At 72.9% G+C, this 48,256-nt stretch carries 45 protein-coding genes and 1 pseudogene; 17 read left to right on the plus strand and 29 right to left on the minus strand.

The features are described from left to right. From PKC53_RS12275 to PKC53_RS12290, 4 genes are all read right to left on the minus strand, one after another. The coding region (locus PKC53_RS12275; RefSeq protein ID WP_324428955.1) for an MMPL family transporter at window positions 1-2,099 on the minus strand (2,099 nt) is incomplete at its 3' end. Between the two features lie 58 nt (window positions 2,100-2,157). Further along, window positions 2,158-3,876, minus strand: coding sequence for a DUF1302 domain-containing protein (locus tag PKC53_RS12280; protein WP_324428957.1), 1,719 nt, complete (start codon window positions 3,874-3,876; stop codon window positions 2,158-2,160). A gap of 26 nt (window positions 3,877-3,902) precedes the next feature. Next, window positions 3,903-5,273 (minus strand): DUF1329 domain-containing protein, encoded by a 1,371-nt coding sequence (locus PKC53_RS12285; RefSeq protein ID WP_324428959.1) that lies wholly within the window; start codon window positions 5,271-5,273, stop codon window positions 3,903-3,905. 148 nt (window positions 5,274-5,421) lie between these two features. Continuing rightward, on the minus strand, window positions 5,422-6,852 hold the full coding sequence (locus PKC53_RS12290) for an aldehyde dehydrogenase family protein (RefSeq protein ID WP_324428961.1): 1,431 nt from the start codon (window positions 6,850-6,852) through the stop codon (window positions 5,422-5,424). Between the two features lie 185 nt (window positions 6,853-7,037). On the opposite strand from PKC53_RS12290, the gene PKC53_RS12295 reads away from it, so the two are divergent. Then, on the plus strand, window positions 7,038-7,898 hold the full coding sequence (locus PKC53_RS12295) for a LuxR C-terminal-related transcriptional regulator (protein ID WP_324428963.1): 861 nt from the start codon (window positions 7,038-7,040) through the stop codon (window positions 7,896-7,898). Between the two features lie 544 nt (window positions 7,899-8,442). Here PKC53_RS12295 and PKC53_RS12300 read toward each other — a convergent pair. The 5 genes from PKC53_RS12300 to PKC53_RS12320 form a co-directional block, all read right to left on the minus strand. Beyond that, window positions 8,443-9,723: a Tm-1-like ATP-binding domain-containing protein gene (locus PKC53_RS12300; RefSeq protein WP_324428965.1), complete on the minus strand. Its 1,281-nt coding sequence runs from the start codon at window positions 9,721-9,723 to the stop codon at window positions 8,443-8,445. Between the two features lie 4 nt (window positions 9,724-9,727). Further along, the gene (locus tag PKC53_RS12305; protein ID WP_324428967.1) at window positions 9,728-11,155 is read right to left on the minus strand and encodes an APC family permease; all 1,428 of its coding nucleotides are present in this window, start codon (window positions 11,153-11,155) and stop codon (window positions 9,728-9,730) included. Between the two features lie 69 nt (window positions 11,156-11,224). After that, on the minus strand, window positions 11,225-12,598 hold the full coding sequence (locus PKC53_RS12310; RefSeq protein WP_324428969.1) for an aminotransferase class III-fold pyridoxal phosphate-dependent enzyme: 1,374 nt from the start codon (window positions 12,596-12,598) through the stop codon (window positions 11,225-11,227). Beyond that, window positions 12,595-13,311 (minus strand): HAD-IA family hydrolase, encoded by a 717-nt coding sequence (locus PKC53_RS12315; protein WP_324428971.1) that lies wholly within the window; start codon window positions 13,309-13,311, stop codon window positions 12,595-12,597. Before PKC53_RS12315 ends, PKC53_RS12310 begins: the two co-directional genes overlap by 4 nt. Continuing rightward, on the minus strand, window positions 13,308-14,756 hold the full coding sequence (locus PKC53_RS12320; protein ID WP_324428973.1) for an NAD-dependent succinate-semialdehyde dehydrogenase: 1,449 nt from the start codon (window positions 14,754-14,756) through the stop codon (window positions 13,308-13,310). The genes PKC53_RS12315 and PKC53_RS12320 overlap by 4 nt, the downstream gene beginning before the upstream one ends. A 148-nt stretch (window positions 14,757-14,904) precedes the next feature. Here PKC53_RS12320 and PKC53_RS12325 point away from each other — a divergent pair, with 148 nt between their 5' ends. From PKC53_RS12325 to PKC53_RS12365, 9 genes are all read left to right on the plus strand, one after another. Next, on the plus strand, window positions 14,905-15,435 hold the full coding sequence (locus tag PKC53_RS12325; protein WP_324428975.1) for a MarR family winged helix-turn-helix transcriptional regulator: 531 nt from the start codon (window positions 14,905-14,907) through the stop codon (window positions 15,433-15,435). 49 nt (window positions 15,436-15,484) lie between these two features. Continuing rightward, window positions 15,485-16,669 (plus strand): amine dehydrogenase large subunit, encoded by a 1,185-nt coding sequence (locus tag PKC53_RS12330; protein WP_324428978.1) that lies wholly within the window; start codon window positions 15,485-15,487, stop codon window positions 16,667-16,669. Between the two features lie 8 nt (window positions 16,670-16,677). Continuing rightward, entirely contained in the window at window positions 16,678-17,232 is a 555-nt protein-coding gene (locus PKC53_RS12335; RefSeq protein WP_324428980.1) for a MauE/DoxX family redox-associated membrane protein, read from the plus strand. Further along, complete coding sequence (gene mauD, locus PKC53_RS12340) at window positions 17,229-17,837, plus strand: methylamine dehydrogenase accessory protein MauD (RefSeq protein WP_324428982.1); 609 nt, start codon at window positions 17,229-17,231, stop codon at window positions 17,835-17,837. The genes PKC53_RS12335 and mauD overlap by 4 nt, the downstream gene beginning before the upstream one ends. Then, window positions 17,834-18,376, plus strand: a complete 543-nt coding sequence (locus PKC53_RS12345; RefSeq protein WP_324428984.1) for a methylamine dehydrogenase light chain — start codon at window positions 17,834-17,836, stop codon at window positions 18,374-18,376. Before mauD ends, PKC53_RS12345 begins: the two co-directional genes overlap by 4 nt. A gap of 13 nt (window positions 18,377-18,389) precedes the next feature. Beyond that, complete coding sequence (locus PKC53_RS12350) at window positions 18,390-18,878, plus strand: cytochrome C (protein ID WP_324428986.1); 489 nt, start codon at window positions 18,390-18,392, stop codon at window positions 18,876-18,878. 66 nt (window positions 18,879-18,944) lie between these two features. Continuing rightward, window positions 18,945-19,565 (plus strand): guanylate kinase, encoded by a 621-nt coding sequence (gmk, locus tag PKC53_RS12355; protein WP_324428988.1) that lies wholly within the window; start codon window positions 18,945-18,947, stop codon window positions 19,563-19,565. Window positions 19,566-19,578: 13 nt separating this feature from the next. Further along, window positions 19,579-19,782, plus strand: a complete 204-nt coding sequence (rpoZ, locus tag PKC53_RS12360; RefSeq protein ID WP_119353755.1) for a DNA-directed RNA polymerase subunit omega — start codon at window positions 19,579-19,581, stop codon at window positions 19,780-19,782. A 111-nt stretch (window positions 19,783-19,893) separates the two neighbouring features. Beyond that, complete coding sequence (locus tag PKC53_RS12365; protein ID WP_324428991.1) at window positions 19,894-22,173, plus strand: bifunctional (p)ppGpp synthetase/guanosine-3',5'-bis(diphosphate) 3'-pyrophosphohydrolase; 2,280 nt, start codon at window positions 19,894-19,896, stop codon at window positions 22,171-22,173. Window positions 22,174-22,285: 112 nt separating this feature from the next. Here the strand turns inward: PKC53_RS12365 and greB are convergent, their stop codons facing one another. The 10 genes from greB to flgB all read right to left on the minus strand — a co-directional run bounded on the left by greB (window position 22,286) and on the right by flgB (window position 31,844). Further along, entirely contained in the window at window positions 22,286-22,846 is a 561-nt protein-coding gene (gene greB / locus PKC53_RS12370) for a transcription elongation factor GreB (protein WP_324428994.1), read from the minus strand. Then, entirely contained in the window at window positions 22,843-24,027 is a 1,185-nt protein-coding gene (locus PKC53_RS12375; RefSeq protein WP_324428995.1) for an acyl-CoA dehydrogenase family protein, read from the minus strand. Before PKC53_RS12375 ends, greB begins: the two co-directional genes overlap by 4 nt. 12 nt (window positions 24,028-24,039) lie before the next feature. Continuing rightward, the gene (locus PKC53_RS12380) at window positions 24,040-24,897 is read right to left on the minus strand and encodes an enoyl-CoA hydratase family protein (protein WP_324428997.1); all 858 of its coding nucleotides are present in this window, start codon (window positions 24,895-24,897) and stop codon (window positions 24,040-24,042) included. Next, complete coding sequence (locus PKC53_RS12385; RefSeq protein WP_324428999.1) at window positions 24,890-25,411, minus strand: MarR family transcriptional regulator; 522 nt, start codon at window positions 25,409-25,411, stop codon at window positions 24,890-24,892. The genes PKC53_RS12380 and PKC53_RS12385 overlap by 8 nt, the downstream gene beginning before the upstream one ends. Beyond that, window positions 25,408-27,756, minus strand: coding sequence for a bifunctional salicylyl-CoA 5-hydroxylase/oxidoreductase (locus tag PKC53_RS12390; RefSeq protein WP_324429001.1), 2,349 nt, complete (start codon window positions 27,754-27,756; stop codon window positions 25,408-25,410). Before PKC53_RS12390 ends, PKC53_RS12385 begins: the two co-directional genes overlap by 4 nt. 472 nt (window positions 27,757-28,228) lie before the next feature. Then, the gene (flgF, locus tag PKC53_RS12395; protein ID WP_324429003.1) at window positions 28,229-28,960 is read right to left on the minus strand and encodes a flagellar basal-body rod protein FlgF; all 732 of its coding nucleotides are present in this window, start codon (window positions 28,958-28,960) and stop codon (window positions 28,229-28,231) included. Between the two features lie 100 nt (window positions 28,961-29,060). Next, a complete protein-coding gene (gene flgE, locus PKC53_RS12400) occupies window positions 29,061-30,308 on the minus strand; it encodes a flagellar hook protein FlgE (protein ID WP_324429006.1) in 1,248 nt (415 codons plus the stop codon). Window positions 30,309-30,336: 28 nt separating this feature from the next. Beyond that, window positions 30,337-30,984: a flagellar hook capping FlgD N-terminal domain-containing protein gene (locus tag PKC53_RS12405; RefSeq protein WP_324429008.1), complete on the minus strand. Its 648-nt coding sequence runs from the start codon at window positions 30,982-30,984 to the stop codon at window positions 30,337-30,339. A gap of 1 nt (window position 30,985) precedes the next feature. Continuing rightward, complete coding sequence (flgC, locus tag PKC53_RS12410) at window positions 30,986-31,390, minus strand: flagellar basal body rod protein FlgC (protein WP_324429010.1); 405 nt, start codon at window positions 31,388-31,390, stop codon at window positions 30,986-30,988. A 40-nt stretch (window positions 31,391-31,430) separates the two neighbouring features. Beyond that, entirely contained in the window at window positions 31,431-31,844 is a 414-nt protein-coding gene (gene flgB, locus PKC53_RS12415) for a flagellar basal body rod protein FlgB (protein WP_324429012.1), read from the minus strand. 139 nt (window positions 31,845-31,983) lie between these two features. Between flgB and flgA the strand changes: the two genes are divergently transcribed. From flgA to PKC53_RS12430, 3 genes are all read left to right on the plus strand, one after another. Beyond that, window positions 31,984-32,712, plus strand: coding sequence for a flagellar basal body P-ring formation chaperone FlgA (gene flgA / locus PKC53_RS12420; protein ID WP_324429014.1), 729 nt, complete (start codon window positions 31,984-31,986; stop codon window positions 32,710-32,712). Window positions 32,713-32,854: 142 nt separating this feature from the next. Then, a complete protein-coding gene (gene flgM / locus PKC53_RS12425) occupies window positions 32,855-33,154 on the plus strand; it encodes a flagellar biosynthesis anti-sigma factor FlgM (RefSeq protein WP_324429016.1) in 300 nt (99 codons plus the stop codon). 68 nt (window positions 33,155-33,222) lie between these two features. Beyond that, window positions 33,223-33,624 carry a hypothetical protein gene (locus PKC53_RS12430; RefSeq protein ID WP_324429018.1) on the plus strand — a complete coding sequence of 134 codons (402 nt, stop codon included), beginning with the start codon at window positions 33,223-33,225 and terminating at the stop codon, window positions 33,622-33,624. A gap of 75 nt (window positions 33,625-33,699) precedes the next feature. Here PKC53_RS12430 and PKC53_RS12435 read toward each other — a convergent pair whose 3' ends face one another. The 8 genes from PKC53_RS12435 to flhB are packed head-to-tail and all read right to left on the minus strand — an operon-like array spanning window position 33,700 to window position 42,866. Next, a complete protein-coding gene (locus tag PKC53_RS12435) occupies window positions 33,700-34,362 on the minus strand; it encodes a CoA pyrophosphatase (RefSeq protein ID WP_324429020.1) in 663 nt (220 codons plus the stop codon). A gap of 12 nt (window positions 34,363-34,374) precedes the next feature. Continuing rightward, the gene (locus PKC53_RS12440) at window positions 34,375-35,040 is read right to left on the minus strand and encodes a transglutaminase family protein (protein WP_324429022.1); all 666 of its coding nucleotides are present in this window, start codon (window positions 35,038-35,040) and stop codon (window positions 34,375-34,377) included. Window positions 35,041-35,085: 45 nt separating this feature from the next. After that, window positions 35,086-36,450 carry a methyl-accepting chemotaxis protein gene (locus PKC53_RS12445; RefSeq protein WP_324429024.1) on the minus strand — a complete coding sequence of 455 codons (1,365 nt, stop codon included), beginning with the start codon at window positions 36,448-36,450 and terminating at the stop codon, window positions 35,086-35,088. A gap of 22 nt (window positions 36,451-36,472) precedes the next feature. Beyond that, window positions 36,473-37,186 (minus strand): RNA polymerase sigma factor FliA, encoded by a 714-nt coding sequence (locus tag PKC53_RS12450; RefSeq protein ID WP_324429026.1) that lies wholly within the window; start codon window positions 37,184-37,186, stop codon window positions 36,473-36,475. A 20-nt stretch (window positions 37,187-37,206) separates the two neighbouring features. Continuing rightward, window positions 37,207-38,004, minus strand: a complete 798-nt coding sequence (locus PKC53_RS12455; RefSeq protein WP_324429039.1) for a flagellar biosynthesis protein — start codon at window positions 38,002-38,004, stop codon at window positions 37,207-37,209. Window positions 38,005-38,017: 13 nt separating this feature from the next. Continuing rightward, a complete protein-coding gene (flhF, locus tag PKC53_RS12460; RefSeq protein WP_324429028.1) occupies window positions 38,018-39,604 on the minus strand; it encodes a flagellar biosynthesis protein FlhF in 1,587 nt (528 codons plus the stop codon). Further along, window positions 39,601-41,685 (minus strand): flagellar biosynthesis protein FlhA, encoded by a 2,085-nt coding sequence (flhA, locus tag PKC53_RS12465; RefSeq protein WP_324429040.1) that lies wholly within the window; start codon window positions 41,683-41,685, stop codon window positions 39,601-39,603. Before flhA ends, flhF begins: the two co-directional genes overlap by 4 nt. A gap of 8 nt (window positions 41,686-41,693) precedes the next feature. After that, the gene (flhB, locus tag PKC53_RS12470; protein WP_324429030.1) at window positions 41,694-42,866 is read right to left on the minus strand and encodes a flagellar biosynthesis protein FlhB; all 1,173 of its coding nucleotides are present in this window, start codon (window positions 42,864-42,866) and stop codon (window positions 41,694-41,696) included. Between the two features lie 105 nt (window positions 42,867-42,971). On the opposite strand from flhB, the gene aroQ reads away from it, so the two are divergent. Then, window positions 42,972-43,406, plus strand: a complete 435-nt coding sequence (aroQ, locus tag PKC53_RS12475; RefSeq protein ID WP_324429032.1) for a type II 3-dehydroquinate dehydratase — start codon at window positions 42,972-42,974, stop codon at window positions 43,404-43,406. A gap of 18 nt (window positions 43,407-43,424) precedes the next feature. Here aroQ and PKC53_RS12480 read toward each other — a convergent pair whose 3' ends face one another. Continuing rightward, window positions 43,425-44,180, minus strand: coding sequence for a LytTR family DNA-binding domain-containing protein (locus PKC53_RS12480; RefSeq protein WP_324429034.1), 756 nt, complete (start codon window positions 44,178-44,180; stop codon window positions 43,425-43,427). Between the two features lie 19 nt (window positions 44,181-44,199). Continuing rightward, complete coding sequence (locus PKC53_RS12485; protein WP_324429035.1) at window positions 44,200-45,291, minus strand: histidine kinase; 1,092 nt, start codon at window positions 45,289-45,291, stop codon at window positions 44,200-44,202. A gap of 159 nt (window positions 45,292-45,450) precedes the next feature. On the opposite strand from PKC53_RS12485, the gene argH reads away from it, so the two are divergent. The 3 genes and pseudogenes from argH to PKC53_RS12500 all read left to right on the plus strand — a co-directional run. Further along, window positions 45,451-46,854, plus strand: a complete 1,404-nt coding sequence (gene argH / locus PKC53_RS12490) for an argininosuccinate lyase (RefSeq protein ID WP_324429036.1) — start codon at window positions 45,451-45,453, stop codon at window positions 46,852-46,854. A 180-nt stretch (window positions 46,855-47,034) separates the two neighbouring features. Further along, complete coding sequence (locus tag PKC53_RS12495; protein WP_324429037.1) at window positions 47,035-47,760, plus strand: glutathione S-transferase family protein; 726 nt, start codon at window positions 47,035-47,037, stop codon at window positions 47,758-47,760. Between the two features lie 39 nt (window positions 47,761-47,799). Further along, window positions 47,800-48,256 (plus strand): annotated as a pseudogene (locus tag PKC53_RS12500) (DNA polymerase IV); the annotation flags it as partial.

A 48,256-nucleotide genomic window follows, 5' to 3' on the forward strand; every position in this document is an offset into this window, starting at 1 on the left:
GCGTAGTCCACGCCGATGCCCACCGCGAGCACCATCACCGGCAGCGTGGCCACCGTCAGCCCGATGTCCAGCGCCTTCATGAACGCGTAGCCGACGAAGGTGCCCACGGTCAGCGGCAGGCAGCACGCCAGCACCGCGCGCAGGTCGCGGTAGACGGCGAACACCAGCAGCACGATCACCGCGTAGACGTTGAGCATCATCGGCAGCTCGCTGGCGGCGACCTCCTCGTTGATCGCCGCGAGCACGCCGGCGTTGCCGGCGGCCAGCCGCACCGTCACGCCGCCCAGCGGCTGCTCGTCGCGGTAGCGCTTGGCCGCGGCGATCACGCGCTCGATCGTCGTCGTCTTGTGGTCGGCCAGGTACAGGTGCGCGGCGGTCATGCTGCAGTCCTTGCGCATCGTGCCCGGGGCGCGCGCGACCTCGAACGCCAGCGCCGCGTAGTTCGCCGGGTCGACCGGGATCACCGACATCTTCGGGTGGCCTTCGTTGTAGCCCTCGCTGTACTGGCGCAGCTGGGTCGAGAACGAGTCGATCGACATCACGCCGTCGACGTCGCGCATCGCGTAGGCGAAGCGGTCGTGGTGCACGCCCACGGCCACCGCCTCGCACGAGTCGGCCGGCGCCTCGAACACCACGCTCAGCCAGTCGAGCCCCATGTCGAAGCTCGACGCGATCGACACCGCGTCGCGGTTGAAGCGCGCCTCGGCGCGCAGCTCCGGCGCGCCGGGCTCGACGGTGCCGACGACACGGTCGCGGCTGTACCACAGCGCCGCGGCGAACACCGCCGCCGCGACGGCCAGCACCCAGGCCGCGGCACGCGGCTCGGCCAGCCGGGCCAGCGCGCGCAGCAGGTTGGAGCGGCGCTCGCGCACGCGCATCTGCGCCACCGCGTAGTCGCGGCCCACGCGCACGTACGACGCCGCCAGCGGCAGCATCACGAGGTTGGTGACGATCTTGTAGGCCACGCCCAGCGCCGCGGCCACCGCCAGCTCGCGCACCATCGGGATCGGGATCAGCATCAGCGTGACGAAGGTGACGAAGGCCGTCACCAGCGCCAGCGTGCCGGGGATCAGCAGCCCGGTGAAGCTGGCGCGCGCCGCCTCGTCGGGCGACTTGCCCTGCGCGATCTCGCGCACGATGTAGTTGATCTGCTGCACGCCGTGCGACACGCCGATCGCGAACACCAGGAACGGCACCAGCACGGCCAGCGGGTCGAGGCCGTAGCCGAGCAGGTGCAGCGTGCCGAACTGCCACACCAGCGACGCCAGCGAGCACACCACCGGCAGCAGCGTGAAGCGCCACGAGCGGCAGTACCAGTACACCGCCAGCGTCGTCAGCACCAGCGCGACCAGGCAGAACTCGAGCACCGCGGCGGCGCCGTCGGCGATGTCGCCGATCTGCTTGGCGAAGCCGATGATCTGCACCTCGAACGCGGCGTCCTCGTGCCGGGCGCGCAGCGCCTCGAGCTGCGCGTTGTAGGCCACGTAGTCGATGCGCCGGCCCTCGGCGTCGTACTCGTTGAGCTCGGCGGTGATCATCGCGCCCGACTCGTCGTGCGCGACCAGCGAGCCGACGAAGCCGCCCTGGCGCGCGGTGCGAGCGATGCCGGCGATCGTCGCGTCGTCGAGCGCCGCCGGCGTCACCGTGCCGGGGATCAGCGGGTCGGCGCGGAAGCCCTCCTCGGTGATCTCGTTGACGAACGCGTTGGGCGTCCACAGCGAGGTCACGCTGCCGCGCGAGACGTGCGGCAGGAACATCACCGCCTGCGTCACGTCGTGCAGGCGGGTGAGCCCGTCGCGCGTCCAGATCGCGCCGTCGCGCGCGCGCACCACCACGGTCAGCCGGTTGGCGCCGATCAGGTCGTCGCGGTAGGTGCGGAAGGTCTCGACGTACTCGTGGCCGACCGGCATCTGCTTGTCGAAGCCGGCGTCCATGCGCAGCTGCAGCGCGAAGCCGGCCATCGCGACCGTCAGCAGCGCCAGCGCGACGAGCACCGGGCCGCGCAGGCCGAACAGCGCGGTCTCGATGCGCAGCAGCGCGCGCACCAGCGCCGACGCGGGGGCGTCGGACGCTGCAGCGGGAGGGTCGGCGGCGGGCATCGGGGCGGGTACGGCCAGCGGCACCCGGGCGCGCCGCCGCGCCCGGGTGCCGGTGGCGTCAGAAGTTGCGCGCGACGAAGGCGCCGAAGAAGTTGCGGTCGCCCAGCGGCTGGTCGAACGGATTGCGGCCACCGCCGTACATCGCGTAGTTCAGCCCGATCTGCCAGTTCGCCGGGTTCTGCGTGAACAGCAGGTACAGGTTGGTCACGCGCGCGCCCTCCATGAACAGCGCGGCGAGGTTCGGCGTGCGACCGGACACCGCGCGGAAGTGGTACACGCCCGGGGTGACCTGCCAGCCGGGAATCAGCGAGCCGTCGTAGACCCAGCTGAAGTCGAAGTTGAAGCCCCACGAGGTCCTGGTGCCCGCCGCGTAGACGGTGGCGCCGCCGTCGTCGGACCAGTTCCACAGCCCGGCCGCCGGCAGCTGCGACACCGGCGTGCCGTCGGGCGCGTTGCGCAGGAACACCTTCTTCAGCCCCGGGTAGTGCACGACGACCGCCTCGGCGAGCAGCGTCGCCGTGTCGGCGCCGAGCAGGTCGAGGAACGCGCCGTGGTCGCCCGGCGTCAGGCTCAGCAGCCCGGTGACGTGCATCTGCCAGCGCTTGCCGTCGACGTAGAGGTTGCACTCGCCGGCCGGGGCGAAGCCGTCGACGTTGTTGCCCTCCTGGCCGGGTGCGAAGCAGCTCGACAGCGTCATCGCGTCCTTCGGGCGGTACGACAGCTCGGCGCCGATGGCCCAGTTGCCGAGCGGGAAGCTGACCGAGGCGCCGAACAGCTTACGGTCCTCGAGGAACACCCACTGGCCCTCGGACTGGCCGTTGACGAAGCGCAGGTTCGGCGTCTTGTCGTGGTAGTTCAGCGCGTAGAAGCCGTAGTTCGCGCTGCTGCCGGCGGGCTGCCAGCGCAGCGCCACGCCCCACTGGCCGCCGTCGGACGGCTCGGCGTCGCCGATCAGCGGGATCGACGGGAACTCCGGTTCGCCGAGCGCGGCCGCCGACGCCGGGTCGGGGCCGAGGTAGATCGGCTGGCGCCCCTTGTCGTAGAGGTCGACCACCGACCAGTAGCCACCCACCGGCGGGAACTTGAAGCGGTTCCAGCGCACCTGGTAGTACGCGTCGACGCTCAGCCCGCGCCCCAGGCCCAGCGAGCCGCTGATCATCGGTGCCGGCAGCGACGCCTCCTGCAGCTTCAGCCCCGGCTGCGACAGGCGCTGGATGTCGAGCGCGTTGGTCGCGTTGATGCCGCCGGGCAGGAACAGGCTCTCGCCCCAGTTCAGGACCTGGTTGCCCACGCGCAGGTTGTAGCGCTGCTCGCCGGCCTGGCCCGACTTGCCGACCCACAGGTCGAGCAGGCGCACGTCGGTGACGATCTCGCCCTTGGCGTCGGACGACAGCGGCGTGCGCGCGGTGTCGTCGGCCTTGAAGTCGTGCAGCCAGTTGACACGGCCGAGGAACTTCCAGTCGTCGCGGAAGTTCAGCAGCAGCTCGTGGTTGCCCTTCAGGTAGCCCGAGAAGACGTCGCCCTTGCGGTAGTTGAGGTTGCCGTCGTCGCCGCTGCCCCAGCGGAAGATGTCGGCGCCGTCGCAGTACGACAGGTCGCCGACGCGCGCGCACGACGGGTCCTTCGCACGCACGCCGGCGCCCAGCGTGATCGTCGAGTCGAAGTTGCCGCGCACCCCCTCGGTCTCGAAGGTGAACGCGTGCGCCGCGGTGGCGCAGGCGGCGAGCGCCGCCAGCGCGATGGCGCGCCGACGCGCGGGCGTGCAGGTCTGGTTCATGCCTGTGCTCCTCGGTGTGCCGGCGCTCAGCGGTCGCTGATCGCGCGCAGGTTGTCGGCGGTGTAGAAGCCCGGGCTGAAGCGCGCACCGCTGGCTTCGACGACCCAGCGCACGTCGGCCCCGGTGCCGGCGGCGTGCATGTCGAACAGGTAGCGCCCCTCGGTGAGGTTGTGCTGCACGAAAGCCGAGACGTCGCAGCTGCCGGTCTCGTAGACCGGGATCAGGAAGCCCTCGCGCACCTTGGCGATGCGTCCCTGCGCGTCGTAGTCGTCGGCGACCAGCATGTTCCAGCTGTCCTCGTCGAGGTGGAAGGTGCGCTTGGGCGCCGTGTGTCGCATGCCGGCCTTGACGGTGGCCTCGACCACCCACACGCGGTGCAGCTCGTAGCGGCGGTGCGTCGGCGCGATGCCGTCGGCCTTGGCGATGTCCTCCCACTTGCCCTTGAAGTCGTAGGCGCCGAACGCGTTGTACGGCACGTACATCTCCTTCTTGCCGACGAGTTTCCAGTCGAAGCGGTCGATCGTGCCGTTGAAGACGAACGGCTCGTCGAGCGTGTACTGGTTCTCCATGCCGATCTGCGGCGAGTCGTACGAGTACGACGGCATGCGGCGCACGCGCCGCTGGCCGGGGAAGTAGTAGAAGGTCTCGCTGCCGGGCTGGTTCAGGTAGAACGCGATCGCCAGCGCCTGGCCGGCCAGCGCGGTCGGCGAGTTGTAGGCGAAGTACGCGTAGTACTCGACCTGCGGCAGCGTCGACAGCTTGGTCGAACCCTTCACGCCCCAGGGCATGAACGCGGTGAACTCCTGGCCGGCGCGGATCCACTCGCTGCCGCCCTTGCGCGGCGACACCGAGGTGACGGTGTTCTTGTAGTCGATGCCCACGCCGCGGTAGCGCATCTTGGCGTTCCACATCGCCTCGGTGCCGGTGGCCGGCAGCGGGAACGGGTAGCCGGGCACCCAGGCCTCGGCGAGGCTCCAGCCGTCGGCGCCGATCTTCGCGAAGCCGACGTTCTTCTTCGTGTTGTCGGCGACGAAGTCGGGCACGCCGCAGCTGCGCCGCGTCGGGTAGACGTCCATGCGGTAGCCCTTGACCTGCTTGAGCATCGCCAGCTGGCCCGGGGACAGCCGCGCGGCGTGCTGGTCGGCGTTCGACGCGTCGATGCTGAACAGCGGCTTGTCGCCCTTGTGCACCCAGTGGTCGCCGCGCGGCGCGCCCGGGCTCCAGCCGGCATGCTGCGGCTGGTTGCCGGCCCAGGCGGGGATCGCGCCGTCCTTGCCGGCGGCGCGCTCGGCGCCGGAGGGCGTCAGGTCGGCGCCCAGGCGCGTGGCGTCGGCGGCGGCCGGGGCGGCCACCGTGGCCAGCACCAGGGCGATCAGCGGGAGGGCAGGGCGCTTCATCGGAGCTCCTCGATCGTGCAGCGGCCCCGCGGCGGCGGGGCCGGGAATCGGCCGGTCGTCGCGACGGTCTCGCGACGACCGGTCGATTGTTTCATTGTCAACGAGATCGTGAATCCGCAATCACCCTGACGCACGACCCGCCGCGGCGTCACTTCTTGATGCTGATCACCTGCGGCTGCGTGACCGCCTTCAGCCCGTCGACGCCGAACTCGACGCCCCAGCCCGACCCCTTGATGCCGCCGAACGGCACCATCGGGTGGATCATCCCGTGCTGGTTGATCCACACCGTGCCGGCCTGGATGCGCGAGGCCACCTCGCGCGCGCGGCCCACGTCGCTCGACCACACCGACGCGCCGAGGCCGACGTCGAGCCGGTTCGCGCGCGCCACCGCGTCGTCGACGTCGCGGTAGCGGATCACCGGCAGCACCGGGCCGAACTGCTCCTCGTCGACCAGCGGCGCGCCGTCGTCGATGTCGGTGACGATCGTCAGCGGGAAGAAGTTGCCCGGACCGTCGGCCGGCCGGCCCCCGCAGACGATGGTGGCGCCGTCGGCGCGCGCGCGCTCGACGAGGCGCGAGACCTTGTCGAACTGCATGCGGTTCTGGATCGGGCCCATCACGGTGCCGTCCTTCATGCCGTCGCCCATCGGCATCGCCTCGGCCAGCGTCTTCAGCTCGGCGACGACGGCGTCGTGCAGGCTGTCGGGCACGTACAGCCGCTTGGCGCAGGCGCAGGTCTGCCCCATGTTGAGGAAGGCGCCCCAGAACAGGCCCATCGCCATCGCCTTCGGGTCGGCGTCGGGCAGCACGATCGCGGCGTCGTTGCCACCCAGCTCCATCGTCGTCGGCGTCAGATTCTTCGCCGCCGCGGCAGCGATCTTCGCGCCGGTGGCCCCCGAGCCGGTGAACATGATCTTGTCGACCCGCGGGTCGTCGACCAGCCGCGCGCCGACCTCGCCCGGGCCGCTGACGGTGTTCAGCACGCCCGGCGGCAGGACCTCGGCGATCAGCCGCACCATCTCGAGCGTGCCGATGCTGGTGTACTCCGAAGGCTTGATGACCACCGTGTTGCCGGCGCGCAGCGACGGCACGATCTGCCAGATGGCGATCAGCAGCGGCCAGTTCCACGGCGCGATCGCCGCGATCACGCCGTAGGGCTTGCGGTGCACCTCGTCGCGGCGCGTGTCGTCCTCAAACGCGACGTCGACCGGCAGTTCCAGGCTCGCCGGCACCTGGGTCCAGACCTCGCAGCCCCAGACCTCGAAGCGCGCGCCGGGCACCTGGTCCGGGCCGACGCCGCCCAGCGGCTTGCCCTGCTCGCGCGTGACCCAGCCGGCCAGCGTCTCGGCATTGGCCTTGATCACCTCGGCGACCTTCATCATCAGCGCCTTGCGCTCGGCGTCGGGGCGTGCGGCCCAGGCCGGCTGAGCGCGCTTCGCGGCGGCCACCGCCTGCGCGACCTGCTCGGGCGTCGAGTGCGGCACCAGGCCGAGCACTTCGCCGGTGGCGGGGTTGCGCGACTCGAAGGTGCGGTCGGACACGACGGCGCGGCCGTCGACGGTGTTGGCGTAGGTCTTCATCGGGGTCTCCTCGGCGGTCGTCGTGGCAGGGCGCGATGGCTCGCGCGCGCGGCAGGCCAGTGTGGGCAGCGCCGGGCGCCGCATCCATCGCGAAGATTCGCGACGGGAAAACCCGCGTCGGCGTGCGCGAACACCCCGATGCTGCAACGCACGGATCGCGGCACCATCGGGGCCGGAGCACCGCGATGGACGACGACCTGCTGCTGCAGACCCAACGCCGCCTGCGCCGCAGCCTGTTCGAGGGGCCGCGCGCGATCGCCTGGCGCCCGGCGCGCGAGCTCGCCGCGCAGTTGCTGCTGTACCTCGACGAGCCGCTGCGCTGCTGGCAGATCACCGCCGAGTGGCTGCGCGACGCGCTCGACGCCGACCGCGTCGACGGCGGCTACGGCGGCTGGGTCGGTGCCGACGGTGCGGGCAGCCGCTATGTCGTGCTCGCCGAGGCGCGGCGCGCGGCGCTGCCGCTGCCGTCGGTGCTGGGCATCGGGTTCGATGCCACCGACCCGTCGATCCGCGCGGTGTGGGCCGGCCACGGCGTCGCGGCGATCGCCGAGGTCGAGCAGGAACGGCGCTTCAGCGCGCGCATGCGCGGCGAACTGCGCACGCTGGGCACGGCGGCCAAGCTCGCCCTGCCGGTGCGCGACGGCGCCCGCCCGGTCGGCCTGATGTGCGCCGACTGGCATCGCCGTGCGCCGCGCTGGAACGCGCAGGCGTGCAACGAGCTGCCTGCGGTTGCCGCCCAGCTGGTCGGCCCGGTGCTGGCCGCCGCCCAGCGGCTGGCCCGCGAGACGATCGAGCTCGACGCGACGCCTGCGGTCGACGAGGCACGCGACGCCGGCGCGCCGGCGCTGGCCGGACTGACGCCGGCCGAACAGCGTGTCGCGTGGCTGGTGGCGCAGGGGCTGAGCTACAAGGAGGTCGCGCGCCGGCTCGGGCGCTCGCTGTCGACCGTCGATCACCAGCTGCGCAGCATCCGCCTCAAGCTCGGCGTGCGCTCGACCTCGCGACTGGTCCACCTGCTCAGCGAGCATCGGCCGGGGCCGCGCTGAGAGCGACCCGGATCCGCGTGTCGGGCGGACTTGCGCGATCTCGGGCTCAGACTCAAGATGACCGTCAGCCGTTGGTAGGTCGCAGGCGGTACGTCAGCGAGCCGTCGGCGTCGCTTTGATGCACTTCGCCGGCTGGAGTGGCAAAGCGGCGTGCACGGCGAAGGCGAGCCCGAGCACGCCTTCGCGCACCCATCACGACGGCCCTCGCGGCAGGCAGCACCCGCTGCGTGCGATCTGTGTGGCGGCGAGCAGCGCAGGCGCGGGGTCGGCGCGCGTGAGCGCGCTTCGTGCTCTGACTCGTGGACGTGGTCCGAGCGAAGCGACCGCAGGGAGCGTAGCGAGTTCGGCCGCGCGACCCCGAGCCGAGCAGCGCAGTCGGCCTGCAATGTCGACCGCCACAGGGTGAGCCCGCAGCGGGTGCTGCCTGCCGCGACGCGCCAACCGTCGCCATCCAGCCAGTACACGATGACGGATCGACCACGCCGGCACCGAACCGAAGGTGCGGTGCGACGACGCCCCGTCACCTGCGGCCGTTCGCGACCGATCAGGTTCTCGCCACCCCTGACACCTGAGCCTGACCGACGGACGGCGCCGCCGCGATCCTGCCTTCGGCCACCCAGCGGTCGAAGATCGTCAGCGCGAGGTCGACGAAGGCATCGTCGTTGATGTGCAGATCGGGCTCGTGCAACTCGACCGGCGGCCGCGCGTGCCCACGCAACGCCTGCATGAAGGCGGCGTGGCCCGCCGGGTCGTGCATCGGCTCGCCCTCGCGGTCCCAGGCGTGGATGCCGCGGCGCGGCAGCAGCAGCGCCACCGGGCCGCGGGCCTGCGCGAGCCGCGCTCCGATCTCGGCGGCCAGCGTGCGCTTCTCGTCGTCGGTCGCCGCCACCGACGCGATCAGCCGGTTGTGCGCGTGATAGGCGCGGCCCAGGAAGCGCGGTGGCAGCGCGGCCCAGGTCTGGACGTCGATCATGTCGCTCGCCCCCGGGGCGACGATCTGCGGCACGCCCAGGCGGCCGGCAGCGCGCAGCCGGTCCGGGCCGGCGTGCACGACCGAACCCTGCATCCAGTTGGCGAGCTCGGCCTGGCAGAAGTCGAACACGGCGGCGAACTGCCCTTGCTCGAGCAGCGCCTCGAGCGCACGCCCGCCCATCCCGGTGGCGTGGAACACGACCGGCTCGTAGCCGCGCGACTGCAGCGCCGGCGCGAGCCGCACCATGTACGCGAGGCACGACTTGCCCAGCGAGGTGATCGCCACCCGCGGCCGCCCGGCGCGCGGCGGGTCGACCGCGCGACACGCGCCGACCACCGCGCCGGCGGCCTGGCTCAGCGTCGCGCGGCAAACGTCGTTGAGGCCGTACAGCCCGCCGGCCCACAGCACCATCATCAGGTCGGGCGCGAGGCGCTCGGGCGGGATCAGGTGCGAGCTGGCCACCGTCGTCACGATCACCTTCGGCACGCCCAGCGGCAGCGCCGCGGCGACGTCGAGCGCGAGGTCGGTGCCCATCGTGCCGCCGAGTGCGATCATCCCGTGCAGTGCGCCGCGCGCGTGGCGCTGGCGTGCGATCACCGCCGCGCCGCGTGCCATCGCCGCCATCGCGGCGTTCTCGTCGCCGAGTGCGGCCAGCGCCTGCAGCGTCGTGCCGGCGGCGGCGGCGACCTCGGCGTTGCCGATCTCGGGCGGGTACGGCGGCGTGCCGAGCACGCCGACGTCCATCAGCGCGACGCGCGCGCCCTGCGCCTCGGCGCAGCGGCGCAGGTAGGCGAGCTCCTCGGCCTTGGTGTCGGCGGTGCCGACCAGCAGCAGCGCGGGGGCGTCGCGCACGGGCTCAATCCTTCGTCGCACCCGGCAGCGCCGCCAGCTCGGGCCGCTCGGGCTCGAACAGCCTGCGCTTCATCGCCAGCTTGACCCACAACGCGCCGACGACGGCGAAGACGGCCAGCACGATCCCGGTGTAGCTCGCGATTTGGCCCGTCATCTCGGGCGCCGGCGACGAGTTGAGGACGACCACCGCCATGCCGGCGATCGCAGCCAGCGGCAGCAGCGGGAACAGCGGCACGCGAAACGGCCGCGGCCACTCGGGGTGGCGCCAGCGCAGCACCAGCAGCGAGACCTGCGCCATCGTGTAGGCGAGCAGCCAGGCCACCGACGCCGCGATCATCAGCGGCAGGATCGCGTCGACGCTGCCGCCCGACCACACCAGCCCCACCAACGGCAGCGCGGCGACGAAGGCGATCGCCGCCACCGGCGTGCCGTGGCGCGGGTGCGTGTAGCGGAAGATCGGGAACACCTGCCCGTTCATCGCCATGCCCCACAGCATGCGCGGCACCGCCGCCAGCACGGTGTTGAACAGGCTCGCCGACGCGACCAGCGCCAGCGCCGCGAACCAGACCTTGGCGTGCGGGCCGAAGACCGCGACCACCGCATCGAGGTGCGGCGTCGCGCTGCCGGCGAGTTGCCCGCGCGACAGCACCGCCGCGCCGCCGAGCGCGAACAGCAGTTGCGCGAAGAAGATCGCCGTCAGCCCAAGCACCATCGCGCGCGGCATGTCGCGCTTCGCGTCGCGCGCCTCGTTGACCAGCGGCGTGACGAACTCGACGCCCATGAAGATCCAGAACGCCAGCGCGACGATGCCGAGCACCATTGTGTCCTCGGCCATCGTCGCCAGCGCGATGTCGTGACCGGCCTCGGTGGCCGGCGTGCCCGCGCCACCGAGCGCCAGCGCGCCGGTGACGAGCAGGAACACGAGCACGATGAAACCCAGCGCCGTCTGCACGCGCGCGAAGATGTCGGTGCCCAGCACGTTGAGCCAGGCGAACAGCAGCACCAGCGCCACCGCCCAAGCGAAGGGCGGCAGCGGCAGCGGCAGCGCCTGCGTGACGATCTGGTCGACCAGGATCAGCTCGGCCGGCAGGCCGAACATCGCCGGCGTGATGTAGCCGGCAAACACGAGCAGGATCGCCGGGAAGTGCCCGAGCGCGGCCTGCGCGAAGCTCGACAGCGCGCCGGCACTGGGCAGCATCAGCGACAGCTCGGCGTAGGCGAGCACGTTGGCCAGCGCCAGCGCGTAGGCGATCGCCAGCGCGCCGACGAAGCCCCACCCGGCGATGCCCAGCCCCTGCATCACCGACACCATGCCGATCTGCGCGACGATGACCCCGATCGCGGCGGCGAACAGCGCGCGAAAGCCCAGCGTGCCCGCGGGCGCGGGCGCGGCCGCCGTCGTGGCGGCGGATGGGGCGATGGCCTCGTTCATCGTCGTCTCCTCATGTCGGTCTCGCCCGCCGCGGCCCATCCGCGACAAGGGTGCACCCGCGTGCGTCGCTCACCCCTGCTCGACCGCCGCGAGCGCGGCGTCGAGCGCATCGCACAGCAGGTCGACCTGCGCGCGTTCGATCGTCAGTGCCGGCGACAGGATCACGTTGGCGCCCGAGGTGCGCACCATCGCGCCGCGCCGGTAGGCCTCGCGCGCGACCTGCGTCACCTGCTTCGCGCCGCGCGGCAGCGAAGCCTTCGTCGAGCGGTCGGCGACCAGTTCGAGGCAGGCCATCAGCCCGATGCCGCGCACGTCGCCGACCAGCCGATGGCGCGCGCCGATCTCGCGCAGCCGCCCGTTCAGGTACGCGCCCTCGCGCGCCGCGGCGCCGACGATGTCTTCGCGCTCCAGGATGTCCAGCGTGGCCAGCGCGGCCGCCGCGGCGACCGGGTGCGCGCTGTACGTGTAGCCGTGCGAGACCGAGCCGAAGGTCGCGTCGCCGGCGGCGACGGCGTCGGCCACGCGGGTCGACACCGCGGTGGCGCCCAGCGGCACGTAGCCCGACGAGATGCCCTTGGCCAGGCACCACAGGTCGGCCTGCACGCCCCACAGCCGGGTGCCGAACATCGCGCCGGTGCGGCCGAACCCGGTCACGACCTCGTCGGCGATCAGCAGCACCTCGTACCGGTCGCACACCGCGCGCACGCGCGGCCAGTAGCTCGCCGGGGGCACGATCACGCCGCCGGCGCCCTGCACCGGCTCAGCGATGAAGGCCGCCACGGTGTCTGGGCCCTGGAAGACGATCTCGCGCTCGAGCAGTTCGGCGCACAGGCGCGCCAGCTCGTCGGGGTCTTCGGTGTACGGGTTGCGGTACAGCCAGGGCGTGTCGACGTGGAAGCAGCCCGGCAGCAGCGGCTCGTAGGCGCGGCGGAAGTTGGTGTTGCCGTTGACGCTCATGCCGCCGAAGTGCACGCCGTGGTAGCCCTGGCGCAGCGCGATGAACTTGGTCCGGTCGCGCTGGCCGCGGCACTTCCAGTACTGGCGCGCGATCTTCAGTGCGCCCTCGACCGCGTCCGAGCCGCCGTTGCTGAACACCACCGCCGCGACGCCGTCGTCGGCCATCAGCGCGACCAGCCGCTCGGCGAGTTCGATCGCGCGCGGGTGCGTGGTGCCGCGGAAGATGTTGTAGAAGGCCAGTTCGTCGAGCTGCTCGACGATCGCGTCGCGGATCTCGCGCCGGCCGAAGCCCAGGTTGGCGCTCCACAGCCCGCCGACGCCGTCGACCAGCCGGTGGCCGTCGACGTCCCAGATCCAGCTGCCCTCGCCGCGCACGATGATGTCGGGCGGCTGCTCGCGCATCGACTGCGGATGCGCCATCGGGTGCCACAGGTGGCGTGCGTTGGCCGCCTTCAGCGCGGCGGCATCGAGGCGTCTCGAGCTCATCGCCACTCCTCGCAGTGCAGGCCCAGCCGCACCGCGACGGCGGCGACGTTGCCGGGCACGTCGCGCAGGTCGAAGTAGTGCACCTGCATGCCGGCGTCGACGGCACCGGCGATGTTGCGGAACTGGTCGTCGACGAACAGGATCTGCGCCGGCGGCAGCGCCAGCTGCTCGGCGGCCAGCGCGTAGGCGCGCGGGTCGGGCTTGAGGATGCCGGTGTGCGTCGCGTCGACCACGGCGTCGAGCCCGCGCAGCACGTCCATGCGCTCGAGGAACGCCGTGCCGTAGAACAGCTCGAGCTCGTTGGACAGGATGCCCACGCGCAGCCCGGCCGCGCGCGCGGCGGCGATCAGCCGCGCGATCTGCGGGCGCACCGTGCGCACCGGGTCGGTGTGGCGCACGCGCGCGAGCATCGCGCGCGTGTCCCAGTCGTGCTCGCCGACCGCCTCGCCGAGCTCGCGCGCGCGCAGCGCCCAGTAGTCACGCTCGCTGATCTGCTGGCGCTGCAGCGCGCGCCACAGCGGGTCGGTCGACGGGTCCAGCGGGCCGAGCCAGGTCAGCGTGCCGGCCGGCAGGCCGAGCTGGCGCTCGGTGTCGCGGTGGCACTCGAACAGCGAGCGGCTGATCACCGCGCCGAAGTCGAGCAGCAGCCCGCGCGGCGGCGTGCGCGGCGCGCCCGCGTCGACCTGCGCGTCGTCGGCGACGGCGGCGTTCATGTGGCCACGCTCACCAGCTTGAGCTCGGTGCAGCCGAGCAGCCCCTCGAGCCCGCTCTCGTGGCCGACGCCGCTGGCCTTGACGCCGCCGAAAGGCGTCTCGGGCTGCGACACGCCGAAGTGGTTGATGCCGACCATGCCGGCGTCGAGCGCGTCGGCCAGCCGCGTCGCGGTGCGCAGGTCGTGCGTGAAGGCATACGCCGCCAGCCCGTACGGCAGCGCGTTGGCGCGCGCGATCGCGTCGTCGAGGTCGTCGAAGGCGTCGAGCAGCGCCAGCGGGCCGAACGGCTCGTCGCGCTGCACGCGCGCGGCCGGCGGCGCGCCCTCGATGACGGTGGGCGCATAGAAGTACCCGGGGCGGTCGATGCGGCGGCCGCCGCACGCGAGCGAGGCGCCGTGCGCGAGCGCGTCGTCGACGAAGGCCTGCATCTCGCGCACCCGGTGCTCGGCCACCAGCGGGCCCATCTGCGACGACGGTTCGCTGCCGGGGCCGACGCGCAGCGCGCGCGCGCCGGCGACGAAGGCATCGCGGAACGCCGCGTAGCGCGAGCGGTGCACCAGGAAGCGGATCGGCGATGCACACACCTGGCCGGCGTTGCGGAACTTCGCCGCCACCGCGAGCGGCGCGACCGCGGCGGGGTCGGCGTCGGCGCAGACGATCACCGGCGCGTGGCCGCCGAGCTCGGCGGTGTAGCGCTTGCCGTGCGCCGCGGCCAGCGCGCCGAGTTCGCGGCCCACCGCCACCGAGCCGGTGAACGAGACCTTGGCGATGCGCGGATCGGCGATCAGCGCGCGCGCGATCTCGGCCGGGCGGCCGGCGACGAGGTTGAGCACGCCGTCGGGCAGCCCGGCGTCGACGAAGCAGCGCACCAGCGCCGCCGCGGCGGCCGGGGTGCGCTCGTCGGGCTTGAGCACGACGCTGCAGCCGGCAGCCAGCGCCGCGCCGATCTTGCGCGCCGGCAGGTTGCAGGGGAAGTTCCACGGCGTGAACGCCGCCACCGGCCCGACCGGCACGCGCAGCACCGTCTGGCTGGCGACGCCGGGCGTGCGCGGCGGCACGCCGCGCGCGGCCAGGCGCTTGGCCTCCTCGGCGAGGAAGTCGATGATCTCGGCGGACAGCCGCACCTCGCGCTCGGCCTCGGCCAGCGGCTTACCCTGCTCGCGCGTGAGCACCGCGGCGACGTCGGTGGCGCGCTCGCGCAGCAGCGCGGTGGCGCGCGAGATCAGCGCGAAGCGCTCGATGGGCAGCCTGCGGCGCCAGACGTCGAACCCCGCCGCGGCGGCCGCCGCGGCGGCGTCGACCTCGGCCGCCCCGGCCACCGGCAGCGCGCCCACGACCCCGCCGGTGGCGGGGTCGACCACCGGCAGCGTGCCGCTGGCGGTCGCGTCGACCCACGCGCCACCGATGCGCAGCGCCGGCGCCGGGTAGGCCGGAGGCACCGGCACCGGTGTGGAAGTCGGTGCGGACGCAGTCGATTGTTTCATTGTCAACGAGTAGTATCGTCGCCCGACGGCGCCGCGCACACAGGGTGGACCCTGATGGCCGGCGGCCCCCAGATTGTTTTATCGTCAACGATAGGAAACGCAGCCCCGCATGCCCGCATCCACCAAGACCCCCCGTGCCGCGACGCGGCCGCGCGCCGCCACGGCGCGTCGCGTCACCGTGCGCCGGCCCACGCTCGGCCCGATCGGTCGCCTCGAGGACTTCATCCCGTTCAAGCTGGCGGTGGTCGCCAACCGCGTCTCGCAGTCGATCGGCCACCTGTTCGAGACGCGCTTCGGGCTGCAGATCCCCGAGTGGCGCATCCTGATGGCGCTGTACGCCTACGGCCGGCAGGCGTTCCACGAGGTCGTCGAGCGCACCAGCATGGACAAGGCGCGCGTGTCGCGCGCGCAGCGTCGGCTGGTCGACCTGCGCATGATCGAGACCGCGCCCGACCCCGACGACGGCCGCCGCCTGCTGCTGGCGCTGACCGACGCCGGCGCACGCATGTGCGCGCAGATCCTGCCCGAGGCGGCGGCGCGCGAAGCCTGGTACCTGGAAGCGCTGAGCGACGACGAGCACCGCCAGCTCGACGTCATCCTCGACAAGCTGATGGTGCGCAGCGGCGAGGAACGCGAATGAGGTCGCGCACCACGCCCCGCACCCCGCCCCGCCACGCGAAGGAGCGCCGATGACGACGACGTCCCGCCTGACCCGCGCCGCGGCGTTCGCCGCCGCGCTGCTCGCCGCCGCGCTGGCGGCGCACGCCGAGCGCGTCGACCCGCGCCGCCTGCCCGAGCAGGCGACGATGGCGCCGCTGCCCGCGCCCACCGGGCCGCGGCTGTGGCTGAGCGACCCGGCGATGAACCACCTCGTCGACGGGCGCATGCACCTGCTCGACGGCGGCAAGCTCGGCTTCGTCGCGATGCTCGGCTCGGGCTACGCCGGGCTGGTGCAGCTGTCGCGCGACGGGCGCTGGGTCTACGTGGCCACGACGTACCACAGCCGCCTGCAGCGCGGCACGCGCACCGACGTGGTCGAGGTCTACCGCAGCGCCGATCTGACGCTCAGCCACGAGATCGAGATCCCGCCCAAGCGCACGCAGGGGCTGCAGATCAAGGCGCTGACCACCGTCAGCGCCGACGACCGCTTCCTGTTCGTGCAGAACGCGACGCCGGCCACGTCGATCACGGTGGTCGACCTGCAGGCGCGGCGCGTCACCGCCGAGATCGAGAACCCCGGCTGCTGGGGCGTGCTGCCGTGGCCCGGCAACGCACGGCGCATCTCGAGCGTGTGCGGCGACGGCACGACGACCACCTACGACCTCGACGCCGGCGGCGCGCTGGCCGCCACGCACGCCGGGCCGGCGTTCTTCGACGCCGACCGCGACCCGGTGTTCATCCACTACGAATCGCTCGGCGACCGTTTCGTCTTCGTCTCGTTCGCCGGCATGGTGCACACGGTGCGCCCGGTCGACAGTGCGCTGGTGCCCGACGGGCAGCCGTGGTCGCTGATGTCGGCGGCCGAACGCCGCCAGGGCTGGCGCCCCGGCGGGTTCCAGCTGTTCGCGATCGACCCCAACGGCAAGCGCCTGGTGGTGGCGATGCACGAGGGCGGCGGCGAGGGCAGCCACAAGAACCCGGCGTCGAAGCTGTGGGTGTACGACCTCGCGAAGCGCCAGCGGTCGGGGCGGCTGCCCGGCCACACCGCGCTGTCGATGAGCTTCGGCCCACCGTCGGCGCCCGACCTGCTGTACGTGCTGTCGGCGGCCGACAACCGCATCGTGCGGCTCGACTTCGGCGGGCCTGGCCTGCCTTCGAAGGTGCAGCGCAGCGACCCGATCGGCGAAACGCCGGTGTACCTGGTGCTGCAGTGACGCCGGCGATGCCCCCCCTGCCCGCGCTCGACCCGGCGATCGGCCACGCGCTGGCCGCGGCGCTCGCGCTGCTGCTGCTCGGCGGCGCGTGGTCCAAGCTGCGCGACCCGCTGCTGTGGCGCGAGACGCTGGCCAACTACGAGCTGCTGCCCGCGCCGGCGCTGCGCCCCGTCGCCTGGCTGCTGCCGTTCGGCGAGGCGGTGTCCGGCGTCGCGCTGCTGCCGCTGGCCACGCGCGGCGCCGGCGCGCTGGCAGCGGCGCTGCTGGTGACGCTGGTCAGCGTCGCCGTCGCCGCCGCGCTGGCCCGCGGCCGCGGCGGCATCGACTGCGGCTGCGGCGGCGACACCGAGGTGCCGATCGGCCCCGGCCTGCTGCTGCGCAACGCGGCGCTCGTGGCGCTGGCGCTCGCCGCGGCGCTGCCGCCGGCCGAACGCGCGCTGGTGCCGTGGGTCGACGTGCCGCTGATCACCGGTGCCACGCTGTTCCTGCTCGGCGCCTGGGCGCTGGCCAACACGCTGCTCGCGCAGCAGCCCCGTCTGCAATCGCTGAGGAAACTGCCGTGAACGAAGCCCTGCTGGTGTCGAACGTGCTGCTGTGGATCGCCGTGCTCGCGCTGCTGGTCGCGGTCATCGCGCTGGCGCGGCAGGTCGGCATCCTGTACGAGCGCATCGCGCCGATGGGCGCGCTGATGATGGACAGCGGCCCGAAGGTCGGCGACGAGGCGCGCGTGTTCGAGCTGCCGCTGCTCGGCGGCGGCACGCGGCGGCTCGGCGGCACCGCACCGCGCGCGACGCTGCTGTTCTTCCTGTCGCCGACCTGCCCGGTGTGCAAGAAGCTGCTGCCGATCCTGAAGTCGACCCGCGCCGCCGAGCAGGGCTGGCTCGACATCGTGCTCGCCTCGGACGGCGAGGCACCGGCGCACGAGGCGTTCCGCCGCCGCGCGGCGCTCGACGACTTCCCGTACCTGCTGTCCGCCGAGCTGGGCATGCACTACCGCGTCGCGAAGCTGCCGTACGCGGTGCTGATCGACGAGTCCGGGCGCGTGCGCGCCAAGGGGCTGGTCAACTCGCGCGAGCAGCTCGAGAGCCTGTTCGCCGCGCGCGAGCTGGGCGTCGCCTCGGTGCAGGAGTACCTCGACCAACCCCGCTTCGCGAAGGAGCGCGCATGAAGATCCTGTTCGACCTGCTCGACCGTGTCGCCGAACGCCGCGTGCGCGCGTTGGCGCAGCGCACGTCGCGGCGCAGTGCGCTGGTGCGCGTGGGCCGGGTGCTGGTGGCCGGCGCGTTCGCGCTGCCGGTGCTGCCGTTCGACCGCACGCAGCAGGCGCACGCCGCCGGCGGCGCGGGCGGCGGCGGCGGCAGGAAACGCCAACCCGGCGAGTACGACTGCGACTACTGGCGCTACTGCTCGGTCGACGGCTTCCTGTGCTCTTGCTGCGGCGGCAGCGCCACCAGCTGCCCGCCGGGCACCGAGATCTCGAAGGTCTCGTGGCTGGGCACCTGCCTGAACCCGACCGACGGCAAGAACTACCTCGTCAACTACTACGACTGCTGCGGCCGCGTCAGCTGCGGACGCTGCTTCTGCAACACCAACGTCGGCGACCGCCCGGGTTACCGGCTCGGCGTCAACAACGACATCAACTGGTGCATGGCCAGCGACAGCTCGGTGTACCACTGCACGCTGTCGGTGATCGTCGGCGAGGCCTGAAGGGGAGCGAGCCATGGCGACGAAGCGCAGCGGCGCGGCGCGGATGCCCGCGCGGGCCGTGACGACCCTGGCCGCGCTGGCGCTGGCCGCCACCGCCGCGCACGCCGGGCGCGACACCTCGCGGCTGCCGCCCAACGGCCACACGCCGCAGCTCAACTACCTGCAGTATTGCTCGGGTTGCCACCGCGAGGACGGCCGCGGCGCGCCGGCCAAGGGCATCCCGAACATGCGCGGCGTGCTCGGGCACTTCCTGCGCGTCGACGGCGGGCGCGAGTTCATCGTCAAGGTGCCCGGCGTGTCGCACACGCCGCTGGCCGACAGCGACGTCGCCGCGTTGATGAACTGGCTGCTCGCCGGCATCGCGCAGCCCAGCACGCCTTCGGGGACGGCGCCGTACACCGCCGACGAGATCGCGCGCCTGCGCCGCGAGCGCCTGGTCGACGTGCCGGGCACGCGCAAGCAGCTGGTCGAGCGGCTGCACGGCATGGGGCACGCGCTGTAGCCACCCCGCGCGACCGCTACACTGCGCTGCACGCGGCGCGGTGCCGCGCCTGCGAGACCGACGCGCGTGGACACCCCCGGCAACCTGTTCGTCGTCGCCGCGCCCAGCGGCGCCGGCAAGTCCAGCCTGGTCAAGGCGCTGCTCGAGCTCGACGCGCACCTGTCGGTGTCGCTGTCGCACACCACGCGAGCGCCGCGCGGCCAGGAGCGCGACGGCCGCGAGTACCACTTCATCGACGAGCCGACGTTCAGCGGCATGATCGAACGCGGCGAGTTCGTCGAGTGGGCGCGGGTGCACGGCAACCTGTACGGCACCTCGCGCGCCCAGCTGCAGCGGCGGCTGGCCGCCGGCGAGGACGTCGTGCTCGAGATCGACTGGCAGGGCGCGCTGCAGATCAAGCAGCTGTTCGCACACGCGGTGCTGATCTTCGTCCTGCCTCCGAGCTGGGACGAGCTGCGACAGCGCCTGTTGCGCCGCGGCGAGGACGGCGCCGAGGTCATCGAGCAGCGCATGGCCAACGCGCGCGAGGAGGTCGCCCAGGCGCGGCACTTCGACTATGTGATAATCAATGCCCTTTTCGAGACGGCGCTGTTCGACCTGAAGACGGTCGTGCACTCGCAGCGTCTGAAGTACGCGGCGCAGAAGCGCAACAAGTCGCAGGTGTTCGCCGCGCTCGACCTGATCTGAACCGGAACCCGCCATGGCCCGCATCACCGTCGAAGACTGCCTGCAGAAGATCCCGAACCGCTTCCAGCTGGTGCTCGCCGCGACGTACCGCGCGCGCATGCTCAGCCAGGGCCACGCGCCGAAGATCGAGACGAAGAACAAGCCCGGCGTGACCGCGCTGCGCGAGATCGCCGCCGGCGAGGTCGGGCTCGAGATGCTGCGTCGCGTGCCGATCTGACCGCCTCGACGACCTGACGACGGGCGCCCGCGGGCGCCCGTTTTGCTTCGCGGCCCGCGCGGGCATGCGCCGGCGCAGCGCGCCGCGCGGCGGGGCCTGCTAAATTGGCGCATGGGCATCCGATCGCTGGCCGCCGAACTGCTGCCGTCCGCACTGCAGGGGCTGCCGCGCCTGAGCCTGGGCCGCGCCGCGGAGAAGTCGCCCGAAGCCGCGTCGTTCGCCGCACTCACCGACAAGCTCGGCTACCTGTCGAAGGCCGACCTGAAGCAGGTGCGCGAGGCCTTCAAGTTCGCCGACGAGGCGCATCTCGGGCAGTTCCGCGCCAGCGGCGAGCCGTACATCACGCACCCGATCGCGGTGGCCGGGCTGTGTGCCGACTGGAAACTCGACGCGCAGGCGATCATGGCCGCGCTGATGCACGACGCGATGGAGGACTGCGGCGTCGGCAAGACCGAGCTGATCGAGCGCTTCGGCGCCGCCACCGCCGACCTCGTCGACGGGCTCACCAAGCTCGACAAGCTGCAGTTCAACACGCGCGAGGAGTCGCAGGCCGAGTCGTTCCGCAAGATGCTGCTGGCGATGGCGCGCGACGTGCGCGTCATCCTGGTCAAGCTCGCCGACCGGCTGCACAACATGCGCACGATGGCCGCGATGGCGCCCGACAAGCGCGGGCGCATCGCGCGCGAGACGCTGGACATCTACGCGCCGATCGCGCACCGCCTCGGGCTGAACCAGACCTACCGCGAGCTGCAGGAACTGTCGTTCGAGCACCTGCACCCGTGGCGCCACGCGGCACTGTCCAAGGCGGTGCAGCGCTCGCGCGGCTACCGGCGCGACATCGTCGAGCGCGTGCAGGCCGACGTCACGCGCGCCTTCGCGAAGGCGCGCATCAAGGTGCAGATCGCCGGGCGAGAGAAGACGATCTACTCGATCTACCGCAAGATGCGCGAGAAGCACACCAGCTTCGCGCAGGTCAACGACATCTTCGGCTTTCGCATCGTGGTCGGCGAGCTGCTCGAGTGCTACCAGGCGCTGGGCGTGATGCACCAGCTGTACAAGCCGGTGCCGGGGCGGTTCAAGGACTACATCGCGATCCCCAAGGCCAACGGCTACCAGTCGCTGCACACGACGCTGGTCAGCCCGCTGGGCACCGCGGTCGAGTTCCAGGTGCGCACCGAGGCGATGCACGCGGTGGCCGAGGCCGGCATCGCCGCGCACTGGATGTACAAGGCCAAGGACGCGCACGACCCGAAGGAGGCCCAGCGCCTGGGCTCGATGTGGCTGCAGAGCCTGCTCGACATCCAGGACGAGACGCGCGACTCGGCCGAGTTCCTCGAGCACGTGAAGATCGACCTCTTCCCCGAGGCGGTCTACGTGTTCACGCCGAAGAGCAAGATCCTGGCGCTGCCGCGCGGCGCGACGCCGGTGGACTTCGCCTACGCGATCCACTCCGACGTCGGTGACCACACGGTGGCGGCCAGCGTCAACGGCGAGCCGGTGGCGCTGCGCACCGAGCTGAAGAACGGCGACGTCGTCGAGATCGTCACCGCGCCCGGCGCCAGGCCGAACCCCGGCTGGCTGAACTTCGTGCGCACGGGTCGCGCGCGCAGCAAGATCCGGCATTACCTGAAGAACATGGAGGCCGAAGAGAGCCGGGCGCTGGGCGAGAAGCTGCTCAAGCAGGCGCTGCGCGCCGAGGGCCTGCCGATGCCCCCGGGCGACCCGAACGACGCCGACGCGTCGGCGCTGTGGCAGCAGGTCACGCGCTGGAGCGGCAACCGCAACCGCAGCGAGCTGATGGTCGACATCGGGCTGGGGCGCAAGATCGCGACCATCGTCGCCAAGCGCGTCGCGCAGATGCTGGCCGAGCGCGGCGCGCGCCCCGACGCGGTGACGCTGACGATGGGCCGCTACGCCGCCGACGACAACGCCCCGGCGCAGGGGCTGGTGACGATCGACGGCAGCGAAGGCGCGTCGGTGCAACTGGCCGGCTGCTGCCGACCGATCCCCGGCGACGCGATCGTCGGCTACCTCGGCCGCGGCGAAGGGCTGACGGTGCACACCGCCGAGTGCAGCGTCGGCAAGAAGCTGTACGAGCGCGACAGCGAACGATGGCTGCCCGTCGAGTGGGCCGAGGAGCCGACGCGGCCGTTCGAGACGGCGGTGCAGGTGCTGGTGGAGAACGGCAAGGGCGTGCTGGCGCGCGTCGCCGCCGCCGTCAGCGCGGCCGAGGCCGACATCACGCACATCCACATGGGCGACGAGCGCGCCGGCGAGACGGTCGACCTCAAGCTGCTGCTCGCGGTGCGCGACCGCCTGCACCTGGCCGACGTGCTGCGCGCGCTCAAGCGCGCGCCGTCGGTGCTGCGCGTGCAGCGCGTGAAGCCCTGACGACGCGCCGACCCGCGCAGACCGACCGTCACGACGCCACCGACCGCCGCAGACGCCGGCGCAGCGACGACAGCGGCCGTCGACGTGGCCGACGAGCCGAACCCGCCCGCCGTCAGTGCGCCGGCGCCGGGTACGCCACCTTCAGCACCTCGATCGTCTCGACGCCCGCGGGCGTGACGAGCTGCACCTCGTCGCCCTCGCGCGCCTTGAGCAGCGCGCGCGCGATCGGCGCGATCCAGCTCACCTCGCCGGCCAGGCTGTCGGCCTCGTCGATGCCCTTGATGGTGATCGTGCGCTCGTCGCCCTTCGCGGTGGCGTAGGTCACGGTGGCGCCGAAGAAAATCCGGTCGCTGCCGTGGTGCGCCGACGGGTCGGCGACCTCGGCGATGTCGAGCCGCTTGGTGAGGAAGCGGATGCGGCGGTCGATCTCGCGCAGGCGCTTCTTGCCGTACAGGTAGTCGCCGTTCTCGCTGCGGTCGCCGTTCTTCGCCGCCCACGACACGGTCTCGACGACCTTCGGCCGCTCGACGTCGAGCAGGTGCAGCAGCTCGGCGCGCAGCCGGGCGTAGCCCTGCGGCGTGACGTAGTTCTTGCCCCCGGCAGGCAGCGTCGGCGCTGCGACGTCGTCGTCCTCGTCGGTGGCGTCGGATTCCTTCGTGAAGGCCTTGCTCATGCGCCCGATTGTGGCGCCGGCGCCCCCGGCTTCAACAGCTCGCGCGCGATGACGAGCTGCTGCACCTCGGTCGCACCCTCGTAGATGAGAAGTGCGCGGATCTCGCGGTACAGCCGCTCGACCGCCTGCCCGTGCGTCACGCCCAGGCCGCCGAACATCTGCAGTGCCGCGTCGATGACCTGCTGCGCGCCCTCGGTGGCGGCCATCTTGGCCATCGCCGCCTCCTTCGTCACGCCGCGGCCCTGGTCGCGCTGCCACGCGGCGCGGTAGGTCAGCAGCGACGCACCGTCGATCGTCGTCGCCATCTGAGCCAGCTTCGCCTGCGTGAGCTGGAAGTCGGCCAGCGTCTGGCCGAACATCCGGCGCGTCGTCGCGCGGCGCAGGCCCTCGTCGAACGCGCGGCGCGCGAAGCCCAGTGCCGCCGCGGCCACCGACGTGCGGAACACGTCGAGCGTGCGCATCGCGACCTTGAAGCCCTCGCCGGCGGCGCCGATGCGGTTCGCCAGCGGCACGCGGCAGCCCGTGAAGCGCAGCCGCGCCAGCGGGTGCGGCGCGATGACGTCGATGCGCCCGGCGACCTCGAAGCCAGGCGCACCGGCTTCGACGATGAACGCCGAGATGCCGCGGGCCCCGCCCGCCTCGCCGGTGCGCACGAACACCACGTAGACGTCGGCGATGCCGCCGTTGCTGATCCACGTCTTCTCGCCGTCGAGGATCGCCTCGTCGCCCTCGACGCGCGCGGCGCACTGCATCGCCGCGACGTCGCTGCCGGCGTCGGGCTCGGACAGCGCGAATGCCGCGATCGCCTCGCCGCGCGCGACGCGCGGCAGCACGCGCGCGCGCTGGTCGGGCGTGCCGGCCAGCGAGATCGCGCCCGAACCCAGTCCCTGCATCGCGAATGCGAAGTCGGCCAGCCCGTCGTGGCGCGCCAGCGTGTCGCGCACCAGGCAGATCGTGCGCGTGTCGATGGCGTCGCCCGCGCCGCCGTGCTCGACACCCGCGACGGCGTGGCGCAGCCAGCCCGCCTCGCCCAGGTCCCGCACGAGCGCGCGGCAGGTCGCGTCGACGTCGGCGGCGTGATCGACGTGCAGGTGCCGCGTGCACCAGGCGTCGAGGTCGCGCTGCATCGCGCGGTGCCGCGCGTCGAAGAACGGCCACGCCAGGTCGTCGGCCAGGCTCATCGCGCCCCCGCCTCAGTTGCCCTCGAACACCGGCTTGCCCTTCGCCGCGAAGGCGCGATAGGCGCGGCCGAAGTCCTCGGTCAGCATGCAGATCGCCTGCGCCTGCGCCTCGGCCTCGATCGCGGCGTCGATGCCCATGTCCCACTCCTGGTGAAGCATCGTCTTTGTGATGCCGTTGGCGAACGTGGGGCCGTGCGCCAGCTCGTGCGCCATCGCCTGCGCGTCGCGCAGCAGGTCCTCGGGCGCGCACAGGCGGTTGAAGAAGCCCCAGTGGTGCGCCTCGTCGCCGGGCAGCACGCGGCCGGTGTACAGCAACTCGCTGGCGCGGCCGTGGCCGACGATGCGCGGCAGCAGCGCGCACGCGCCCATGTCGCAGCCGGCCAGGCCGACGCGGTTGAACAGGAACGCCGTCTTGCTGCGCGGCGTGCCGTAGCGGATGTCGCTGGCCATCGCGAGGATCGCGCCGGCGCCGGCGCACACGCCGTCGATCGCCGCGACGATGGGCTGCGGGCAGTGGCGCATCGCCTTGACGACGTCGCCGGTCATGCGCGTGAACATCAGCAGCTCGGGCGCCGGCAGGCCGATCAGCGGGCCGATGATCTCGTGCACGTCGCCGCCGGAGCAGAAGTTGTCGCCGGCGCCGGCGATCACGACGGCGTGCACGTCGCCGGCGTGGCGCAGGCGGCCGAACAGGTCGCGCAGCTCGGCGTAGCTGTCGAAGGTCAGCGGGTTCTTGCGCTCGGGGCGGTTGAGCGTGATCGTGCCGACGCCATCGGCCAGCGCCCAGTGGAAGTGCGCGGCCCGCCAGTCGCCGATCGGGCGGCGGTTGCCGGCGGCGAGCGCCGGGTCGAGGGGTTTGCGTTCAGTCATGGTCATCGTCCTCGTGGTGCAGCCCGAGCCGGACGCGGCCGAGCAGGTCGTGCAACTGGTGCTTCGCGCGCTCGTCGATGCCCGACAGCAGCTCGACGACCCAGGCCTCGTGGACCTGCGCGATCTGCTCGAACGCGCGGCGGCCTTCGTCGGTCAGCGACACGCGCCAGGAGCGGCGGTCGTCGGGGTCGCTGTCGCGGCGCACGTAGCCTTCCTTGGCCAGCTCGTCGGTCAGGCCGGTGATGTTGCCGCCGGTGACCATCAGGTAACGCGACAGCGCGTTCATGCGCAGGCCGTCCGGGTGGCGGTACAGCTGCGCGAGGTAGTCGAATCGCGCCAGCGTGATGCCGAAGCGCGCGCGCAGCCGCTGGCGGATCTCGCGTTCGATGTCGGTGCTGCACGCGAGCAGGCGCAGCCACAACCGCAGCGCGAGGTGGTCGTCGTGCGCCGCGCGCGCCTCGGCGCCGATGCGGTCGTCGGCCAGGCGCAGTGCCGAGCTCGCCCGGCGCGTCACGCCGGCTCCCTGAGTGCCGGCGCCGCGGCCTGTGCCTTCTCGCGTGCGAACAGCGACTCCATCTGCCCCTTGCCCGAGAGGTACTGCTTGGGCCAGGCGACGCCGGTCCAGCCGATCTTGGCCGCCTCGGCGAGGGTCCATGCCGGGTTGGCCAGGTGCGGGCGCGCGACGGCGCACAGGTCGGCGCGGCCGGCGGCGACGATGCTGTTGACGTGGTCGGCCTCGCTGATCGCGCCGACCGCGATCGTCGCGATGCCTGCCTCGTTGCGGATGCGGTCGGCGAACGGCGTCTGGTACATGCGGCCGTACACCGGCTTCTGCTTCGCGCTGACCTGTCCGCTCGAGCAGTCGATCATGTCTGCGCCGGCGGCCTTGAACGCCTTCGCGATCTCGACCGCGTCGTCGGGCGTGATGCCGCCCGGCACCCAGTCGTGTGCCGAGATGCGCACCGAGATCGGCAGGTGCCGAGGCCACGCGGCGCGGATCGCGCCGAACACCTCCAGCGGATAGCGCAGCCGGTTCTCGAGCGAGCCGCCGTACTCGTCGTCGCGACGGTTGGTCAGCGGCGAGATGAAGCTCGACAGCAGGTAGCCGTGCGCGCAGTGCAGTTCCAGCCAGTCGGCGCCGGCCTCCGCAGCGCCTTCGGCGGCACGCACGAACTCGGCCGTCACGCGGACCATGTCGGCGCGCGTCATGCCGCGGCTGATGCGGCTGACACCCTCCAGATACTGCTGCGGCGACGCCGAGACGACCTCCCAGTGACCGTCGTCCAGCGGGTGATCGGCGCCGGCGCCGTCCCAGGGTGCGTGGGTCGATCCCTTCGCGCCGCTGTGGCCGATCTGGATGCCGAACTTCGCGTCGCTGTGCGTGTGGATGAAGTCGGCGATGCGCTTCCACGCCCGCACCTGCGCGGCGGTGTACAAGCCCGGGCAGCCGGGCGTGATGCGGCCCTCGGGGCTGACGCAGGTCATCTCGGCGAACACCAGGCCGGCGCCGCCGAGCGCGCGCGCGCCGAGATGCACCAGGTGGAACTCGCCGGGCACGCCGTCGACGGCCGAGTACTGCGCCATCGGGCTGACGACGACGCGGTTCTTCAGCGTCACGCCGCGCACCGTGAACGGGGTGAACATCGGCGGCGGCGGCCGCACGCCGGCGGGCACGTCGAGCCCGGCGCCGCGTGCGAACCAGCGCTCGAAACCCTCGAGCCAGCCCCCGTCGCGCAGGCGCAGGTTCTCGTGGCTGATGCGCTGGCTGCGCGTGAGCATCGAGTACATGAACTGCTCGGGCGGCAGCGTGTCGGCGTAGCGGCGGCCGACCACCTCGAACCACTCCATCGCGTTCCACGCCGCGTTCTGCAGCCGCAGCACGTCGACTTCGCGCAGCGCCTGGTAGCGCTCGAGCACCTCGGGAATGCGCGCCGCGTCGTGGCCGGCGGCGTCGAACTGGCGCGTCAGCTCGATCGCGTCCTCGATCGCGAGCTTGGTGCCCGAGCCGATCGCGAAGTGCGCCGTGTGCACCGCGTCGCCCATCAGCACCACCGGCTGGCGTCCGTTGTGATGCCACCAGGTGTCGCACTTGACGCGCTGGAAGTTGAGCCACGCGCTGCCGCGCAGGTGGCGTGCGTTGCTCATCAGCTTTTCGCCGCGCAGGTTGGCGGCGAAGAGCTGCTCGCAGAAGGCGATCGACTGCTGCGGGTCGGCCTGGTCGAGTCCGTGGGCCTGCCAGACGTGCTCGGGGCACTCGACGATGAAGGTGCTGGTGGTCTCGTCGAACTTGTAGATGTGCGCCTGGAACCAGCCATGCTCGGTCTTCTCGAACAGGAACGTGAAGGCGTCGTACAGGCGGTTCGTGCCGAGCCAGATGTAGCGGTTGGGCCGCGTGACGATGTCGGGCCTGAAGACTTCGGCGTACCGGGCGCGGATCTTCGAGTTGATGCCGTCGCTGGCGACGATCAGGTCGGCGTCGGGGAAGTCGGCGTCGGCGTCGACCTCGGTCTCGAAGCGCAGCTCGACGCCGAGCGCCTCGCAGCGCGCCTGCAGGATGTTGAGCAGCTTCTTGCGCCCGATGCCGACGAAGCCGTGCCCGCCCGAGCGGATCACGCGGCCCTTGAAGTGCAGCTCGATGTCGTCCCAGTGGTTGAATGCCTGCTGGATCTCGCGCGCCGTCTCCGGGTCCCACTGGCGCATGTTGTCCATCGTCGCGTCGGAGAACACGACGCCCCAGCCGAAGGTGTCGTAGGGCCGGTTGCGCTCGACCACGACGATGTCGTGCCCCGGGTGGCGGCGCTTCATCAGCAGCCCGAAGTACAGGCCGGCGGGGCCGCCGCCGATGCAGACGATCTTCATGCTGGTCTCCCGCGGCGGTTGCGTGACGCCCGATGAATTACTTTAGTTGTCAATAGTTTAGCAGATGGATTAATTTCGGCAAGCCGGTTCCGGAAGGAGCGCGGATGACCCCTCGCCCGGCGAACGGGGCAGGCGACGGCGCCCTGAATCCATGCGTCGAGTTCCATGCGTCGAGCCGTGCGGACTGCGGATCGGCGCGCAGGGGTGGCGCGATCCCGCGTGCCTGACCCGGTGCACGGCACGCGGCACGGGCCAGCGGGTCGCGCGGCCTGCGCGCCATATGCGGCGCGAGTCGATGCAGGCCGCCCGGATCGCCGCAGGGTGGCGCAGGCGCCTGCGGCCGCGCGCCCCTTTCGCCGTCGCCGTTCCACGCCAGCGGCACGGGCGAGGATGGCACCGGACGCGGCGTACCGTCGGCCCGAGACTCAGGGCCCGGCGCCGCCCGCTGGCGTCGAACGTGTCCGCCGCGACGTCACATGCCGTTCGGCGTCAGCAGCCGCATCGCCTGCTGCTCCTGGCGCTCGGCGATCTGCAGCATCTTCATCTGCTGCTCGAACTGGCGCGCCGCGGTGATCATCGCGACCATCGTCTCGACCGCGCCGACGTTGCTGCCCTCGAGCGCGCCGGGCTGCAGCCGCGCGTCGGCGTCGGCGGCGAGGTCGCCGTCGGCGGCGCGGAACAACCCGTCGGTGCCGCGCTGCAGCGCAGCGTCGGGCGTGACCAGCTTGAGGCGGCCGACGACGACGCTGGTGCCGTCGTCGCGGCTGGCGCTGACGGTGCCGTCGGGGGCGATCGACGGCCGCGTGCCCGGCGGCACCGTGATCGGCCCGCCGTCGCCCATCACCGTCAGCCCGTGGCCGGTGACCAGGTTGCCTTCGGCGTCGAGGTCCAGCGCGCCGGCGCGGGTGTAGGCCTCGGTGCCGTCGATCGCCTGCACCGCGAGCCAGGACTGGCCCTTCATCGCGACGTCGAGCGCCCGGCCGGTGGGCTGCACCGTGCCGGCCTCGGGGTTGTATCCCACCGTCGACTCGAGCGCGTAGACGCGCGTCGACGCGCCGTCGCCGCGCACCGGCACGGCACGGAACGCCGCCAGCTCGGCGCGGAACCCGTTCGTCGACACGTTGGCCAGGTTGTGCGCGAGCACCTCCTGGCGCTGCATCGTCGCCTTCGCGCCGGACATCGCGAGGTAGATCATGCGGTCCATCGCTGCTCCTTCGGCGATGCGGTTGACGGACGAGGCCGACGAACGACGGGGCCGGACGGTCCGGCGCGACGCCGACCCCTGCCCGCCGTCCGATGCAGCCTCAACGCAGGTTGACCAGCGTCTGCATCGCCTGGTCGACGGTCTTGATGGTCTGCGCGTTGGCCTGGTACATGCGCTGCGCGGTGATCATCTTCACCAGCTCGGCGGTCAGGTCGACGTTGCTTTCCTCGAGCGCGCCGGCCTGCAGCACGCCCATGTTGCCCTCGCCGGGCACGCCCACGATCGGGTCGCCCGACGCGAAGGTGCGCGCCCACACGCCGCCGCCCTGCGGCTGCAGGCCCTGCGGGTTGCGGAACGTGGCCAGCTCGATCTGCCCGGCCGGCTGGCTCTGGCCATTGCTGTAGCGCGCCATCACGATGCCGTTGGGCTCGATCGTGATGCCGGCCAGCTGGCCCGCAGCGTAGCCGTTCTGCGTCATGTCGGTCACGCCGAACGGCGCACCGAACTGCGTCGTGCCGTCCAGGTCGAGTTCGACGGTCATCGGCACCGTCAGCGCCCCGGCGCTGTTGGTGGTGGCACCGATGTTCAGCATCGGCGGGGCGGGGTTGACCGTCACCGTGCCGCCGGTGCTGTCGAACGCCAGCGTGGCCACCGGCGCCGGCGGGTCGCCACCCAGAGGCTGCCCGTTGGCGGTCGCGAACACGTTCCAGGTGTCGTTGCCCGACTTCTGGAAGTAGTAGGTCAGCGCGACGTCCTGCCCCTTGGCGTCGTACACGGTCATCGACGTCGCGTTGTTGTAGGTCGTCGGGTCGGCGAAGTCGATCGCCGGTGCGGTGGCGACCGGGCCGGCGCGGGAGTCGAGGTTCATCTCGACCGCGATGCGGCTGGTCACCTGCGGGTCGATGCCGGCGGTGGGCAGCTTCAGCGCCATCGCCTGGCCGGGCTGGATCACGCCGGCACCGTCGGCCGGGTAGCCCATCAGCCGCAGCCCCTGGTTGTTGACGATGAAGCCGTCGCGGTCGACCTTGAACTGGCCGTTGCGGCTGTACATCACCGGGTTGACGCCGTCGGTGACCTGGAAGAAGCCGCCGCCGTTGATCGCCAGGTCCATCGCGTTCTCGGTGACGCTGATGTTGCCCTGCGTGAACTGCTGCGCCACCGCGACCAAGTTGGTGCCGATGCCGATCGCATTCGCACCGGCGCCGTTGAGCGCCGCGGCGTACATGTCGGAGAACTCGGCACGCGCCGCCTTGGCGCCGAAGGTGTTCGCGTTGGCGATGTTGTTGCCGATGATCTCGAGGTTCTTGCTCGTCGCGTTCAGGCCCGACAGGCCCTGCTGGAATGCCATGGAACGTCCTTTCGGGGAAGGTCACGGGTCAGTTGAACGCCTTGATCTCGGCGTACGGCATGCTGCCGGCGTGGCGCAGCTCGAGCAGCAGCTCGTCGCCGGTGCTCACCGCGTCGACGCGGTCGCGCATCAGCGGCGTCGAGGCCACCGCCGTCGTGCCGCTGCGGGCCACGACGCGGAAGCGCTCGCCCAGCGTCGCGTCGACGCCGTCGGCGGGCAGCCACTCGAAACCGTGGCGCCCGGCGCCCATCGCGCCGAGCTCGATCGTGTCGACGACGACGCCGGCGCGGCTGAGCACCTCGACCTGCACCCGGTCGGCCGACGACGCCAGCTCGAAGCCGCCCTGCGGCAGGCCCTCGTCGTTGGCCGACAGCCAGTTGCCTTCGACGACCACGTCGCGTCCGACCAGCGTCGCGCCCTGCAGCGCCTGCATCTGCGCGAAGCGCCCGCCCAGCGCCTCGATGCTGCCGTTGAGCCGCTCGATGCCCGAGACGGTCTGGATCTGCGCCATCTGGCTCGTGACCTGCGCGTTGTCGAGCGGGTTCAGCGGGTCCTGGTTCTTCATCTGCGCGACCAGCAGCTTGAGGAACCGGTCCTGCGCGTCGACGTCGCCGCGCGCCTTCGCGGCGGTCTGCGTCGCGGTGCCGTTGCCCGACAGGGCGTCGACGGTGCTCATCTCACTGGCCCATCTGCAGCGTGCGCGTGAGCAGCTGCTTGGTGGTGTTCATCACCTCGACGTTGTTCTGGTACGAACGCGACGCCGAGATCATGTTGACCATCTCCTCGACCGCGTTGACGTTGCTGTAGGTCACGTAGCCGTCGGCGTCGGCGCCGGGGTGCTTCGGGTCGTGCACGCGGCGGCCGGGGGTGGCGTCCTCGCGCACGGTGCTCACGCGCACGCCGGCGTTGCCGGTCTCGCCGAAGAAGTGCGTCGCGAACGTGACCTGCCGCGCCTTGTAGGCCTGCCCGTCGGGCCCGGCCACCGTGTCGGCGTTGGCGAGGTTCGACGCGACGACGTTCAGGCGCTGGCTTTGCGCGCTGACCGCGCTGCCGGCGACGTGGAAGATGTTCATCAGGCTCATGTGGGCTCCTGTTCGGCGGCGGCGGTGCGGCGGCGCGCGGTCACTGGCTCTGGCCCTTGATCGCGTCGAGCATCGTGCGCACGCTGCCGTTGATGAAGCGCAGCGTGGCCTCGTACTTCACCGCGTTGTCGGCGAACGAGGCGCGCTCGCGGTCCATGTCGACGGTGTTGCCGTCGAGGCTGGTCTGGCTCGGCGCGGCCCAGCGCAGGTGCCGCCCGGCGGCCGGCGCGGCGGTGGCGACCAGGTGGGTGGCGGCGGTGCGCTGCAGCGTCGCCGGGGCCGCGCCACCGGCGGCGGTGGCGTCGCGCAGCGCCTGCGCGAAGTCCATCTCGCGCGCCTGGTAGCCCGGGGTGTCGGCATTGGCGATGTTGCTGGCGATCAGGCGCTGGCGCTCGGCGCGCAGCAGCAGCGCCTGCGACTGGAAATCGAGCACCTGGCTGAAACGCGGGATCATCGTCGGACGGCTCGCGCCGGGGAGGTGGAAGCTGCGGGCCATTCTCGGCAGCGGCCCTGCGGCCATCGCCCCGATAAACGCGGCTGCGACGGCGCAATTCGGCGCGCTGCGCGGCGAATCGCGCCCTACATTGGCCGGCGTGGAACTCCGTGCCCGCCTCGCACCGACCGTGCCGCTGCGCCGCGCCCGCCTGGCGGCGCTGGCGCTGGCGTGGCCGCTGCTGGCGGCGGGCGATCCGTCGCCGATCGACGACGCGGTGCTCGACGCGGTGCGTGCGCGCGCCGCCGAAGCCGCGCGTGCGCTGCCGGCGCTGCCCCCGGACGCACGGGTGCAGGTCCAGGTGGGGCGCCTCGACCCGCGGCTGCGGCTGGCGCCTTGCCAGCGCATCGACACCCGGATGCCGGCGCCCACCGGCGGGGCGATGCGCGGCGCGCTGCGCCGCGTCGACGGCCCCAAACGCTGGCAGGTGCACCCGCCCCTGACCGGGCAGGTGCTGGCCCCCGGCTGGGGCGCCGCCGCCGACCTGCCGGCCGGCACGCCGCTCGGCCCCGAGCACCTGCGACGCGGCGAGGTCGACCTGGCCGACGGTGGGCTCGGCGCCGACGACCCCAGCGCCTTCGGCCGCCGGCTGGCGCGCCCGCTGGCCGCCGGTGCCCCGCTTCGCGCCACCGACCTGCGCGCGCGCCAGTGGTTCGCCCCCGGCGACGTCGTGCAACTGGTTGCCGTCGGCCGCGGCTACCGCGTCAGCGGCCAGGGCCAGGCGATGGCCGCCGGCATCGAGGGCCGCCGCGTGCGCGTGCGCACCGACGGCGGCCGCATCGTCACCGGCGTGCCGGTGGCGCCGGCTCGGGTCGAGGTGGCGCTTTGACCGCGACGCTGGCCCGCGGCGGGGCCCCGCGAACGCGGGAGGGCGGCAAAATGGTCGTCGATCGGCCTCAAGTCGGCGCCGCGCACACCGATAGTGCGGACATGTCGAACAGGTCGCGTCGCTGCGACTGCTGGAGTTCACGATGAAGATCGGCCCGCTCGAGCCCAAGGTTCCCGTCGCCCCTGCCGGCAGCGACCGCGCCGCCGCGGCCCCGGCCCAGGCGCATCCGGCCACCGCCGCGCACGAGCCGAGCGCGCAGGTCGCGCTGTCGCCGGCGGCGTCGTCGCTGCTGGTGCACGACGGCAACGCCGAGTTCGACGCCGAGAAGGTGCAGCGCATCGCGCAGGCGATCCGCGACGGCCGTTACGAGGTCAACGCCGAAGCCATCGCCGACAAGCTGATCGCCAACGCGCGCGAGTTGCTCGACCGCTCGTCGCACTGAGCGCCCGCGCGGCGGCGCCCCGCCGCGTTCGTCCCACTTGCCCGCGGCCGCTGCCGCCACCGCCGTCCATGCCGCCGACCGTCGCGCCGACCGCCCCGCCTTCCCCCGCCGCCGATCCCGCCCTGGAGGCGGCGCTCGCGCGCGTCGAGCAGCACCTGGCGCGGCTCGGCGAGGCGCTGCGCGAACGCCACGGCGACGACATCGAGCGCCACTCCGGCGAACTGCACCGCGCGCTCGCGGCCGCGGTGCAGCTGTTCGCGCAGGCCGCGCGCCGCGGCGGCGTGCCCGCCGAGCTGCGCCAGCGGCTGGCGCACACCAGCGGCCAGGTCGCCGCGCAGCGCGAGTCGCTGGCGCGCGCCACCGCCGCGCTCGACCGCGCGATCGACGTGCTGATGCCCGCCGCCGCGCACGGGCTCTACGCCGCCGCCGGCAGCAGCGAGCGCGCCGGGCTCGGCAGCACGCAGGTCTGAACCCCCGGCCACCCCGCATCGCCGAGCGGCACCCTCCCCACGCGGGGAGCCAAGGCGCCGCGGGGGCGCTTCGGGTCATCGCCAGGCGAACTCGGGCTGCTCGAAGTGCGCGACGCGCGTCGCGCGACCCAGCAGCACCACCTCCCTGAACTGGTACAGCATCGCCGCCGTCGGCGCCGCGACCCAGCTGTCGCCCAGCGGCATGCGCAGCACCGGGTGCTCGTGCCCGGGCAGCGCGTCGAGCAGCGGCGCGTCGGCGCGCAGCAGCTCGCGCAGCGCGACGCGGTGCACGCTGTCGACCTCGACGCGGTCGGGCTGCATCGCGCGCGCCGCGCCGGCCCACACCACCACCGGCGTGACGACGAAACCCGAGCGCGTGACGATGTCGTCGAGCCGGCCGAGTACGTCGTGCGGCGACAGCGCCAGCCGCAGTTCCTCGGCCAGCTCGCGCAGCGCGGCCTGCTCGGCGGTCTCGCCGGGGTCGAGCCGCCCGCCCGGCAGCGCCCACTGGCCGGCGTGGCGGCGCAGTTGCAGGCCGCGTCGGGTCAGCAGCAGCGCCGCGTCGCGGCTCCAGCCGTCGCGCAGCGGCAGCCCGGGCAGGCCGGCGCCTGGGCCTTCGTCGGTGATCGCCAGCGCGACGGCGGCGCCGTGGCGACCGTCGTCGAGCGGCAGGGCCCGGCGCTCGAACGCCGCCAGCCGCGCACGCACGCGCTCGCGCAGCCGCGCGTCACGGCGCATGCGGACCGGTGTTCACGCGTTCTCGCGCTCGACGTCGGCGGTGAAGCTGTCCGCCGACACCGGCTCGGCGACCCAGTTCGGGTAGGTCGCGACGATGTCGGCGGCGATGCGCTCCAGCGGCATGTCGTCGAAGCTGCCGCGCTGGTGCACGTACTCCATGTGGCGCTGGCCGGCGCGGTCGTAGGGGTGGTAGATCGAGTCGCTGACGCCGTCGAACTCGAGCGGCAGCAAGCCGAAGCGCTCGCACAACCCGAGGTTGAACGCCGGCGTCGCCTTGCGCCACGCGCCGTCGAGCCACAGCTCGGTGTAGCCGTGCCAGATGTACAGGTCGGTGCCGAGCAGGCGGCGCAGCCGTTCGGTGCTGAGGTGGTTGCGCACGTCGGCATAACCCAGCCGCGCCGCAATGCCCACCGCGCGCGCCGCCGCGGCCAGCAGTGCGGCCTTCGGCACGCACCAGCCGTAGCCGCGCGCGAGCACGCCGCTGGCGCGCATGCCGTCGGCCGACAGGTCGATGCGGTACGGGTCGTAGCGGAAGCCGTCGCGCACCGCCAGGTACAACGCGACCGCGCGCTCGCGGTCGTCGTCGCCCACCGCGTGGCGGCGTGCGAAGTCGACGACGTCGGGGTGGTCGCTGTCGATCAGCGGCGTCGGGGCGAGCGTGGCGGCGGTCGGTTCCATGCGCGCAAGCTTAACCGGCGCCGCGGCCGGCGCGGCTGCGCCGGATCAGAACTTGAAGGCCAGCCGCAACCCGCCCCAGTGGCGGCCGTCGACGGTGATCGGCGCCGCGGCCTCCTTCATGACCACGAAGTTGCCCCCGCCCATGTCGCGGCGGTAGGTCTGCAACAGGAACGGGCGCTGGTTGCGCGCGCTGGCCAGCCCGGTGCGGTCGTTGAAGATGCGCCGCCCGCGGCTGTTCGCGGCGTTCCACAGCGTGTCGCCGGCGCGCTGCGGCTGGTTGTACTTCTGGTTGTGGCAGGGGATGTAGCCGTTGCGGTCGACGGCGATGCCGAACACCACCTTGTCGGACAGGCGCAGCAGCTTCTCCTGCACCTGCGGGAACAGCCGCTCGGCGAGGGCGACGAAGCGCGTCATGTGCTGCTGCGGGTCCGTGCCGGGGATCGGCACGTAGGTCTCGTCGAACAGCCCGGGCACGCCGATGGCGCCGCTGCGCAGCGCGTCGTCGAGCAGCTGCGAGATCTGCGCCGCGGCCTGCTGCGCGGCACGGATGTACGGCGTGTCCTCGGTCTCGACGCCGGCGTGGGCGACCATCTCGATCAGCGACTCGCTGACCTTGAGGAACGACTCGCTGCGCCCGAGCGCGCTGTCCAGCGCCTGCGCGCTGCGCCGCATGTCGGCCTCGATCTCGCCCATGCTGCGGTTGACCTCGGCGGTGACCTCGCGGCTGCGCCGCGCCGCGTCGGCGATGCGCGCGACGCCGTCGTCGACCTGCGCCAGCGCGCGGTGCACCGCGCCGACGTCCTTCCCGCCCGCTCCTTCGGCACGCGACTGGATCTCGCGCGCCAGCGCGGCGATGCGCCCGTCGAGCCGGCCGACGGTGTCCATGATGTGCTTCGACGACTGCTCGACCTTGGCCGCCAGGTCCTTCACCGCGTCGGCGACGACGCCGAAGCCGCGGCCGGCCTCGCCGGCGCGTTTGGCCTCGACGCTGGCGTTGAACGCCACCAGCCGCGTCTGCAACGCGATCTGCGTGATCTCGCCGGCGGCGCCCGAGACTTCGCGCAGCGTGTCGACGATGCCGCCGACCTCGCCGCCGACGGCCTGCACCGCGTCGCGCGCGGCGGCCACCGCGGCCACGCCCTGCTCGGTGTGCGCGCCGATCGCCTGCTGCACCTGCGCCACCTCGTCGAGCCGGCGCGCCAGCACCTGCGCCGACTGCGCCAGCCGCGTCGACACCTTCTGCGTGTCGTCGATGACGCCGCGCACCTCGGCGGCCTCGCGCCCGAGGTGCGCCGTCTCGCTGGCCAGGCGGCGCACCAGCGCCTCGGCGTCGACGCCGGGTGGCGCGGGGTCGGGTTCGCTCGCCGGGATCGCGGCGGCTGCGGCGCCGCGGCGGAACAGGGTCAGCATCTCGGTCTCCTCGGGGTTCGGGTCACCAGTCGCGCAGCTTCGCGCGCAGCCGCGCGATGCTCTGGCTGTGCAGCTGGCACACGCGGCTCTCGGTCACGCCGAGCACCGCGGCGATCTCCTTGAGGTTCATGTCCTGCTCGTAGTACATGCTCATCACGAACTGCTCGCGCTCGGGCAGGTTCTTGATCGCCGCGACCAGCGCCTCGCGCATGCGCCGGTCCTGCAGCAGTCCCATCGGGTTGGCGTCCTCGTCGGCGACATGGCGGTCGAGGTAGCTGTCGTCGCCGTCGTCGCCGCTCATGTCCTCGAGGTAGACGAGCTGCGTGCCGCGCACCTTGCCCAGCAGTTCCTGGTACTCGCCCAGGCTCAGCCCCATCTCGGCGGCGATCTCGCTCTCGTTGGGCGCGCGGCCGAGCTTCTGCTCGAGCTTGTGCACCGCGGTCTCGATGCTGCGCTGCTGGCGGCGGTTGCCGCGGCTCATCCAGTCGCTGCCGCGCAGCTCGTCGAGCATCGCGCCGCGGATGCGCTGCGTCGCGAAGGTCTCGAACTGCACGCCCTGCGCGGCGTCGAAGCGGCCGAGCGCGTCGTTCAGCCCGATCATGCCGACCTGGATCAGGTCGTCGATCTCGACGTTGGCCGGCAGCTTGGCGATCATCTGGTGCGCCAGGCGGCGCACCAGCGGGCTGTACTGCTTGAGCAGGTGGCTGTGGTCGAGTCGGCCTTTGGCGGTGTACATCGGTCGGGCTCCGGGGATCGTCAGTTCCAGGCCGGCGCGTGCGCCGGCGTCGGGGTCGCGAGGGTGGCGTGCACGGGCACCGGCGCGTGCGGGCGGTCGTCGACCGGCTCCAGCAGAGCGCGTGCCACCCGCAGCAGCGCCGCGTCGGGTGCCTCGGCGGGGTCGCCGGCCGGGTCGACCGCGGCCCAGTCGTGCAGCGCGGCGCCGAGGAAGCGGTCGGCACAGCCGGCGAGCTGGGGCGCGATGCGCTCGCGCCGCGGCGAACTCGCCGACACCGCGAGCAACAGGTCGAAGCTCATCAGCCCGTGGCGCAGCGCCAGCCGCTTCAGGCTGGCGTAGGCGTCGGTGACGCTGGCCGGGTGGTCGGCGGCCATCAGCACCGGGCGCACCGGGCGGCGCATGAACAGCCGCGCCAGGTCGCCCGCGCCGGCGTGCACGACGATCACGTCGGCGCGCGGCGCGGCGTGGGCCAGCGCGTCGAGCAGCCGCGCGGCGCTGCCGCGCGTGTCGACGTGGCGCAACGGCAGCCCGCGGGCGGCCAGGTACGAGACCTCGGGCGACAGCGCCTCCACGCACGCGCCCAGGTCGAGCCGGCTGAGCTCGTGCGGCGCCGGCGAGGTGTCGGCGGCGTCGACGACCAGCGTGCGGCGACCCAGCGCCGTGAAGGCCGCGGTCAGCCGCTCGAGCAGCACGCCGGCGAACGGCACACGCGCGTTGGCCACCAGCGCGACGTGGCCGATGCGCGGCCCGGCGAACAGTCGCCGCAGGCCGTCGGCCTGGTCCAGCGGCGCGGGGCGCGAGGCGTAGAAGTCGAGCATCACGACCCGGCGCTCAGGCGTGCAGCGCGGCCGGTGCGGCGGCCGCGGGCAGTGCGGCGAACACCAGGCTGACGTCGTCGCGGTCCATCTGCCAGGCACCGGGCGGCTGTGCGCGCAGCGCGCGCTGCACCAGCGCCTGCGACGACAGGCGGTGCCAGTCCTCGGGCACGCGCTGGCCGTTGGCCACGCCGAGCAGGTGCAGCTTGTGGCGGATCAGCGCGTCGAGCGCCGGCCCGAGCTTGACCGCCTCGTCGATCTTGCTGAGCACCGCGCCGCGGCAGGCGCTGGCGCGCCACGACAGCATCACGTCGTCGATCGTCTCGCCCTGCGCGGCGGCGTTGACCACCAGCAGCTTCTGCACGCTGCGGTGCTGCAGCATGTCGAGCAGCTCGCGCGTGCGGCTGTCGCGCTGCGCCATGCCGGCGGTGTCGATCAGCACCATCTTCTTCGCGCTCAGCAGGTCGAGCAGGTCCTCGAGCGACGCGCGGTCGTGCGCCGTGTGCACCGGCACGCCGAGGATGCGCCCGTAGGTGCGCAGTTGCTCGTGCGCGGCGACGCGGTAGGCGTCGAGCGTGATCAGCCCCAGGTGCGCGGCGCCGTGGCGCGTGGCGAAGGCGGCCGCGATCTTCGCGGTGGTCGTGGTCTTGCCGACGCCGGTCGAGCCGATCAGCGCGAACACGCCGCCGAGGTCCTCGACCGGCGGTTCCTGCTCGGCGGCGGCGAGGTTGCGCTCCAGCACGCCGGCGGCCCAGGCCACCGGGTCGGCGATGTCGGCGGGCAGCGCCTCGCCGAGCTTGCGGATCAGCGCCGGCGAGAAACCGGCGTCGAGCAGGCGCTGGCTGAGCGTGGCCTGCGCCGGGCTGCGCTGCAGCTTCTCCATGAATGCCAGCGCGCCGAAGCGCTGCTCGATCAGCCCCTTCATCGCGCGCAGCTCGTTCATCATCTCGGCCTGGTCGCGCCGCGACGCGCCGGTGTCGACGCCGAAGCCGGGATCGACGCGGATCTCCTCGTGCAGCACCGGCGCGCGCTGCGCCTGGCGCGGCGACGCGGCGTCGGTGGCACGCACCTCGGTGGCCGGCATCGGCGCGACGACCGGGGCGACGGTCGCCTGCGGCGCGGTCGGTGGCACGGCGGCCGCGGGCACCGGATCGGCCGCGGCGGCGGCGCGCGGCTTCGGCGCCAGCGCCGCCTGGCGGCGCTTGAGCATGCGCTCGCGCACGTAGTCCTGGAACGACAGCGTGCTCATCGACAGGCGTTCGACGTCGCGGCCGACGTCGGTGTCGAGCTCGGCATCGGGCTCGGGGCTTTGCGTCGGCGCGAAGTCGCGCTCGAGGTCGAGCCTCGGTTCGACGCGCTCGCCGCGGTGCAGGGCCGCGGCGGCGCGCGCCTCGAGCCGCTCGGGCGTCGGCGCCGGCTGCGCCTTCGGGGCGGTCTGCGCGACGCGTTCGATGTGCTGCAACCCGTCGCTGGGCATCGCCAGCACCTCGACGCCGTCGGCGCAGGGCCGGGTCGACAGCACCACGGCGTGTTCGCCGAAGGCCTGCCGCACCGCGTGCAGGGCCTCGCGCGAGGTGCGGGCGGTGAAGCGCTTGACGTTCATGCGGTGCCTCCGATGATCGAGCCGATACGGATCGTGTGGGTGTCAGGGATCTCGCTGTGGCCGAGCACCTTCAGCCGCGGCGCGGCGCGGCGCAGCAGCTGTGCCATCGGTGCGCGGATCGCGTCGGGCACCAGCAGGCAGGCGGGCACGCCCAGGTCCTCCTGCTGGCGCGAGGTGTCGGCGGCGCTGCGCGCCAGCGTGTCGGCGATGCCGGGGTCGAGCGCGGCGCCGTGCGGCGAGTTCAGCGCCTGCGTCACCAGGCGCTCGAGTTCGGGGTCGAGCGCGATCACGTCGAGCTCCTTCACCGGGCCGTAGATCTGCTGCACGATCGCCGGCGACAGGTGGATGCGCACGCGCCGCGCCAGCTCGTGCGCGTCGGTCACCGTCGGCGCGTGTTCGGCCAGGCACTCGACGATCGAGCGCAGGTCGCGGATGTGCACCCCTTCCTCGAGCAGCAGTTGCAGCACCTTCTGCAGCGTGGCGATTCCGACCATCTTGGGGATCACGTCTTCGATCAGCTTGGGCGCCAGCTTCGTCACGTGGTCGACCAGCGCCTGCGTCTCCACGCGCCCGAGCAGCCGGGCGGCGTGGACCTGCATCAAGTGTGAGAGGTGGGTCGCGATGACGGTCGAGCAATCAACGACGGTGAACCCGGCCATTTGGGCCTGCTCGCGGTGGCGCTCCTCGATCCACACCGCGGGCAGCCCGAACGCCGGGTCGGTGGTCGCGGTGCCGGGCAGTTTCTGCGTCGCCCCGCCAGGGTTGATCGCCAGCAGCATGCCGGGGTAGGCCTCGCCCTCGCCGACCACCGCACCACGCAGCGTCACGCGGTACACGCTGGGCTTGAGGTCGAGGTTGTCGCGGATGTGCACCGGCGGCGGCAGGAAGCCGACGTCCTGCGCGAACTTCTTGCGCACGCCCTTGATGCGCGCGAGCAGGTCGCCGGCGCGTGTCTTGTCGACCAGCGCGATGAGCCGGTAGCCGACCTCCAGGCCGAGCGTGTCCACCGGCACCAGGTCGTCCCAGCTGGCCTCTGCGTTCGCCGGCGCGACCTCGGTGACGGCCGGCGCGGGCTGCAGCCGCGCCTGCTGCGCGCGCCGGTGCAATGCCCACGCCGCCGCGCCCAGCGCACCGCCGAGCAGCAGGAACACCAGGTTGGGCATGCCCGGGATCAGCCCCAGTGCACCGACGATGCCGGCCGACAGCGCCAGTGCCTTCGGCGAGTCGAACACCTGCGCGCGGATCTGCGTGCCCAGGTCCTGCCCCTTGCCGACGCGCGTGACGACCATCGCCGCGGCCACCGAGATCAGCAGCGCCGGCACCTGCGCGACCAGCGCGTCGCCGACCGCCAGCAGCACGTAGTTGTTCGCCGCGTCGCCGGCCGACAGGCCGTGCTGCGCGATGCCGATGATCAGCCCGCCGACGACGTTGATGACCAGGATCAGCAGCCCGGCGATCGCGTCGCCGCGCACGAACTTGCTCGCGCCGTCCATCGAGCCGAAGAACTCGGCCTCCTCGCCGACCTCGGCGCGGCGGCGCTTGGCCTCCTTCTCGTCGATCAGCCCGGCGTTGAGGTCGGCGTCGATGGCCATCTGCTTGCCGGGCATCGCGTCGAGCGTGAAGCGCGCGCCGACCTCGGCGATGCGCTCGGCACCCTTGGTGACGACGATGAAGTTGATGACCACCAGGATCGCGAACACGATCAGGCCGACCGCGAAGTTGCCGCCGATCAGGAAGTGGCCGAAGCTCTCGATGACCTTGCCGGCGGCGCCGGTGCCGGTGTGGCCTTCCATCAACACGACGCGCGTCGAGGCGACGTTCAGGCTCAGCCGCAGCAGCGTGGTCAGCAGCAGCACCGCCGGGAACGCGGCGAAGTCCAGCGGCCGGACCATGTGCGCCGCGACCAGCATCACCACCAGCGCCAGCGCGATGTTGAACGTGAACAGCAGGTCGAGCAGGAACGGCGGCAGCGGCAGCACCATCATCGCCAGCACGAGCACGATGAACAGCGGCGCCAGCAGCGTCTTCACCGCCGTCGCGGTGGCCTCGCGCGCGCCGAGCAGCCCCTGCACCTGCTGCACCAGCGCGTTCACGCCTCACCCCCCGCCGCCGCGCGGCCATGCTGCGGGTCGAGTTCGGGCGGCACCGGCAGCGGCGGCAGCGCCGACGCGTCGATGTCGCCGACGCCGCCGCGGCCGACCCGCGCGCGCAGCCGGTACACGTGCGCCAGCACCTGCGCAACCGCGGCGAACAGCGCCGCCGGAATCTCGCGGTCGACCTCGGTGTGCGCGTACAGCGCACGCGCCAGCGGCGGCGCCTGAAGCACCGGCACGCGCGACTCGCGCGCGAGGTCGCGGATCTTCAGCGCCATCAAGTCGGTGCCCTTGGCGACGACACGCGGCGCGCCCATCGAGCCCTCGTCGTACTTCAGCGCCACCGCGTAGTGCGTCGGGTTCATCACCACCAGGTCGGCGCCGGGCACCGCGGTGAGCATGCGCGTGCGCGACATCTCGCGCATGCGCGCGCGCAGCTTGCCCTTGACCTCGGGGTTGCCCTCGACCTCCTTGAGTTCCTGCCGCAGCTCCTGGTGGCTCATCTTCAGCCGCTCGCGCAGCTGATGGCGCTGCAGCGGCACGTCGACCAGCGCGAACGCGGCCAGTGCCAGCGCCAGCAGCGCGATCCCGCCCTGCACGGTCGCACCCGCCTGCCCGACCGCCGCCGGCAGCGGCAGCGCGAGCACCTGCTGCAGGTCGCCCAGGTGCGCCTGCAGGTACCAGGCGCCGACGCCGCCGAGCACCAGCGCCAGCACGCTGGCCTTCAGGGTCTCGGTCAGCTGGTGCTTCGAGAACACCCGGCCCAGCCCGGCGATCGGGTCGAGCTTGCCGAACTTCGGCGCCAGCGGCTGCAGCGTGAAGTTCCAGCCGCCGGCCAGCGCCGCGGCGGCCGCGGCCAGCGCGATCACCAGGGCGCCCAGCGGCAGCACGACCCAGGCCCAGTGCAGGGTCGCCCGCGCGAGCTGCTCGATCATCTGCGACGGGTCGGCCAGGTGCCTCGGCTCGAGCCGCAAGCCCTCGGCCATCAGCTGGCGCAGCCAGCCGGTGACCAGCGGCGCGGCAGCCACCAGCGCGGCGCCGCCGCCGGCGATCGCCGCGAAGTGCCCGAGGTCCCGCGAACGCGCGACCTGCCCCTGCTCGCGCGCCTTGCGCAGCTTGCGCGGGGTCGCGGGCAGGGTCTTGTTCTGGGAGGACGACTCGTCGGACATGGCGGTTCGGCAGCCATGTTGCCCTCCGGGGGCGCCGACTTGAGCCCGATAAACGCCGCTTTAACGGCCGTGTTCGCGCCCCGCGGCGTCGGCCATACTTGCGCCATGAACGTGCTCGTGCTCAACGGCCCCAACCTGAACCTGCTCGGTACGCGCGAGCCGCAGCTGTACGGCAGCACCACGCTGGCCGACGTCGAGGCGGTGCTCGCCGCCGACGCCGCGGCCGCCGGCGTGTCACTCGAGTGTTTCCAGAGCAACCACGAGGGCGCGCTGATCGACCGCATCCACGCCGCGCGTGGGCATGCCGACTGGATCGTCATCAACCCCGGCGGCCTCACGCACACCAGCGTCGCGCTGCGCGACGCGCTGGCCGGCGTCGCGATCCCGTTCGTCGAGGTGCACGTCAGCAACGTGCACCGGCGCGAGCCGTTCCGGCACCACTCGTACCTCAGCGGCATCGCCGAGGGCGTGATCGCCGGCCTGGGCGTGTTCGGCTACCGCGCCGCGCTGCAGTTCGTCGTCGGGCGCGCGCGCGGCTGAACGCGGGCGCCGCGACGGCTACAGCGCGTCGGCGCCCAGTGCCTCGCGCACCGCCGGCAGCTGGCGGCGCGACACCGCGAGCCACTCGTCGACCGGCGCGACGCGCACGGCCCAGCCCTCGCCGCCTTCGTCGTCACCGCTGGCGCGGCGTTCGAGTGCACGCACCGCCTGGCGCGCGACCAGCGCGTTGCGGTGCACGCGGATGAAACGCCCGGCCAGCCGCGGCTCGAGCTCGGTCAGCGACTCGTCGAGCAGGTGCGTGTGCTCGGCGGTGCGCAGCGTCACGTACTTCAGTTCGGCCTTCAGGTACAGCACCTCGGCCAGCGGCACGCGCAGCACGCGCCCGCGGTCGTTGACGATGACCACGCCGGCGGCGTCGGCGTCGTCCGGCAGGCGCTGCGCGACGCGCCTGAGCGACTGCTGCAGCCGCTCGCCGCGCACCGGCTTGGTCAGGTAGTCGGTGGCCTCGAGCTCGAAGGCCTGCAGCGCGTGTTCGGCGTGCGCGGTGACGAACACGATCGCACCGCCGCGCCCGGCGAAGGCCGGGTCCTCGCGCAGCCGGCGTGCCAGCTGCAGCCCGCTGGCGCCGGGCATCTGCACGTCGAGCAGCACGACGTCGGCCTCGTGCGCGGCCAGCCAGGCCAGCGCGCTGGCCGGGTCGCCGGCCTCACCGGCCACCTGGCAGCGCGGGTCGTCGCACTCGGCCACCAGCGCCGCCAGGCGCATGCGCGCCAGCGGCTCGTCGTCGACGATCAGCACACGCAGCGCACGCATCGGCGATCAGGCACAGCACTCACAGCGGGACGGTGATGCGCACACGATAGCGTGCGCCGTCGCGGCGTGCGTCGAACTGCGCGCCGACGTCGTGCATCAGGCGAAGTCTTTCACGCACATTGGCCAGCGCGATGCCGTGTCCCGGGTTCGGCGCGCCACCGGCGACGGTGTTGTCGATCACGACCTCGGCCTGGCCGCGGCGCGCGCGCGTGGCCACGCGGATCGTGCCGCCGGCCGGCGCGGTCTCGATGCCGTGCCGCACCGCGTTCTCGACCAGCGGCTGCAGCACCAGCGGCGGCATCAGCGCCGCGCCGGCGGCGGCGTCGAGCTGCCACTCGACGCGCAGTCGCTCGCCGAAGCGCAGCTGCTCGATCGCCAGGTAGCGACGCGCGAGCTCGATCTCGTCGGCCAGTCGCATCGCCGCGCGCGGCTCGGCCAGCGCGACGCGGAACAGCTCGGCGAGGTCCTCGAGCACACCCTCGGCGCGCGCCGGCTCGACGCGCACCAGCGCGATCGCGGTGTTCAGCGCGTTGAACAGGAAGTGCGGGCGGATGCGCGACTGCAGCTCGGCCAGCCGCGCCGACGCGTCGGCAGGCTGGCGTGCTTGCGCACGCGCCTCGAGCCAGCCCAGCGCCGGCGCCGCCAGTGCCGCGCCGAGCAGCGGCACCGCCAGCCCACGCGGTGCGCTCCACGCCAGCAGGTCCAGCGCGACCAGCGGCGCGCAGGCCAGCGGCGCGATCGCCGCCGCCAGCAGCAGCCCGAGGCCCAGGCGCGTCGCGCGTGCGACGCGCCGCAGCGGCGCGCGCAGCGCGCACATCGCCACGAGCCACAGCAGCGTGCCCGTCAGGCCGGCGGTCAGCAGCGGTCCGAGCTGCGCCAGCACCAGCGCCCAGGTCGGCGCCTGCAGCGCCGCGCCGAGCATCAGCACCGCCTGCACGCCGACCACCGCGCGCAGCGCCAGCGCCGGGTGGCAGTACTCGGGCTCGGCCGCCGGCGCGCGTGCCGGCCCGGCGACGGGTGCGTCGGAGCGCGTCGCGTCGGCCCACGCCGACGACGCGTCGGGCCAGACCGGCGGCGGCAGCGAGGACGGGGGTGGTGGTGGCGCGGGCATCGGCAAGCCGCGGGGCGCGGTGCCGGCGGCACGGCGCCCGGTCGATAGAATCGCGGCCCCCGTCATTGTCGGCGCTGCGCGAGCGTCGCAGCGGCAGCAACAGACGGCGCCACCGCCCGCAAACCCGGCGATCGCCCCGCCCGCCTTCCCCCACCCGCCATGGCCTCCCACGACCCGCTCGCCCACAAGTCCGAAGCCTGGTCCGCGCTGTTCACCGAGCCGGTCGACGAACTCGTGCAGCGCTACACCGCCAGCGTCGGCTTCGACCGCCGGCTGTGGCGCGCCGACATCGCCGGCAGCCTGGCGCACGCGCGCATGCTGGCCGCGCAGGGCGTCGTCGGCGCGCAGGACCTGGCCGACATCGAGCGCGGCATGGCGCAGATCGCGCAGGAGATCGAGGCCGGCACGTTCGAGTGGAAGCTCGAGCTCGAGGACGTGCACCTGAACATCGAGGCGCGGCTGACGGCGCTCGTCGGCGACGCCGGCAAGCGGCTGCACACCGGGCGCAGCCGCAACGACCAGGTGGCCACCGACATCCGGCTGTGGCTGCGCGACGAGATCGACACCCTGCGCGGGCTGCTCGCGCAGCTGCAGCGCGTGCTCGTCGACCAGGCCGAGCGCCACGCCGAGGTGGTGATGCCCGGCTTCACGCACCTGCAGGTGGCGCAGCCGGTGAGCTTCGGCCACCACCTGCTGGCCTACGTCGAGATGTTCGCGCGCGACGTCGAGCGGCTGGACGACGTGCGAAAGCGCGTCAACCGGCTGCCGCTGGGCGCCGCGGCGCTGGCCGGCACCAGCTACCCGCTCGACCGCGAACGCGTCGCGCGCGAGTTGGGCATGGACGGCATCTGCCACAACAGCCTGGACGCGGTCAGCGACCGCGACTTCGCGATCGAGTTCACCGCCGCGGCGAGCCTGGCGATGGTGCACGTCAGCCGGCTCAGCGAGGAACTGGTGCTGTGGATGAGCCAGCCGTTCGGCTTCGTCGCGCTGCCCGACCGCTTCTGCACCGGCAGTTCGATCATGCCGCAGAAGAAGAACCCCGACGTGCCCGAGCTGGCGCGCGGCAAGACCGGCCGCGTGGTCGGCCACCTGATGGGCCTGATCACGCTGATGAAGGGCCAGCCGCTGGCCTACAACAAGGACAACCAGGAGGACAAGGAGCCGCTGTTCGACACCGTCGATACGCTGCGCGACACGCTGCGCATCTTCGTCGAGATGCTGGCCGGCCTGCAGGTGCGCCCCGACGCGATGGCGCTCGCCGCGCAGCGCGGCTACGCCACCGCCACCGACCTCGCCGACTACCTGGTCAAAAGGGGCCTGCCGTTCCGCGACGCGCACGAGACCGTCGCGCACGCGGTGAAGACGGCCAGCGGGCGCGGCGTGGACCTCGCGGCGCTCACGCTCGACGAGCTGCGCGCCTTCCACCCGTCGATCGACGCCGACGTGTTCGACGTGTTGTCGCTGCGCGGCTCGATGGATGCGCGCGCGGTGCTCGGCGGCACGGCGCCGGCACAGGTGCGCGCGCAGGTGGCGCGGCACCGGCAACGGCTCGGCGGCTGACCCCGGGCCTGCACCCGGGTGCGGTCCAGCCCGGCGGGCCGGGTGCGACCGCGGCAACGGGCTCGAAGGGTTCCACCACCCGCTGCCGCGTGAGGACCCTGGCAAGATGCTCGAGCGCCGCCTGCGCGAGCGGGCCGGCGCCGACACTGCTCGTTGACCCAGACCACGAGGGAAAACGCCATGCCCGACGTCGTGCTGCACCAGTGGGACATCTCGCCGTACTGCCGCAAGGTGCGCAAGGTGCTGCGCCTGAAAGGCATCGGGTACCGCACTGTCGAGTACAACGGCCTGCAGGCGCCCAAGGCCGCTAGGCTCCACCCCAGCGGCAAGCTGCCGGTGCTCGACTGGGACGGCCAGCGCATCGCCGACAGCACGCAGATCTGCGCGTTCCTCGACCGCCAGGTGTCGCAGCCGCCGCTGTGGCCTGCCGACCGGCGCGAGGCCGCGCTGGCGCGCCTGCTCGAGGATTGGGCCGACGAGTCGCTGTACTACTTCGAGATGCAGTTGCGCGCCGCGTACCCCGACGCCGCGGCGAAGGCGGTGGATCTGCTGTGCGCCGGACGGCCCGCCTGGGAAAGGCCCCTCGTCGGGCCGCTCTTCCTGCGCTCACTGCGTGGCCGCCTGAAGGCGCACGGTTTCGGCGGCTGGCGCCACGAGCAGATCGAGGACTGGCTGATCCAGCACCTCGACGACCTGGAGGCGATGCTCGACGGTCACCAGTGGCTCGTCGGCGACGCCCCGAGCATCGCCGACCTCGCCGTGTCGTCGCAGCTCGACGAGATCGTGCGCACCAGCCCGCTCGCCGCGCGCGTGCTCGAGCGGCCCGCGCTGTCGGCCTGGCTGGCACGCAACGCCCTGCCGGCGACACCCGAACCGGCCCGCCGATCGGCACGACCCGCCGCCTGATCCTGCGTGCGCCGCACCGGCGGCGGACAATCGCCGCCGATGCGCCGCCGCTGGATCGCCCACCTGGACATGGACGCGTTCTACGCGTCGGTCGAACTGCTGCGCTACCCCGAGCTGAAGGGGCTGCCGGTGGTCATCGGCGGCGGGCGGCGGCACCAGCCCGAGCGGCTCGCCGACGGCACGCGGCGCTTCGCGACGCTGGCCGGCTACACCGGGCGCGGCGTGGCCACCACCGCCACCTACCCGGCGCGCGCCTTCGGCGTGCACTCGGGCATGGGGCTGATGAAGGCGGCGCTGAAGTGCCCGCACGCGGTGCTGCTGCCGGTCGACTTCGACGCCTACCGCCAGGCGTCGCGCCGCTTCAAGGCCGCGGTGGCCGAGCTCGCGCCGGTGATCGAGGACCGCGGCATCGACGAGATCTACATCGACCTCACCGACGTGCCCGGCGCGCAGGACGCGGTCGGCCACGACCCGTTCGGCGGCGTGCGCGCGCTGG

The organism is Azohydromonas sp., assembly GCF_035325925.1.
Classification (GTDB): Bacteria; Pseudomonadota; Gammaproteobacteria; order Burkholderiales; family Burkholderiaceae_C; genus Calidifontimicrobium.

Excerpts from the sequence above, each read along its gene's own strand:
- PKC53_RS12380 (WP_324428997.1), bottom strand. The coding sequence starts at position 24,897 with ATGACTGAACGCAAACCCCTCGACCCGGCGCTCGCCGCCGGCAACCGC.
- PKC53_RS12375 (WP_324428995.1), bottom strand. The coding sequence starts at position 24,027 with ATGAGCCTGGCCGACGACCTGGCGTGGCCGTTCTTCGACGCGCGGCAC.
- flgE (WP_324429006.1), bottom strand. The coding sequence starts at position 30,308 with ATGGCATTCCAGCAGGGCCTGTCGGGCCTGAACGCGACGAGCAAGAAC.
- PKC53_RS12405 (WP_324429008.1), bottom strand. The coding sequence starts at position 30,984 with ATGAGCACCGTCGACGCCCTGTCGGGCAACGGCACCGCGACGCAGACC.
- PKC53_RS12315 (WP_324428971.1), bottom strand. The coding sequence starts at position 13,311 with ATGAACGCCGCCGTCGCCGACGACGCGCAGGTCGACGCGGGCGCGCCG.
- argH (WP_324429036.1), top strand. The coding sequence starts at position 45,451 with ATGGCCTCCCACGACCCGCTCGCCCACAAGTCCGAAGCCTGGTCCGCG.
- PKC53_RS12450 (WP_324429026.1), bottom strand. The coding sequence starts at position 37,186 with ATGTACACCGCCAAAGGCCGACTCGACCACAGCCACCTGCTCAAGCAG.
- PKC53_RS12350 (WP_324428986.1), top strand. The coding sequence starts at position 18,390 with ATGGCGACGAAGCGCAGCGGCGCGGCGCGGATGCCCGCGCGGGCCGTG.
- greB (WP_324428994.1), bottom strand. The coding sequence starts at position 22,846 with ATGAGCAAGGCCTTCACGAAGGAATCCGACGCCACCGACGAGGACGAC.
- PKC53_RS12325 (WP_324428975.1), top strand. The coding sequence starts at position 14,905 with ATGCCCGCATCCACCAAGACCCCCCGTGCCGCGACGCGGCCGCGCGCC.
- PKC53_RS12365 (WP_324428991.1), top strand. The coding sequence starts at position 19,894 with ATGGGCATCCGATCGCTGGCCGCCGAACTGCTGCCGTCCGCACTGCAG.
- flgM (WP_324429016.1), top strand. The coding sequence starts at position 32,855 with ATGAAGATCGGCCCGCTCGAGCCCAAGGTTCCCGTCGCCCCTGCCGGC.
- PKC53_RS12295 (WP_324428963.1), top strand. The coding sequence starts at position 7,038 with ATGGACGACGACCTGCTGCTGCAGACCCAACGCCGCCTGCGCCGCAGC.
- PKC53_RS12440 (WP_324429022.1), bottom strand. The coding sequence starts at position 35,040 with ATGGAACCGACCGCCGCCACGCTCGCCCCGACGCCGCTGATCGACAGC.
- flgC (WP_324429010.1), bottom strand. The coding sequence starts at position 31,390 with ATGAGCCTGATGAACATCTTCCACGTCGCCGGCAGCGCGGTCAGCGCG.
- PKC53_RS12455 (WP_324429039.1), bottom strand. The coding sequence starts at position 38,004 with ATGCTCGACTTCTACGCCTCGCGCCCCGCGCCGCTGGACCAGGCCGAC.
- PKC53_RS12495 (WP_324429037.1), top strand. The coding sequence starts at position 47,035 with ATGCCCGACGTCGTGCTGCACCAGTGGGACATCTCGCCGTACTGCCGC.
- PKC53_RS12345 (WP_324428984.1), top strand. The coding sequence starts at position 17,834 with ATGAAGATCCTGTTCGACCTGCTCGACCGTGTCGCCGAACGCCGCGTG.
- PKC53_RS12290 (WP_324428961.1), bottom strand. The coding sequence starts at position 6,852 with ATGAAGACCTACGCCAACACCGTCGACGGCCGCGCCGTCGTGTCCGAC.
- PKC53_RS12335 (WP_324428980.1), top strand. The coding sequence starts at position 16,678 with ATGCCCCCCCTGCCCGCGCTCGACCCGGCGATCGGCCACGCGCTGGCC.
- rpoZ (WP_119353755.1), top strand. The coding sequence starts at position 19,579 with ATGGCCCGCATCACCGTCGAAGACTGCCTGCAGAAGATCCCGAACCGC.
- PKC53_RS12480 (WP_324429034.1), bottom strand. The coding sequence starts at position 44,180 with ATGCGTGCGCTGCGTGTGCTGATCGTCGACGACGAGCCGCTGGCGCGC.
- PKC53_RS12285 (WP_324428959.1), bottom strand. The coding sequence starts at position 5,273 with ATGAAGCGCCCTGCCCTCCCGCTGATCGCCCTGGTGCTGGCCACGGTG.
- flhB (WP_324429030.1), bottom strand. The coding sequence starts at position 42,866 with ATGTCCGACGAGTCGTCCTCCCAGAACAAGACCCTGCCCGCGACCCCG.
- flgB (WP_324429012.1), bottom strand. The coding sequence starts at position 31,844 with ATGATCCCGCGTTTCAGCCAGGTGCTCGATTTCCAGTCGCAGGCGCTG.
- PKC53_RS12390 (WP_324429001.1), bottom strand. The coding sequence starts at position 27,756 with ATGAAGATCGTCTGCATCGGCGGCGGCCCCGCCGGCCTGTACTTCGGG.
- flgF (WP_324429003.1), bottom strand. The coding sequence starts at position 28,960 with ATGGACCGCATGATCTACCTCGCGATGTCCGGCGCGAAGGCGACGATG.
- PKC53_RS12310 (WP_324428969.1), bottom strand. The coding sequence starts at position 12,598 with ATGAGCTCGAGACGCCTCGATGCCGCCGCGCTGAAGGCGGCCAACGCA.
- flhF (WP_324429028.1), bottom strand. The coding sequence starts at position 39,604 with ATGAACGTCAAGCGCTTCACCGCCCGCACCTCGCGCGAGGCCCTGCAC.
- PKC53_RS12445 (WP_324429024.1), bottom strand. The coding sequence starts at position 36,450 with ATGCTGACCCTGTTCCGCCGCGGCGCCGCAGCCGCCGCGATCCCGGCG.
- PKC53_RS12305 (WP_324428967.1), bottom strand. The coding sequence starts at position 11,155 with ATGAACGAGGCCATCGCCCCATCCGCCGCCACGACGGCGGCCGCGCCC.
- PKC53_RS12435 (WP_324429020.1), bottom strand. The coding sequence starts at position 34,362 with ATGCGCCGTGACGCGCGGCTGCGCGAGCGCGTGCGTGCGCGGCTGGCG.
- aroQ (WP_324429032.1), top strand. The coding sequence starts at position 42,972 with ATGAACGTGCTCGTGCTCAACGGCCCCAACCTGAACCTGCTCGGTACG.
- PKC53_RS12485 (WP_324429035.1), bottom strand. The coding sequence starts at position 45,291 with ATGCCCGCGCCACCACCACCCCCGTCCTCGCTGCCGCCGCCGGTCTGG.
- PKC53_RS12330 (WP_324428978.1), top strand. The coding sequence starts at position 15,485 with ATGACGACGACGTCCCGCCTGACCCGCGCCGCGGCGTTCGCCGCCGCG.
- PKC53_RS12430 (WP_324429018.1), top strand. The coding sequence starts at position 33,223 with ATGCCGCCGACCGTCGCGCCGACCGCCCCGCCTTCCCCCGCCGCCGAT.
- PKC53_RS12280 (WP_324428957.1), bottom strand. The coding sequence starts at position 3,876 with ATGAACCAGACCTGCACGCCCGCGCGTCGGCGCGCCATCGCGCTGGCG.